Origin of the sequence: Pseudactinotalea sp. HY160, assembly GCF_009372055.1 — a bacterium.
GTDB lineage: Bacteria > Actinomycetota > Actinomycetes > Actinomycetales > Beutenbergiaceae > HY158.
Genome location: NZ_WHMT01000018.1, coordinates 1 through 57,540, shown reverse-complemented (window position 1 = coordinate 57,540; position 57,540 = coordinate 1). Strand labels below are relative to the sequence as shown.

Sequence of the window (57,540 nt, the reverse complement as noted above, 5' to 3'; positions counted from 1 at the left end):
AAGGTAGCGTCGGGCACGTCGAGGTCTTCCTGATGGGCAGTGTGAGAACTTCCATCATCGGAGGACCTCGATCCCTACCCGACGAGCGACGCGCCCACGGCCCCTACACCCTCAACTGTGAAGAGCCACGTTACGTCAAGCGCAAGGGGATGAGCGTGGGGAGGCCCGTCGACGTCGCGTCCCCGCCGCACCGGGCGCGGGATTCTGCCGACGTCGCGGGCCGCTACCTGGACAGAATCGCGCGTTCGGCTGCGATCACTCCGGCCGCCTCGACTCCGGCCGCCTCGACCTCGACCCCGAAGACCGTGCCCAGGGCACCGGCGAAGCGATCCGGGCCCTCGGTCACGGCGAGCCGGCGAGCTCGTGTCGAGGGGGCGTGCACGAGCATGGCGGCGAAGTGCCGCACGGCCCGCTCCGCCTCGGGGGAGTCCTCGCCCCGGCGGCGCAGCCGGGCCAGTTCCTCCTCGACGAGCCCGTCCACGTGGTCGCGCAACGCGAGGATCGCGGGAGTCGCCTCGGCCTCGGCGACCGCGGCCGCGAACCGGTCCGTCGCCCGGGCCACCTCGTCGCGCGCCCGGGCCGAGGCCTCGAGATCGGCCACGGGGGCGTGTCGAGCGATCGTGGCGAGGTCGAGGAGTTCGACCCCGGACACCTCGCCCGCGGCCGCATCCACGTTCGCGGGCATCCCCAGATCGACCACGAGCAGCGGGTCGCGCGTGCGTTCCCGTGCCTGCGCCACGAGCCGCGCCCCGACGACCGGCCCGATGTCCGGCGCAGTGCCCGGTAGGGCGCCCGCCCGGGTCGCGGGCGCCACGGTCGAGGTGACGAGCAGATCCGCGCCGGCCAGCAGGTGGGCGAGCCGTTCCCACGGCCTCGGCACGGCGCCGTCGCGGCCGGCCATCGTCGCCTCCCGGCCCGAGGGGGAGACCACGTCGACCTCGCCGGCTCCCCGTTCCCGCAGCGCCACGAGCGCCGCCCGGGCGTAGGAGCCCGTGCCCACGAGCACGATCCGCGCCTCCCGCCACGTGCGGATCCTGCTCTCGGCCAGGTCGAGCGCGAGCCGGATGAGCGAGCGGCCCACGGCGTCGATACCCGAGCCCGTGCGCACCCGGCGGGAGGTGGTCGAGGCCATCTGGAACAGCCGCTCCAGCTCCGGGGTCATCGTGCCCGATTCCCGGGCGAGCACGGCCGAGCGACGCACCTGCCCGGCGATCTCCACCTCACCCACGGCCACGGACTCCAGCCCGGAGGCGACCGCGAACAGGTGGGCCGGCACGCGCGATCGCGTGAGCAGCCGGGTGGCCGCTCGGACCGTGGCGGGCGGGATCCGCGCGGACCGGGCGAGCCGCCCGATCAGCTCCTCCGCGGCGCTCGACGACGGGGCCTCACCGGCCGCCTCGACGTCGAGATACGCCTCGAGCCGGTTGCACGTGGAGATCGCCACGGCACCCCGCACCCCGGGCAGGGTGAGCAGCTCCGCGGCCGGGAGGGCCGCGCCCGTCAGCCGATCGAGCACGTCGAACCCGGCCGTCCGGAAGCTCACACTCAGACAGACCAGCACCGGGCCAGGGTAAGCCTCCACGGCCGGCCCCGATCGCGACGGGGCGTCAGGAAACCGCATGATTGTGCGGATTCGGCGCGAACCGTGGCAGGATCGGGAACCGTGCACACTCCCACGATCCACCCCCTCGAGGGCGCCACCGCCCTCGCCCCGCTCATCGAGGCCTACCGCGGCCGCCGCCCCGACCGGCTGCCCGTGTGGTTCATGCGACAGGCCGGGCGGTCCCTGCCCGAATACCGTGCCGCCCGCGCCGCCCGCGCCGACATCGGGATGCTCGAGGCGTGCCTCGACCCGGCCCTCGCCACCGAGATCACACTCCAGCCCGTGCGCCGTCACGGGGTCGATGCGGCCATCCTGTTCTCCGACATCGTGATCCCGCTGCGCCTCGCCGGCGTCGAGGTGGACATCGCCCCCGGCGTCGGGCCCGTGTTCGCCGAGCCGATCCGCGACCGCCGCGGCATCGAGGAGCTCGTGGCCCGGCCGATCGAGGAGGGCATGTTCGCCCCGGTGACCGAGGCCGTGCGGCTGCTCACCGCCGAGCTCGGGCCGATCCCGCTCATCGGCTTCGCGGGCGCCCCGTTCACCCTCGCCGCGTACATGGTCGAGGGCCGGCCCTCGCGCGATCACCTCGCGGCCCGCACCCTCATGCACGCCGATCCCGGCCTCTGGCGCGCCCTCGCCGACTGGACGGCGCGCCTGTCCGGGGCGTTCCTCCTCGCCCAGGCGCGGGCCGGGGCGAGCGCGGTGCAGCTCTTCGACTCCTGGGCCGGCTCGCTGCCCGCGCCCGACTACCGCCGCCTCGTGGCGCCCGCCTCGCGGCTCGCGCTCGCCCCGGTGCGCGAGGCGCGCATCGCCGGCGGGACCGTGCCGACCGTCCACTTCGGGGTCGGCACGGCCCACCTGCTTCCCGATCTCGCCGGCGTCGGGGCCGACGTCCTCGGCGTCGACCACCGGCTCTCCCTGACCGACGCCGCCCGCGCCGTGCCGGGGGTGCCCCTCCAGGGCAATATCGACCCCGCGCTCCTCGGCGCGCCGTGGCCCGTGCTCGCCGAGCACGTGCATCGCGTGATCGAGGACGGCGCCCGCGCGCCCGGGCATGTGCTCAACCTCGGTCACGGGGTTCCGCCCGCGACCGATCCGGGGGTGCTCACCCGGATCGTCGACCTCGCCCATGCGTGAGGTCGCCCATGCGTGAGGTCGTCGTGATCGGGGCCGGGATCGCGGGCCTCGTGGCGGCGCGCGCGGCCGCGGCCGCCGGCGGGTGTCACGTCACGCTCGTGGCCCCGGCCGGGGACGGGCAGGTGCAGCGTGGGCGGCTGCGGCCCGTCGGCCCGGTGGGCCCCGGTCCGGGGAGGTCGGAGGCGTCGGCCGGAACGGCGGTCTGGGGAACGATTCCGGCCCCGGGTACACCCGGTGCCTGGGTGGAACTCGGGGCGGAGGGCTTCGCCACCCGCGGGGGAGTGATGGCCGACTACCTGGCCGAGCTCGGCCTGGCCGGAGCCATCCTCGATCCGGCTCCCCACCCCACCCGCGTGTACCGGCGGGGCGGGCTGCTGCCGATCCCGGCCGCCGCGGTGCTGGGCATCCCCGCGGACCTGTCGGATCCCCTGCTCGCGCGCTCGATCGGAGCCGGCGCCGTGCGCCTCGCCCGCGAACTCGACGCCGAGCCCCTCCCGGACCCGCTGCCCGGCGCACCCGGCGTACTCGGCACGCTCGGAGACCTCGTGCGCCGGCGGATGGGCCCCGCGGTCGCGGAGCGGTGCGTCGCCCCGCTCGTGGCCGGCGTGCTCGGCCGTGACGCGGACCGCACACCCGCCGAGGACCTCGTCCCCGGGCTCACCGCGCACCTGCGCGCCGCCGGCTCCCTCGCCGGTGCCATCGGCCGGATCCGCGCCGAACGTGCGGGGACGGCGGCACGTGTGGGGAGGCCCGGGCGCGATGGGCCATCGGGGGGCACTGCCCCGAGCGGGCTGAGCGGGCTGAGCGGGCCGGGCGAGGAGGGTGGGCCGGGCGCGACGGCCGGCAACGGCGAGCTGGCGGGCCTGGCCGGGGGGATGTCGGTGCTCGCGATCCGGCTGCGCGCCGAGTGTCACCGGCTCGGGGTGCGGCGGGTGTACACGCGGGTCACAGCGATCGACGGGGCCGGGATCGACGGGACCGGGGTCGACGGGACCGGGATCGACGGGACCGGGATCGGCGGGACCATGTCGATCGCGGGGACCGAGCGGAGTGCAGGCGCGTTTCGGCTGCGGCTCGAGGGCGGGCGCGTGCTCCGGGCGGCGCGGGTGGTGGCCGCGGCCCCCGTGCCCGGGCTGGGTGAGTGGCCGGCGGTGCGCCACCGGCAGGTGCTCGTGCTCGCGGGCGACCTCTCCGGCCCGACCGACCGCGGCGGGATCATCCTGCCCGATGACCTGCCCGATGACCTGCACGGTGACCTGCCCGGTGACGTGCCCGGTGACGTGCCCGGTGACGTGCCCGGTGATCGGCCCGATGATCAGCCCGGCGACCGGCCCGGCACCCGACTCACCGCCGTGACGTTCACGAGCGCGAAATGGGGCGGGTCGAGCCCGTGGGGGGAGGTCGTCCGGCTCACGTATTCCGGCCACCGCCCCCGCACGCCCGAGCACGGGCGGGCGGACCTGCGCGAGCTGGGCTACGTCGTCCATACGCGTGCCTGGGCCCACCGGGCCTGGCGGCTCCCGATCGCCCGCCCGGCCACGGACACCCCGGGGCCGCCGGGGATCCGGCTCACCGGCGCGCACGTGCTCGGCCCGGGACTGGCCCGGATCGTCGCGCACGCCCGCGCCGCCGGCGAGGAGGCGAGTGCCTGAGGGGCCGCGCCGATCGTGCTGACGGGCGGTCGTGATCGAGGTGACGGGGCGTCGCGAGTCGGGGCGCGGCTGCGGGCTTACGGTGTGCGGGTGACTACCGATACGTACACCCTGTGGGCCGTGGTCCGGCGCGATCCGGCCGGCGGCGCGGCAGCCCCCACGACCCCGGCCACCCCCACGACCACCGCGGTCGCCGAGTTCGAGGACGTGATCGCGGCCCTGCCCGGAGCGGCCGAGCTGCGAGGAATCTACGACGTGTCGGCCCTCAAGGCCGATGCCGACCTCCTGTTCTGGCTGCACGGGCCCACCGCCGAGGGGCTCCAGGCCGCCTGGCGGGCCCTGCGCGGCACCCGCCTGCTCGCGGATACGGCGCCCACGTGGAACGCGATGGGCCTGCACCGCGAGGCGGAGTTCAGCCGGGATCACGTGCCGGCGTTCGTGCGCGGGGTCGAGCCGAGGGGGTGGCTGTGCGTGTACCCGTTCGTGCGCAGCCGCGAGTGGTACCTCCTGCCCGCCGAGGAACGGCGCGCGATGCTCGCCGAGCACGGCCGCGCGGGCGCGGGCTTCCAGGTGCTCACGAACACGGTCGCGGCCTTCGCGCTCGGGGACTACGAATGGGTCGTCCCGCTCGAGGCGGACGATCCGGCCGAGCTCGTCGACCTCATGCGCGCGCTGCGCTACGTCGGGGCCCGCCGGCACGTGGTGCTCGAGACCCCGTTCTTCACCGGGCGGCGGATCGCCGCGGCGGAGGCGGCGGAGGTGCTCGGGTGAAGCCGGCCCCGGCCACGGGAGTCCACCTCGCGGCGGGCGCCCGGGTGCCGAGCGCGAGCCCGGCCGCGGCCGCCGGCGAGGCCCACGTGAGCGCCCCGACGTCCTACGACGCGGTGCTGCTCGCCGGGTTCGGCGGCCCCGAGGGGCAGGCCGATGTGCTGCCGTTCCTGCGCAACGTCACCGCGGGCCGGGGGATCCCCGACGAGCGGCTCGAGGAGGTGGCCGTGCACTACCGCCACTTCGGCGGGGTCAGCCCCATCAACGGCCACAACCGGCAGCTGCGCGAGGCGCTCGAGGCGGCCCTCGCGGCCGCCGGACTCGACCTGCCCGTGTACTGGGGCAACCGGAACTGGGATCCGTACCTGACCGATGCGGTGCGCGCCGCCCACGACGCCGGCCACACCCGCCTGCTCATGATCCCGACCTCCGCCTACGCCTCGTACTCCTCGTGCCGGCAGTACCGCGAGGATCTCGCCGACGTGCTCGAGGCGACCGGGCTGGCCGAGGCGATGGAGGTGGACAAGGTGCGCCAGTTCTTCGATCACCCCGGCTTCGTCACCCCGTTCGTCGAGGGCGTGCGCGCCGGGCTCGCCGACCTGCGCGCCCGCGGCGCCGAGCGGATCGAGGTGCTCTTCGCCACCCACTCGATCCCGATCGACGACGCCCGCCGCTCCGGCCCGGCGCTGTTGCCGGACGGCCACGCGAGCGATTGGGGTGACGGCGGGGCGTACGCCGCCCAGCACCTCGCCGTCGCGGGGGTCGTCATGGACTCCCTCGACGAGCCCGGGGCCGGCTGGCAGCTCACCTACCAGTCCCGCTCCGGCCCGCCCGACCAGCCCTGGCTCGAACCGGACATCAACGACGCGATCGAGGCGCTCACCGACCGCGACGCCGTGCTCATCGTGCCCCTCGGGTTCCTCTCCGACCACATGGAGGTCATGTGGGACCTCGACGAGGAGGCGACCGAGACCGCCACCGCGCGCGGGCTGGCGTGCGCGCGGGTGCCCACCCCGGGCGTGCATCCGGACTTCGTGCGCGGGCTCGTCGACCTCGTGGCCGAACGGGCCGGCGCCCGCCCGGTGGCCGAGCGCGCCGCTCTCACCGACCTGGGCCCGTGGTTCGACGTCTGCCGTCCCGGCTGCTGCGAGAACGTGCGGCGCGGCTTTCGGCCCGCGATCGCCGGCGTGGCGCCGTGATCCGCATCGGCACCCGCGCCTCGGCGCTCGCGACCGCCCAGTCCGGCACGGTCGTGGCGGCACTCGCCGCCGCCGGGGAACCCGCCGAGCTCGTGCCGATGGTCTCCGCCGGCGACCGCACCCGCGCCTCGCTCGCGAGCCTCGGCGGCACCGGGATCTTCGCGACCCGGCTGCGCGAGGCGCTGCTCGCCGGCGAATGCGACGCCCTCGTGCACTCCCTCAAGGACCTGCCCACCGCGCCCCATCCGGGACTCGCGTTCGCCGCCACCCCCGCCCGGGAGGATCCCCGCGACGTGCTGTGCGGGGCCCGGCTGGCCGACCTGCCCCGCGGTGCCCGGGTGGGCACCGGCTCCCCGCGCCGGCGCGCCCGGCTGCTGGCCGCCCGGCCCGACCTCGACGTGGTCGATATCCGCGGCAACGTCGAGACCCGGCTCGCCCGCGCGCTCGGGCCCGGCGCCGACCTCGACGCCGTCGTGCTCGCCGCCGCCGGCCTGCGCCGCCTCGGCCGCACCGAGGTGATCGACGAATATCTCGACGGGCCCGCCGCCCCCGGCCAGGGGGCGATCGTCGTCGAGGTGCGCGCCGGCGACGACGCGCTCGCCCGCCGCCTGCGCGTGCTCCACGATGCGCCGACGTGGGCGGCCACCACGGCCGAACGCAGCCTTCTCGCCGCGCTCGAGGCGGGGTGCGCGGCCCCCGTCGCGGCGCTCGCCGGCACCGGGGACGGCACCGGGGACCCTGCGAGCCCCGGGAACTCTGACACCACCGACACCCCTGACACCCCTGAACGCGCTGGGACCCTTGGGAACCCCGACCTGCGGCTCGAGGCGATCGCCTACGCCCCCGACGGGTCGAGTCTCGTGACCGGCACGGCCACGGGAACGGCCGAGGGGGCCGGGGCCCTCGGCCGCGGGCTCGCCGCCGAGCTGCTCGCCGGGGGCGCGGCGGCATGGCTGTGAGGGCGGCCGGCCCGCGCGCCCGGGTGCTCGTGCCCCGGGCGGGGGAGTGGGGACGACGCGTGGCCGGCCTGGTCGAGACCCTCGCCCAGGAGGAGGGCGTGGGCGCCGAGGCGTGGATCGTGCCGCTCATCCGCACCCTCCGCGCCCCGGCCGGACCGCTCGAGGCGGCCGCCACCCGGGTCGCGTCCGGCCGCTACGACTGGATCGTCGTGACGAGCGGGGCCGCCGCCCCCGCCCTGGCGGCCTGGCACGTGCCCGCGACCACCCACGTCGCCGCCGTCGGCCCGGCAACCGCGCGGGCGCTGGCCGAGATCGGCTGGCGGGTCGACCTCACGCCGCGGTCCGCCACGGCCGCCGCGCTCGCGGCCGCGCTCGGGGAGGAAATCGACGGCACCGGCGCAGGCACGGGCACCGGTACGGGCGCCGGCCCCGGCACGGGCGGGCGGCGGATCCTGCTGCCGCACTCCGACCTCGCCCACCCCACCCTCGCCGCGGACCTGGCGGCCCGGGGCTGCACGGTCGAGGAGGTCACCGCCTACCTCACCCGGACCGCGCCCCTGGGCGGCGACGACGCCGCCCGGCTGCGCGCCGGCGAGGCGGATGCAGCCCTCGTCACCTCCGGTTCCGTGGCCCGGGCACTGGCGGCCGTGCCCATCGGCGCCGGCACCGCCCTCGTCTGCCTCGGCGATCAGACCGCCCGAGACGCCCACGCGGCCGGGCTCACGGTCACGGCCACGGCGGCTGCGCCGTCCATGCGCTCCCTCGTGACCACCGCCCTGGGCCACCTGCCCGCCCCGACGCCCCCGCACCGCTGAGGAGTATCCGTTTGAGAATCCGGCCCCGCCGACTGCGCGCCACCCCCGCCCTGCGGGCGATGTCCGCCGAGACCCGCATCGATCCGCGCTCGCTCATGCTGCCGATCTTCGTGCACGAGGGCGACGCCCCCAGGCCGATCGCCGCGATGCCCGGGGTGGTCCAGCACGGCCTCGACTCCGCCCGCTCGACCGCCCGCGCCGCCGCCGCGGCGGGGATCGGCGGGCTCATGCTCTTCGGCGTGCCCACCCGCAGGGACGCGACCGGCAGCGGCGCCACCGATCCCGACGGCATCCTCAACCGGGCCATCGCCGCGATCGCCGCCGAGGTGGGCGACGAACTCGTGGTGGCCGCCGACCTGTGCCTGGACGAGTTCACCGACCACGGCCACTGCGGCGTGCTCGACGCCGACGGGGCCGTCGACAACGACGCCACGCTCGAACGCTACCGGGCGATGGCCCTCGCCCAGGCGGAGGCCGGAGCCGGGCTGCTCGGTCTGTCGGGGATGATGGACGGCCAGGTCGCGGCGGTGCGGGACGCCCTCGAGGGGGCCGGGCGCACCGACTGCGCGATCCTCGCCTACTCCGCGAAATACGCGTCGAGCTTCTACGGGCCGTTTCGCGAGGCCGTCGGTTCGACGCTCCGCGGGGATCGGCGCACCTACCAGCTCGACCCGGCCAACGCCCGGGAGGGTCGGCGCGAGGCCGCGCTCGATGCGGCCGAGGGGGCCGACGTCGTCATGGTCAAGCCCGCGCTCGGCTACCTCGACGTGCTCGCCGGGATCGCCGCCGAGAGCCCCGTGCCCGTGTGGGCCTATCAGGTGTCGGGGGAGTACGCGATGATCGAGGCCGCCGCAGCGAACGGGTGGATCGACCGGGACGCCGCGATCGCCGAATCGGTCACGTGCATCGTGCGGGCCGGAGCCGACGCGGTGCTCACGTACTGGGCGCTCGACCTGGCGGCCGCCCTGCGCGATGCGCCGGCGACGCGGCGGGGGGAGGGGGCATGAGCGAGCTGGACCGGGCCCGGGGCGTCATCCCCGGCGGGGTCGACTCGCCCGTGCGGGCGTGGGCCGGCGTCGGCGGGGACCCGCTCGTGATCACCGGCGCGCGCGGGCCGCGGGTGTTCGACGAGTCCGGGCGCGGCTATCTCGACCTCGTGGGCTCGTGGGGGCCCGCGCTCCTCGGCCATGCGCACCCCCGGGTGGTCGAGGCGGTTCGGGACGCCGCCGGCCGGGGCCTGTCCTTCGGCGCCCCGACGCCCGGGGAGACCGACCTGGCCGAGCTCATCCGCGACCGGGTTCCGGCTGCGGAGCGGGTGCGGCTCGTGTCCACGGGCACCGAGGCGACCATGACGGCGGTGCGGCTCGCCCGCGCCGCGACCGGCCGGGACCTCGTGATCAAGTTCGCCGGGCACTACCACGGTCACTCGGACGGGCTGCTCGCCGACGCGGGTTCCGGTGTGGCCACGCTCGCGATCCCCGGGTCCGCGGGCGTTCCGGCCCCGATCGCCGCGCTGACGGTCGTGCTCCCCTACAACGACGAGGCGGCCGTGCGGGCCGCGTTCGCCGCCCATCCGGGCCGGATCGCCGCCGTGATCACCGAGGCGGCGGCCGCGAACATGGGGGTCGTGGCCCCGCGCGCCGGGTTCAACGCGTTCCTGCGCCGGGTCACCCGCGAGCACGGGGCGCTGCTCATCGCCGACGAGGTGCTCACCGGCTTCCGGGTGGGCCCGGCCGGCTGGTGGGGCCTCGACCGGACCGACGAGTGGACGCCGGACCTGTTCACGTTCGGCAAGGTGATCGGGGGCGGTCTGCCCGTGGCCGCGGTCGCCGGCCGGGCGGGGGTGCTCAACCTCCTCGCCCCGCTCGGGCCGGTGTATCAGGCGGGCACGCTGAGCGGGAATCCGGTGGCGGTGGCCGCCGGCGCCGAGACCCTGCGGCTGGCGGATGCGGGCGTGTACGAGCGGGTCGACGCGGCGGCCACCGCGATCGGTGCCGCCGCCGCGGAGGCGCTCGCCGGCGCCGGCGTGCCCGCGCTCGTGAGCCGGGCCGGGAACCTGTTCTCGATCGTGTTCGGGCCGGACTCGCTCTGGCCGGACGGGCGCCCGCGCGACTACGCGGGCATGCAGCGCAGCGAGCACTGGCGGTACGCCCCGTTCTTCCACGCCCTCGTGGCTGCGGGGATCGCGCCGCCGCCCTCTCCCTTCGAGGCCTGGTTCGCCTCCGCGGCCCACGACGCCGCCGTGGTCGAGGAGATCGCCGCGGCCCTGCCCGCGGCGGCCCGGGCGGCCGCGGCGGCGACCCCGCCGGAGTCGTAGTTCGGCTGCAGGAATCGGGAGCCGGGGCTGGGGTCGCGGGACTACCAGCAGCAGAACCCGCCGTCGACGAGGAGGTCGACCCCGGTGCAGAAGGACGCGGCCGACGAGAGCAGGAACACGGTCGGCCCGGCGATCTCGCTCGGCTCGGCCATGCGCGCGAGCGGGGTGTCCGCCGCGAACCGACGCGCCTGATCGGCGACCTCGGGGCGGCTGTTCATCGGGGTGGCCGTGTAGCCCGGGCTGATGGCGTTGACCCGGATGCCCCGGTCGGCCCATTCGACCGCGAGCGACTTCGTCAGGTGTGCCACGGCGGCCTTGGCCGAGTTGTAGTGCACCTGCGTCAGCCCGCGGTTGGCGATGGTGCCGGACATCGACGCGACGTTGACGATGGCGCCACGCCGGCGCGGGAGCATGACCCGGGCCTGCGCCTGACAGCTGAGGAAGACGCCGGTGACGTTCACGTCGTACAGGCGCTGCCACTGCTCGCGCGGGAGGCTCTCCGCGGGGGCCGCATTCGCGATTCCCGCGGAGTTGACCGCGAGGCGCAGCTCGCCCAGGTCGGATTCGACGGTGGTGACGGCGGCACCGAGGGCGTCCTCGCTCGTGACGTCGCATTCGAGGGGCAGGGCGGTGCGGCCGAGGCCGCGAATCCCCTCGACGGTGGCCGCGAGGGAGTCGCCGTCACGATCGAGGCAGGCGACGTCGGCGCCGGCGGCGGCCATCGCCCAAGCGATCGCCTGGCCGATGCCGCTCGCCGCACCCGTCACGAGTCCGACCTGCCCGGCGAGGGAGAAGTCGGCGCCGTGGGAGCGTGTGGGGGAGGGATTCATGTGGGTCTCCGAGGATCGAGGATGGACAGCGGGATCGGGGCGAGCAGCACCGGCGGCACGGGCAGCACGGGGCCGGTCAGGCCGTGGCGAGGGTCATGACCCGCTTGGGGGTGGCCTCCGCGCGCGGCAGCAGGCCCTGGGCCTCGCCCCCGGCGAGCACGAGCACGCGGTGCGAGAGGCCGAGGACCTCGTCGAGATCCGAGCTGACGACGATCACCGCCAGCCCCTTCTCCGCGAGTTCGCGGATGACCTCGTAGATCGCGGCTCTCGCGCCGACGTCGATCCCGCGCGTCGGCTCGTCGAGGACGACGACGTTGGGCCCGAGTTCGAGCCATTTGCCGATGACGACCTTCTGCTGGTTCCCGCCGGAGAGGGCGCCCACGCTCGTGTCCGGCCTGCCCTTGACGCCCATCCGCTCGATCACCCGCTCCGCGAGGGACCGGACCTTCTCCTCGCCGATCCAGCCGCCGCGGGTGACGCCCGGGAAGTTGACGAGCATCGAGTTCTCGCTGATGGTCGCCTCGGCGATGATGCCCTGGTGACGGCGATCCTCCGGCACCATGACGACGCCCGCGGCGAGCGCGCCGGTGACCGACCCGTTCGTGAGCGCGGTGCCGTTGACGCGCACGCTGCCGTGACTCGAGCGGTCGGCACCGGTGATCGCCCGAACGAGTTCGGTGCGCCCCGCCCCGACGATCCCGGCGATCCCGAGGACCTCCCCGGCGTGGACCTGGAAGGAGACGTCACGGAAGCGACCGTTGATCCCGGCCAGGTCCTGCACGTCGAGCACGACCTGCCCGGTGGGCGCGGGCATCTCCGGGAAGAGACGCTCGACCGAGCGCCCGACCATCTGGGAGACGAGGATGTCGACGTCGATGTGGCTCTCGTCGTGCTCAGCGATCAACGCCCCGTCGCGAAGGATGACGATCCGGTCGGCGATCCGCCGGATCTCCTCGAGGCGGTGACTCACGTAGACGAACGAGTGGCCCTGGTCGCGCAGCGCCCGCACCTGCGTGAAGAGCGCGTCGGTCTCCTCGGCGCCGAGCGCGGCCGTGGGCTCGTCGAGGATGAGGAGGCGGGCGTCGACCATGAGTGCCTTGGCGATCTCGACCTGCTGCTGCGCCGCGACGCTCAGGTGCCGAACGAGCGTCGTCGGGGGCGGCCGGAACCCGAGCCGACGCAACGCCTCGGCCGCCTGCCGGTTGAGCGTCTTGTGGTCGACGAACCCGCCGGCCGAGGCCGGCCAACGCCCGATGACGACGTTCTCCGCGGCGGTCAGGTCCGGCAGGAGCCGCATCTCCTGGTGGATGAGGGCGATCCCGTTGTCGAGCGCCTCCCGCGGCGATCCCGGGGTGTAGGGCCGGCCGCGCCACGTCATCGTGCCCGTCGTGGGCGGCGTGAGCCCGGCGACGATGCTCGCGAGGGTCGACTTGCCGGCGCCGTTCTCGCCGAGGAGCGCGACGACCTCACCGGGGCGGATCTCGAGGTCGACGTGGGCGAGTGCCTGGGTGCCGGGGTAGGCCTTGCTGATCCCGGAGAGGACGAGTCCCTGATCGTTGGTGCTCATGCTGGTCTCCTTGCGCGTCGGCGTCCGATCACGGGTGCTGTTCGATGAAGGGCTCGACGTTCTCGGGTGTCGTGACGATGCCTTCCTGGAGCTGCTCGGCGGGGACGTCCTTCCCGTCGATCAGCTTGATGGCCGAGTCGAAGGCGAGGCCGCCCATGAGCTGGGTCTGCTGGGTCACGGTCGCGTCGATGACGCCGTCACGAACCGCCTCGAGGCCCGCGACGTCGCCGTCGAACCCGACGATGAGGATGTCCTCCGGGCTGTAGCCGGCGGCGCGGGCGGCCTCGGCGGCCCCCAGGGCGAGGGCGTCGGCGCGGCCGAAGATGATGTCGATGTCGGGGTTGGCCTGGAGCATGTCCTGGGCGATGTTGAAGCCCTCGTCCTGGTGCCATCCCTGCGAGGCCTGACGGGCGACCTCGGTGATGTCGGATCCCTCGAGGGCCTCCTCGAAGCCCTTGTTTCGGGCGATCTCGGGGGTGGTGCCGATCTGGCCCTGGATGACCCCGAGTCTGCCCTCGCCGCCGGTCTGCTCGACGACCCAGTCACCGAGGGCCTTGGCCGCGGCGACGCTGTCCGTCGCGATGAACGTGTCGCCCGGTTCCTCCTCCGGGTTGCGGTCGACCGTCACCACGGGGATGCCGGCTTCGTGCGCATCGCGGATCGGGACGGACGCGGCGGTGGCGCCGGCCGGGATGTAGATGATCGCGTCGACCTTCTGGGTGATGAAGTCCTGGATCTGGCTCACCTGCCGGTTCGCGTCGCCGCCGGCGTCGGAGAGGATCACCTCGACGCCGTCCTCGGCGCCCCGGGCCTGCACGGCCTCGCGGATCTGGTTGAAGAAGTCCGCCTGCTGGTTGGCCACGGCCAGGCCGATGCTGATCGTGTCGTCGCTCTCGCCCGCCTGGGTCAGAGCGCAGCCGCCGAGGAGCGTGATGCCGGCGATTCCGGCGATGAGTGCGCGCGAGGCGCGGGACCTGAGGTTCATAGTGCTCTCCTTCGAGTGAATGGTGTGGATCGGGGATGCGCGAGGTGTCGCGCGGGCGCTCTACTTCGTGCGGCGCTGGAGGACGTCGGCCATGACGGCCAGGGCGATGACGAGGCCGATGAAGATCTGCTGCAGGAACGGGGAGACCCCGAGGAGGTTGAGGCCGTTGCGGAGCATGCCCATGATGAACACGCCCGCGATGGTTCCGGCGATCCGGCCGGTGCCGCCGTTGAGGCTCGCGCCGCCGATGACGACCGCGGCGATCACGTCGAGCTCCAGGCCCGTGCCCGCGGACGGCTGGGAGGAGTTGAGTCGGGTCGCGAGGATGACCCCGCCGAGCCCGGCGAGCAGGCCCGCCCAGACGTAGGTCATGGTCGTGATCTTCTTGACCTTGAGCCCGGCCAGCCGGGCGACGTCCTTCCCGCCGCCGATGGCGTAGAGGGAGCGGCCGCCGGGGCGGCGCTTGAGGTAGATCCCGCCGATGGCGAACGTGACGATCATGACGAGCACCGTCACGGAGAGCACGCCGATGTAGCGGTTCGAGGACAGCTGGAAGAACCAGTCCGGGTAGCCGATGATCTGGCGGCCGTCGGTGATGAGGTTGGCGAGCCCGCGTGCGATCGAGAACATCGCGAGGGTCGCGATGAACGGCGGGAGCTTTCCGAGGGTGACGCCCAGGCCGTTCGCCAGTCCGGCGAGGGCGCCGGTGGCCAGGGCCGCGAGGATGGCGATCCACATCGGGAAGCCGCCGTCGTGGCTGAGCCAGCCGAGCACCATCGTGCTCAGGGCGAGCACGGAGCCGACCGAGAGGTCGATCCCGCCGGTGATGATGACGGCCGTGGCGCCGACGGCGATGACCGAGAGCACGGTCGCCTGGTCGAGCACGTTGAGCAGGTTCGAGCTGCTGAAGAAGCCGGGGGTCGTCAGCGACAGGACGACGAAGAGTGCGGCGAGGCCGACGAAGGCTCCGCCGGATCCCGTGAGCCGGGTGTACCAATGCGGTGCCGGCCGGCCGGTGGCCTGGGTCGTGGGGGTGGTGTCGATCGTTGTAGACATCTGGGGTGCGCTCCGTTGCGATGCGTCTGGGGTCAGTTCATGAACATGCCGCCGTCGATGTTCAGCGCCTGTCCGGTGATGTACGTACCGGCGTCGGAGGCGAGGAACATGAGGGCGTGCGCGATGTCCGCACCGGAGGCGGCGCGGCCGAGGGGGATCGATTCGATGGCGTTGCGGATGTACTCGCCGGGCTCGTAGCCGCCGATGAGGCGACCCCATTCGCGGTCGTTGTACTCCCACATCTCCGTCTCGACGATGCCCGGGCAATAGGCGTTGACACGGATGTTCTCGGGGGCGAGCTCCTTGGCGAGCGACTGTGTCATGCCCATGACGCCGAACTTCGAGGCGGCGTAGCTCGGGGTGAAGATGAAGCCCTCACGTGCCTGGCCGGAGGCGGCGTTGAGGATGCTGCCCCCGCCCGCGGCCCGGAGCAGCGGCAGCGCCTCGCGGGCGGCGAGGAACTGGGCCGTCGTGTTGACGGCGAGCACCTTGGCGAAGTCCTCGGTGCTCGTCTCCTCGAGGCGGCTGATCGTGATGATGCCGGCATTGTTGACCAGGACGTCGAGCGAGCCCCACTCGGACCGCACGTGCGCGAAGACGCCGGCGACGTCGTCCTCGTCCGTGGCATCGGCCACGAGGCCGGTCACGTCGAGCCCGGTCTCGTTCAGGGCCGAAGCCGTGTCGAGGACGGCGGGGGTCAGGTCGGTCAGGAGCACGCTGGCCCCGGCCCGGGCGAACCCCTCGCCGATGTCGGCCCCGATCCCGCGGGCGCCGCCCATGATGACGACTCGCCTGCCGGTGAAGTGTCCCGCGAAGAGCGCGGAGAAGTCGGTGCTTGGCATTGTGAATCCTTTACTGTCGGTGCCCGGAGGGGTCGTGGCGGGATCGGTCGAGTGCGCGTGCCCACTGCCGACGCCGGTCGTGGTCGGCCGCGGTCGGTGCCGGGTCGAAGCTGTCGGACTCGATTGCGAGCCCCCGCAGGGCGGCCTCGTCCCAGAGGTCGACGGTCAGGCCGGCGAGGTACGCGGCGCCGATGCCGGACAGGCCCGTGCTCGCGGGCCGCACGACGGTGCGATCGCTCAGGTCCGCCTGGCGCTGCATGAGCCAGTCGTTCCCGGCGGGGCCGCCGTCGACGTAGACGCGGGGCCGGCGTCCCGCCACCGAATCCGCTCGGGTCAGGACGTCCTCGATCTGGAGCGGGATGGATTCGAGCGCGGCGCGGGCGAGGTGCGCCGTCGTGGCGCCGAGGTCGAAGCCGCTGATGAGCCCGACCGCCCGGGTGTCCCACCACGGTGCGCCGAGTCCGGCGAACGCGGGCACGAGATCCACTCCGCCGGAGTCCGGGACGGTCCGGGCGAGTGCGGCGAGTTCGACGGGGGATCGATCGAGGATCGAGCTCAGCCACACGAGCGTGGCCCCCGTGGCGAGGATGTTTCCCTCGAAGGCGCGGGCCGGCGTGCCGGTGTCCCACGCGATCGTGCGCGCGAGGCCGGTCTCCGCCTCGACCGGGCCGGAGGTCAGGCCCATGATCGACGAGCCGGTCCCGTAGGTGACCTTGACGGCCTCGGGGTCGCGGGCCGTGTGCGCGAAGAGCGCGGCGTGGGAGTCGCCGAGCACGGCCGCCACGGGTACCCCGGTCGCGCCCGGGAAGATCTCCTCGGTCAGCCGCGGAGCGGCGTTCGAGCGGGCGAGTGGGGGCAGTGACTGCGGAGGGATCGAGAACAGATCGCACAGGGCGTCGTCCCAGTGCGCCGTGTCGATGTTGAGCACCTGGGTGCGGCCGGCGTTGCCGAGCTCGATCTGATCGGTGCCGGTCAGGCGCCGCATGAGGAAGGAGTCGACGGTCCCCAGGCGCAGGTCGCCCGCCCGTGCCCGCGTGCGATCCGCGTCCCAGCGATCGAGGATCCACTCGAACTTGAGCGCGGAGAACATCGGGTCGAGGGGGAGCCCGGTGCGCTGGCGGACGTCGTCGGCGTCCTCGGCCAGTTCCTCGGCGCGGGAGGAGGTGCGCCGGTCCTGCCAGCCGATGACGGGCGAGCACGGCTCGCCGTGTGGATCCCACGCGAGCGCGGACTCACGCTGGCTGCTCAGGGCGAGCGCGACCGGCGGGTGCCCGACGCTCTCGGCCGTGGCCCGCGCCGCCTCGACGACGCTCGCGAGCACCCGGTCCGGGTCCTGCTCCACCCAGCCCGGCCGGGGGCTCTCGGCGGTCAGGGGCACACTGGCGCCGGCGCGCACGCGACCGTCCGCCGTGACCACGACCGCCTTCGTCGAGCTGGTGCCCTGGTCGATCGCCAGAACGTACCCCGTGCTAGGCATGGCGCAGGGCCTCGGTGCTCGCCTCGACGATCTTCTCCGGCGTGAGGCCGAAGTAGTCGAGGAGGAACTCGTTCGATCCGGTCGGGGCGAACTCGTCGTGGACGCCGAGCAGGCGCACGGCCGGACGGGTCGTGGGGCGCTGGGCGATGCGGCTCGCGACCGCGGCCCCGAGTCCACCGGAGAGGGTCGCCTCCTCCACCGACACGATCGCCTCGACCCGGCCGGCGAGCTCGTCGAGGAGGTCGAGGTCCAGGGGGGCGATGTAGGCGGCGTTGACGACGGTCGCCTCGATGCCGGAGGCGGCGAGGGTCTCGGCGGCGACGAGGGCACCGTGGACCATCGTTCCGGTCGCCACGAGTGCGACGTCGGCGCCCTCCCGCAGGATGCTCCAGCGCCCGCGTTCGAGCACGTGGCCCTCGGGGGTGACGTCGGGGACCTTGAAGCGGCCCACGCGGATGTAGGTGGGGCCGGGCCGGGCGGCGGCCAGGCGCACCGCCTGGCGGGTCTCGGAGCGGTCCGCGGGCACGACGATGTCGAGGCCGGGCAGCGCGCGCAGCCACGAGAGGTCCTCCACGGAGTGGTGGGTCGGGCCGAGTTCGCCGTAGGCCATGCCGGTGCTCTGGCCGCAGAGGATCACCGGGTACTGGCTGTAGGCGATGTCGGCCTTGACCTGCTCGAGGGAGCGGCCCGTGAGGAACGGCGCGGCGCTGCTGACGAACGGCACCAGGCCGCCGTTGGCCAGGCCGGCGCCGACGCCGACCATGTTCTGCTCGGCGATGCCGACGTTGACCAGCCGCGGCCCGAACTCCTCGCGGAAGCCGCCGAGCTTGCTGGATCCGACCGAGTCGTTGCAGACGACGACGATGCGCTCGTCCTCGCGGGCGAGGGCGCAGAGTTCGTCGGCGAACGCCTCGCGGTTGTCGTAGACGGGGGCCTTGGTGGGGGTGGCGGTGCTCATACCAGTTCCTTCAGTGCGGCCTCGACCTGCTCGGGCGAGGGGACCTTGTGATGCCAGGCGACGTCGTCCTCCATGAAGGAGATGCCCTTGCCCTTGATCGTGTGGGCGACGACCGCGACGGGACGGCCGCTCGTCGAGGGGGTGAATGCGGCGAGAAGCTGGGTGAAGTCGTGCCCGTCGATCTCGCGGACCTCCCAGCCGAAGGCGCTCAGGCGCTCGGGCAGCGGGTCGAGGGAGTTCGTGTCCTCGGTGCGGGCGCCCTGCTGGAGGCGGTTCCGGTCGACCACCGCGACGAGGTTGTCCAGCTTGAAGTGGGAGGCGGCCATGAAGGCCTCCCAGTTGCTGCCCTCCTGCAGTTCGCCGTCGCCCAGCAGCACGAACACCCGGTTCGAGGCGCCGCGCAGCTTGGCCGCCTTGGCGATGCCGGTGGCGATCGGCAGACCGTGCCCGAGCGGGCCGGTGTTCGCCTCGACCCCCGGCACCTTGAGGCGGTTCGGGTGGCCGTTGAGGGGCGAGAGGGGGGCCATGAACGTGGGGAGCTCGGACGGCGAGAAGTAGCCGCACGAGGAGAGCACCGTGTACAGGGCCGCCGCGCAGTGCCCCTTGGAGAGCACGAGGCGGTCGCGACCGTCCGCGTCGGGGTCGGCCGGGTCGATGTCGAGCACGGCGTAGTAGAGGGTCGTGAGCACGTCGGTGATCGACATGTCTCCACCGATGTGGCCCTGCTGGGCGGCATCGATGGTCCGGAGGTTGTCGGCACGGTGGCGGGTGGCCTCCGCGGCGAGAAGGCTCACCTTCTCGGCGGCGGCGGCCCGGGAGATCTCGTCGCGGAGTCCTCGCCAGCGGGCTACCTGCGCTTCGTCGACGCTTAGCATTTGCATGTCCATTCATCGGTGACTAACAATGCATCTAGTAGGCCACGGCGTTCGATGGTTGTCAAGAGGTGTGATGAGAACTCGGTGCGGCCCGGTGCGGCGGCTGCCGCCGATCGGCCCGGTTGCTCGCCTATGCTGTGTCTCGGACCGGCGCGAATGACGAGGGGATGGACTGGTGGCAACCGAGGAAGTCGGATCGGGCGGTGGCTCGGACCGTGAGGACGCCCGGCTCGCCCTCATGACCAAGGTGGCCAAGCTCTACTACGAGGCCCGCATGCGGCAGCCGGAGATCGCCGAGCGGCTGGGCCTGTCCCAGTCCCGTGTCTCCCGCCTCGTGCGGGAGGCACACGACCACGGGATCGTACGCACCGTCGTCCTCTCCCCGAAAGGCCTGCGCTCGGATCTCGAGGCGGAGATGATCGCGCGCTTCGACCTGCTCGACGCGGTCGTGGCCGAGCCCGCCAGCACCGACGACTATGCGGTGATGTCCGCCGTGGGGTCGGCCGGTGCGACGTACCTCGAGGCGACCCTCAACAGCTCCGACCGGGTCGGGGTCTCGTCCTGGTCCTCGACCCTGCTCGCCGCCGTCAATCTCATGGTTCCCCGGCCGCGCTCGCCGATGGCCGGCGCGGTCGTCCAGGTCATCGGGGGCGTGGGGCGCCCGGACGTGCAGGTGCAGGCGAACCGCCTGGCCGAACGCCTGGCGCAGGTGGCCGGTGCCGAGCCCAAGTTCTTTCCCACTCCCGGGCTCGTCGGCTCCCGCCAGACCCGGGACGCGATGATGACCGATCGCTACCTCGCCGGAGTCACCGACGAATGGCGCGGCATCACCACGCTGCTGGCCGGGATCGGCACCGTGCGTCCGTCCTCGTTGCTCGCCTCCTCGGGGGCCGCGGTCGACGATCACGACGTCGCCGAACTGACCGGCCTCGGGGCGGTCGGGGACATCTGCCTGCGGTTCTTCGACGCGCAGGGCGCCGCGGTGCGTTCGAGCATCGACGAGCGGGTGCTCGGCATCGACTCCACCCAGTTGCTCGGCATCCCCCGCCGGATCGCCATGGCTGTGGGGCACCGCAAGGTCGAGGCGATCCGAGGTGCGTTGCTCGGTGGCTGGGCGAACATCATGATCACCGACGTGGCCACCGCCCGCGAGGTGCTGGGCGACTGACCGGCGGCCACCGGGGCGACTGCCGGAATCCGGGGCGGGCCGGGGATCAGGAGCGGCGTGCCGGATCGCCGAGGTCGTGGTCGACCATGAGCGGGGCCCAGTCGACCTCGGCGAAGCGGCTGCGCTGCGTTTCGAGTATCTGCGGTAGGCGCCGGCGGGAGATGGGGTGGAGGTACTCGGTGAAATCGCCCATCCGGTCGAACTGCTCCCGGACCCGGTCGCCGTGGCCGCGCAGATCCTCGGACTCCGCGATGAACGCTTTGAGGTGCTCCGTGTAGGCGGGCAGGGCCGGGTCGTCGGCGATCGTCATCTGCCACAGCCGCAGGCTCGAGAACCGCGCCCACGATCGACAGGAGTCGACGTAGTCCCGGTACCGTCGCAGCACGGTGCTCGTGGCCGCCTCGATCTCGCGGGTCTGGGTCCCGACCGATTCGCCGGCCAGCCGTTCGAGCCCGTCCAGGGCGTCGTCGAGAAGGCGGCGATCGGCGGCCGCGGCCGCCTGGATCTGCTCGTCCAGGTGCGCGACCTGATCCCAGCCGGACGACGTGAACTCACCGGCCGAGAGGGCCGCGGAGTGCACGTGGAAGAGCCGCGTCGCCGTCGCCTCCCGCTGCTCGTCGGCCACGGGCTGCTGCTCGCGCGCCACCTCGTCGAGCCGGCGGGCGATCCGCTCGATGCCATCTTCGATCCGGCCGAGCCGGGCCTGCATCGCCATCGCCGTGAGCGCGCCGGTGAGCGCCGCCGCGTTCACCACCTCGTCGCCGAGCGAGCGAGGGCGGGCCGCATGTGTCCAGGAACCGGATTCCCCGCGCGTGATCGTCAGGATCCCGGGGCCGTGGATCTGCTGGATCGCCGTCGCCATCGAGGGATCGACGCGCACGAGTCGAGCGACCGCCCCCGGCGTGGCGTGCATGCCGTCGATAGCTGCGAGCAGACCCTCGGTGTGACGACCGAGTTGGTCGGGCAGCGATCGGATCGTCGTTCCGAGGGCGTCGAGATCGGCGGGCAGCCCGAGCGCGAGGAGCTCGTCCGGGCGGTCGGTGGCGTAGGCCAGGATCGGGGGAACCGCCGGAACCACCGGGCGGGCGGCGGGCGGTAGTGGAGTCGGTGGCGGCAGCGGCGGCACAGGGGGCTGGTGGGAGCGGAAGCGCCATGCGGACGCGGCCGAGATCACGATGAGGATCACCGCGATCGTCACCATCCAGCCGACCGGCGTCATGCTGCCAGTATGCGACAGGCACGGCCGTCACCGGAAGGAGGATCAGTGCGGCCGGTTCTCCGGGCCGACGATCATGACCGACGTGGGTGGGGCGAACACCACGGGGACGGGCCGGCGGGCCGGCATGAGCTCGAACCGGTGGTAGATCCGCGCGAGGCCGCGCAGGACCCACGCCGCGGCCGCGCACCACAGCGGCCACTGCCACCACCAGGCGGCGCTCCACGCGGGCGGAACCTCCAGCCCGAGCCCGAGCAGCCCGACCCCGAGCACCGCGAACATCGCACTCAGATGCCACACGTAGATCGTCATCGACCGCGCGCCCACCCAACCCACGAGGCGCCGCAGCGGCCCGGTGGCGAGGCGCAGGAGCGGCCCGCGCAGGGCGAGCGCGACGGCGGTCAGGAGGATCGCGTGGGCGAGGGCCAGGAGCGTGGGCGGGCTCAGGTTCGAGATCGCCTCGCCCGGCATGCCGATGAGGCTGAGCGGGTAGGGGCCGGCCGCGAGCAGCACGAGCGCGGCCGACAGCGCGAGTGCCGCGACGATCCACCAGGCCCGCGCCCCCGGACGGCGCTCCGGCAGCAGCGCATAGGCCAGGCCCGCGGTGAACGGCACGGCCCACACCGCGAGCAGGTTGAGCCAGGCCAGCTGTGGCGCCGCGCCGGAGAAGCGGAGCAGATCCACGATGACCGGCAGCGGCAGGAGCACGAGGGGTGCCGCCCAGCCGAGCCGGATCACGAGCGCCCGGAGCGCGGGTGTGAGCAGGAGCAGCGCCCCGTAGACGCCGAGGAACCACAGCGGCTGCGGCACGATCCGCACGGCCTGCGCCACGGCCGCCGCGGGCACGCCCACGGCCGGCAGGAGGAGTGCTACGCCGGCCCACGTGAGTGCGAAGGCGAGCACCGGCGTCAATAATCGAGGCAGGCGCCGGCGGAGCGTGATCCCGACCGATTCCCTCCGGCCCAGCCCGGCCGCCGAGCCCGCGGCGAAGAACAGCAGCGGCAGCACCTGGAGCACCCACGTGAGGAGCCAGCCCGGGCCGGTCGCGAGCGCGTTGCCGATCGTCAGGGCGGTGCCGTCCCAGGCGACCTGCGGCATGAGCCAGTGCACGGCCACGACGGCGAGCGTGCCGAGAGCCCGCACGAGGTCGACGAACGGATCGCGGGCGCGGCGCCGACCGGATGAAGCCGACTGGGCGGGTTGGGCAGAGGCCGCGGCCGGATATGCCGGGGCGGAGAGGCGGTGCGGTCGCAGGGAGACGGGCGGGGAGGCGGTGGCCACGATGGTCCTGACTGTGTGGGAATGAGATCCCGTCCAGTCTTCGAAATCGCGTAGATCGCCACCATGGAGCAGGCCGCCGTTTCGGGCGCGGGCGAGCCCGAACTCATCGTGGGGGCCGGCCCCGGGGGCCCGCCCCCGTCAGCGCTGCAGGTAGCGGACGACGGCGAGCACGCGGCGGTGAGCGGCGTCGTCCGTGGGCAGATCGAGCTTGGCGAAGATCGAGGAGATGTTCTTCTCCACGGCGCCGGCGGAGAGGAACAGGGCGGCGGCGATCGCGGAGTTCGAGCGGCCGAGGGCCATCTGCTCGAGCACCTCGCGTTCGCGGGGGGTGAGGCGTTCGAGGGCGGCGCGTTCGGGGGTGGCGCGCAGGAGCTGGCTCACGACCTCGGGATCGAGCACGGTGTGCCCGGCGGTGATCCGCTCGAGGGCGTCGATGAACTCGCTCACGTCGGCCACCCGATCCTTGAGCAGGTAGCCGATCGCGCGGGCGTTGCCCTGCAGCAGCTCGGTGGCGTAGCGGGTCTCGACGTACTGGGAGAAGAGCAGCACACCGTGCTCGGGGTGGCTCTCGCGGATCCGCAGCGCGGTGCGCAGGCCCTCGTCGGTGAAGGTGGGGGGCATGCGCACGTCGATCACCGCGACGTCGCACGGGGTGCCGGCGTCGGCCTGGGCCTCGATGGCCGCCTCGAGCTCGGTGCCGTTGTCGACCGCGGCCACGACCTCGTGCCCGCGGCGGGTGAGCAGCGAGGTGAGCCCGTCGCGCAGGATGGCCGAGTCCTCGGCGATCGCGATCCTCATGGCGCCACGGTAGCGGGGCCGGGCCGCCTCACCGCCCGGCCACCCGCATCGGCAGTGTGATCGTGACGACGGTCGGCTCCCCGGCGGGGCTCTCGATCCGCAGGCCGCCGTCGACCGAGGCCACCCGGTCGCGCAGGCCGGCGAGGCCGGTGCCGTGGCCGTCCGCGCGGGGCGGGGCCGGTTCGGCGCCGCCGATGCCGTCGTCGCGGACCCGCAGCCACAGGGTCTGCTCTCGCTGCTCCGCGAGCACGTAGACGCCGCTCGCGCGGGCGTGCTTGACCGCGTTCGTGATCAGCTCGGCGATCGCGAAGTAGGCGATCGACTCGATCGGCGGATCCGGGCGCAGGTCGGGGGCGATGTCGACGGTCACGGGCAGCGGGCTGCGGGAGGCGAGCGTCTCGACGGCGACCGCGAGGCCGGCCTCGAGCGCGGGCGGGCGGATGCCGCGGGCGAGTTCGCGCAGCTCGACCAGGGTGTCCTTCGTGGCCGCGTGCGCCTCGGCCACGAGGTCGCGGCCCTGGGCCGGGTCGCTCTCGAGGAGCTCGGTCGCCTCCCCGAGCTGCATCGCCAACGCGACGAGCCGGGCCTGGGTGCCGTCGTGCAGGTCACGCTCGATCCAGCGGAGCTTGGTGTCGGCGTCCGCCACGGTGCGCCCCCGGGAGGATTCCAGGGCGGCCACCCGCAGGCTCGAGCGCGTGGGGCCGAGCAGGACGGCCGCGAGCCCGGTCCAGGCGGCGGCGAATCCGCGGGCGAGCTGCGGCCAGAGGAACCAGAGCACGATGCCGGCCACGCCGCAGGCGATGAACGATGACGTCGTGTCCATCGGGGTGCCGTCCCACCAGAGCGAGCCCCGGTGCCACGTGCCGTCCGCGGCCTGCTGGGCGGGCAGGAAGCGGTACCAGAACCAGTACGTGAGCAGGCCGGCCGCGACGACGAGGAACACGAGCACGAGCACCGCGGAGACGATCGCCAGGGGCAGCGCGATCACGAGGAAGAGCACGGCCCGCCAGCCGGCGCCGTCACCGATCGTGTTCGCCAGGCCGCGCCAGAAGCCGTGGCCGCGGCGACGCGGGAGCGGGTGCGCGATCTCGGTGCCGAGGAGGCGGGCGTAGCCGCGGAACGTCCCGCCCCAGCCGCGGGCGCCGAGCACGAGCCATCCGGGCAGGTAGAGCCCGGCCACGGTCGGGGCGAGCGCGGCCGTGAGGCAGGCGCACAGCACCGCGTAGGCGAAGCCGAACGGCGCCGTGAGCAGGATGAGCAGCTCCGTGCCCAGGTCGCGCCAGGCGCGCGAGGTGAACGGCGCGGACCAGAGGCGTTGCGGGGCGCGGCGGCGGGTGACGACCGGGACGATCGGCGGCGCGCCGGTCGGGGAGGGTGCGCCGGTCGGGGAGGGTGCGGGCATGACCACCATTCAATCGGCCCGCGGGGGCCCGGACCAAGGCGGCCTGCCCCCGTGTCCGGAGGGGGATGGCCCCAGCGCCGCGTTGGTGCCGGCCGGCCGGCCCCCGCCGGCGGCCGGCCCCCGCCGTCGCCGTCGCCCGCGCCCCGGTCCGCCTATCCGCCTATCCGCCCGCCGGTGCCCTACATGCCCGGCCCGACGAGCGAGGCGACGATGCCGCCGTTCATCGTGGTCAGCACGACCACCTGGCCGGACGCCGTGGCCGGTCCGAACAGCTTGGCGTCGTTGATACCGGCGTCGGCATATTCCGCGTTCTCGCCCGGATCGGGCGCGCTCCACAGCAGGCGCCCGCTCGCGCCGTCGTAGGCCTCCACCCAGGCGTCGCCGCCGAAGGGGCCCACGATCACGGCGCCGCCGGTCATGCCGAGCTGATCGTGGTTGTTGTTGAACGAGGAGGGCCCGATCAGCTGCAGCGGCTGCCCGGTCGAGGCGTCGAACACGCCCACCTGCTCGCTCGTGATGTACCCGGCGACCAACCCGCCGTCGCCGGCGAGCGGGCCGGTGGGGATCCGGGAGAACTCCATCCCGTCGACGGTCTGCGGCAGCGGCGTGGGCCGCGCACCCGAGTGGGGGTCGTCGGTCGCCGGCGAGTACCGCAGCAGCCCGCCCGTCTCGCCGTCCTCGTCCTCGTAGCCGACCACGAACCCGCGCTCGGTCGGGGCCGCGTGAGTGAGCACCCTGGGCACTGGCAGCTCGGCGTGCTCGATGTCGCCGGTCACCGGGTCGAGCCGCACGGCCCCGGAGGCCTCGTCGAGGTACCGGGCCATCCACACGGTGCCGTCCTCGGCCACGACCGGATCGGTGCGCAGCCCGGCTATCTCGGTCTCGAAGCCGATCACGGCATCGTCGGCGCGGAACCCGAACACGTCGTCCTTCATGCGCAGCAGCACCGTGTCCCCGGCGGCCGTGGCGGAGTCGCACCCGGCCAGCACGGTCGGCGTCGAGGAGATCTCCGCGCCGTCGGCCGGATCGAGCACCGAGACCGCGAAGCCGTCCTCGCCGTGGGACGCGGCCACGATCGACCCGCCGGCGGTGACCGCGAGGCACAGGCCCGCGCCCGTGGCGCTCTGCCAGGCGAGTTCCCCGGTGGCGAGGTCGAGGGCCACGACCAGCCCGCCGTCGTCCGTGCGTGCGGGAACGAGCACGTGACCGGCCCGGTCGAACAGGGCCGGGTCGGCGAGGCTCGCCCCCTCGATCTGCGCCAGCCAGCCGCCGCCGGGGGCGTCGTAGCTCACCGCGGCGAAGCGGGCGTCCCGGATGAAGGAGACGTCCCGGGTCACCGCGTAGTCGAACACGCACCACCGGAAGGCCGTCGGATCGGTGATGCCCGCGAGGGCGCACAGGGTCTCGGCCACGGCCCGCTGCGCCGGGGTCAGGTCGTCGTAGCCCAGGTGCGCGTCCGGGAAGGACCGGTCGGTGAACGTCGCGGTGCTCTCGCCGTCCTCGTAGTCGAAGAGGGCCTCGCCCTCGCCGATGCGCCAGCTCTCCCCGAACGCGCCGTAGAGCGCCTCGACGGGCGGGTCGAGCGGCAGCTGCTGCCCGCCGCGGGCGGTCAGGTCGTTCTCCGCCTCGCGGTCGGGGCTGCCGAGCAGGCCCTCCCAGGCCGTCTCGGATGTGCCGGCGTCGACGAACACGTCGAAGTTGCCGGTCTCCAGGCCCCGCACGCTCACCTGCACATCGTCCGGGCCGGCCACGAACAGGTCCCCGGCGAACGCCCACGCGAAGTGGTCGCCCAGGTCGATCCCCTCGGTCAGTTGCGCCATCGGGACGGGTTCGCCGTCGATCCGGACCACCGGGTCGCGGTGGGTCCGGGCACTCACCCGGTGCCCGCCGACCTCGATCGCGGCGGCGGTGATGATCGAGACCCGGGTGCTGTCGCCGTAGGGCTCCTGCCGGGTCTGCACGGTCAGCTGCTCGGAGTCGGCGAGCACGAACTCGCCCACGAGCTGCAGGTCGTAGCGCACCCCGTCGAACGTGCGCAGGTGCGGTTCGCCCGATCCGCCCCCGCACGGGCCGGTGCACGGCGTGGGCTGCCTGGGGGAGGGGGGCATGTTGTCGTCGAAGAGGCTGTCGAGGGACTCCTTGAAGCCCTTCTTCATGTCCTTGAAGTATTGCGACACGCACTTGATGGGCGAGCCCTTGCAGCCGCCGAGGTCGTCCACGGGCTTGAGCGTGGGCTGGGCCTTGAGCGGGATGCCGTCGTCGTCGCCGAAGCCGACCGGGGTCACGTGGGAGGGGCCGGGCCCGCGCTGGAGGGCATGTTCGATCCGCAGGGTGCCGCTCTCGGCGCGGGCGTCGGTGGCGCCCGCCTGCGCGCCGGTGGGAACGCTGCCGAGGACCGTCTGCAGGCCGGTGGTCCGTTCGCCGTCGGCCGTGACCCCGAACCACTGGAACTGCCCGCCGCGCATGCGGTGGCCGAGCAGCTCGGCGGAGGGCAGGTCCGCCTCGTCGGCCGCACTCGGCAGGCCCTGCCCGAACGCGAAGTCGACGATCAGCGGCGCCCCGCCCGCCACGCCCAGATGCGACAGGTCGAGCACGAGCAGGTCGTCCGCGTCGACGGACCGGTCCCCGGTCGGGGTCGCGATGACCTGGAGGCGCTGCTCGCCGCCGGTCGAGACGATCCCCGCCACGACGTCCAGATCCTCCCGGAACGTGTCCGGCGTATCGCGTATGGACGGCGCCAGGTCGGGTATCGGAGTGAACCTCACCCCGTCGATCAGCTCGAGTGCCGCATCCTCGTCGCCCGTGAGCCCGGCGAGGAGGCGATCGGTCACGTCGACGAGCGAGCCGTCGGCGAGCACCGTGCGCACCCGCTCGTAGACCCACGTGTCCTGCACCGGCTCGTCGCCGGTGGGCACCGCGGTGGCGGGCTCGGGCGCCGGCGCCGGTTCCGCCTCGGCCGCGCCGCCGGAGAACAGCGAACAGCCGGCCAGCAGCAGGGCCACCGAGGCGGCCGCCGCGACCGCTCGGGCGGGCGCGTGCACGGCGGGACGTCGATCACGGGTGGTCATGGGGCGGGTTCCTTCGCTCGGTCGTGTCATGGACTCGGGCGCGGGCGCCGATCTGCCCCATCGCTCGGTTCGACCTCACAGCCAAGCAGCCCCGGCTCACAGACCGCTCACAAACGTTCGTGCGAGGATACTGGAGGCCGTCCGGGCGGCGGGCCGTCGTCGCCGGTGATGAAGGAGGAAGCAGTGGAGCAGCGGATCTTGGGGCGCACCGGCCGACCGGTCTCGGTGATCGGGCTCGGCACGTGGCAGCTGGGCGCCGACTGGGGCGATGTCCGTGAGGAGGAGGCCCGCGCGGTGCTGGAGGCCGCATACGAGGGCGGCGTGCGGTTCTTCGACACCGCCGACGTCTACGGCGACGGGCTCAGTGAGCGCAGGATCGGATCCTTCCTGCACGAGCGGGGCATCGACGACGTGGTCGTCGCCACGAAGGCGGGCCGCCGGATGCCGCAGACTCCGCAGATCTATTCCCTCGACAACCTGCGCGCGTGGACCGACCGGTCGCGCGCGCACCTGCGGGTGCAGACCCTCGACCTCGTGCAGCTGCACTGCCCGCCCACCGCCGTTTACGGCACCGACGCCGTCTTCGACGCCCTCGACACCCTGGTCGAGGAGGGGCGCATCGCCCGCTACGGCGTGAGCGTCGAGACCCGTGCCGAGGCGCTCACCGCGATCGCCCGCCCGAACGTGGCGAGCGTGCAACTCATCCTCAACATGATGCGGCTCGGTCCGCTGGCCGAGGTACTCCCGGCCGCGCGCGCCGCCGGTGTGGGGATCATCGTCCGGGTGCCGCTCGCGAGTGGGCTGCTCTCGGGCCGCTACGACGAGAACACCACCTTCGCCGCGAACGACCACCGCACCTTCAACCGCGACGGCAGCGCGTTCGACGTCGGCGAGACCTTCTCGGGCGTCGACTTCGCGACCGGTCTCGAGGCGGTCCGCCGGCTGGCCCCGCTCGTTCCCGACGGCGCGACGATGGCGCAGTTCGCGCTCCGCTGGATCATCGACCAGCCGGGCGTCAGCACGGTCATCCCCGGTGCCCGCACGCCCGAGCAGGTGCGCACCAATGCGGCGGCCGCCGACCTCGCCCCGCTGCCGGCCGAGACGGTCGCGGCCGTGGAGGCGGTGTACCGCGAGCTGATCGCCCCGCAGCTCGGCGACCGCTGGTAGTCCTGCGATGGCTGGGGCCGATCTCACGGAGGAGACGTCGTGCCTCGTTGACCTTCCTCAGCATCGCGTCGCCGGCCGGCCGGTTCGGCCGGCCGGCTGGTCGGTTCGGCCAGGTCTCTCCCGTCCGCGTCGGCTTCGACCCGAGCGCGGCGGCCACTGGACGCGGGCACGGGAGGGGCGCATCCTGGGATGCACTCGCGGATCACGGAACGAGGTGTCGAGATGGCGAGCAGTGCAGCATCGGTCATTCGGTTCGACCACGTCGGCGTCACGGTGGCCGACCTCGAGGCGGCAACGGCGTTCTTCGTCGGGCTGGGGCTCGAGGTCGAGGGCACGGCGGGCGTCGAGGGCGAGTTCATCGACACCGTCACGGGCATCCCGGATGCGAGCACCGAGATCGTCATGCTCCGGGCGCCGCAGGGTGGCACGATGCTCGAGCTCTCCCGCTTCGTTCGGCCCGCGCCGGGGCCTGTGCCGCCCGCCGCGATGGCCACCGAACTCGGCCTTCGCAGCCTCGCATTCGAGGTGCGCGACCTGCGGGCACTCGTCGACCGGCTCGGCGCGGACGGCTACGGGCTCGTGGGCGGCATCGGCGACTACGAGAACGTCTGGCGCATGGCGTACGTCCGCGGTCCGGAGGGGATGATCGTCGCACTCGCCGAACGGCTCGACGGCGTGTGAACGGGCCGTCCTGTTCGGAGGCCCGCTCGTCCGCTGTCCGGTCACAGGTAGGAGGCCCGGTCACAGGAAGAGGGCGCCGTCCAGCCCGAGCTGCGCGACCCGAAGGCGGGCGAGCCGCCGGATCGCGTGATCCTCGTGCTCGGTCAGGGCATCGATCATGTCGGCGTCCGGGAGGGTCGCTCCTGTGCCCACGGCAACCCCACAGCCAAGGAGGCCCGACTCGCAGACCGCTCACAAACGCTCGAGCGTCGACCAGCCGCGCGTCATCACCGACCTTCCGAGCCTCGTCACGCTCGCTCGGCGCCCCGCATCGGATCACGTCTGTTCGAAGGCATTCCGATGGATCACGTCCGATTCCAGGTACTCGAGGATGTCGTCGTCGATCTCGATCCCGTCACGCTCATACCGCGCGCGGATGAGCTCCTTGTCCTGCCCGGGAAAGAGCACCCGGTCGAAGCCGGGGGCAGGCCGGAGCCCGTTCAACTCGCTGCGGGTCTTCGAGATCATCTCCCGGAATGTCTCGGCGGCGGTGAACCGGCCCGGGTCGATCACGATGTGAAGCTGGCCCAGGTCCCGCCCCCGGCGCATGTCGGCGTACATGGAGGTCACGTCCTTGCCGAACGGCAGGCCGAGCAGCACACCGGAGAGCACGTCGACCATCATCGCCAGGCCGTAGCCCTTCGGGCCGGCGACGGGCACGAGGGCCTCCACATCGTCCGGATCGGTCGTCGGCCGGCCACGCTCGTCGACGGCCCAGTCGTCCGGGATGTCCTCCCCGGCCTCCTGGGCGCTGAGCACCTTGCCCCAGGCCTGCACGGTCGTGGCCATGTCGAAGCTGATGAGTTCGGTGCCCACGCCGGGCGCGGAGAACGCGATCGGGTTGGTGCCGTAGTACACCTCGGACCCGCCGAAGGGAACGACCATCGGATCGGACTGGCAGGTGGCGACGGCGACCAGTCCCGCGGCGGCGGCCTGCTCCGTGTAGTACGAGAGGGCTCCGCTGTGCGACATCTTCCGCACCCCGACCACCGCGACCCCGCATTCGCGGGCGAGCATGATCGCCTCCTCCATGGCGCGTCGGGCCAGCGCATGCCCCACGCCGTTGTCGCCGTGGAGCACGCCGGAGGACGCCCCGGTACGCTCCCACCGCACGTCGGGATGGATCGTGATGCCTCCCTTGGCGATCCGTTCGGCGTAATACTCCGTGCGCAGCGCGCCGTGGGAGTGGATGCCGCGCAGGTCCGCGAAGGTGAGCACGTCGGCCACGGCGCCGGCATCGGAGGGGTCGAGGCCGGCAGCCGTCAGCTTCGCCGCGACCAGTTGATGCAATCGACTCTCGGATACTCGCATGCTCACTCCGCTCCCTCGCGCTCGGCCCGGGCCGAGCGCCGGCGCGTCCGCACCGATGGTTTGAGCATCGACGCCGTCGGGCGGCGTGTCAACGCCCGCCGGTTACCGGCTCAGCTCCGCCCGAGTTCGCCCTGGATCCCTTCGGTGAAGGCGTCGAGATCCTGAGGTCCGCGGGAGGTGAAGAGCACGAACCCCTCGTGGTCACACCGCACGAGTTCGGAGTCGTGCCACGTGCCGCCGGCGTTCGTCACATCCGTGCGCAGCGACGCATACGAGGTCAGTTGCTTGCCTCGCACGAGGCCGGTCTCGACCAGCAGCCACGGGCCGTGGCAGATCGCCGCGATCGGTCGGCCCGAGGAGGCGAACTGTGTCGCGATCGCCTGTGCGTTCGGATCGAGGCGGAGGGCGTCGGCGTTGAGGGTGCCACCGGGTATGAGCAGCAGGTCGTAGTCGTCCGCAGAGACCTCGGCGAGCTTCGCGTCCACTGAGACGGTCGTGCCCCGATCCCAGTCGTGCACGAGGGTCTCCACCGGGGCCGTGGACGGTGCACAGATGGTGACGTCGGCGCCGGCGGCGCGCAGGGCGCCTGCGGGGCCGACGAGTTCGTCCTGCTCCACGCCCCGGTTCGAGACGATCGTGAGAATCCGCTTACCCATCAATTCGGCCATGTCATTCCCTTCCTCGCCTCTCACGATCACACGCGTGCGGGTGCCCGTGCCAGGGGGAGGGCGAGGGAATCGAGGCGACGCTGCTCGGGTCCGTATCGAAGGGCGCTGGGAAGCCGCCGGGTATACCGGGCGGCCGGACCTGGTCACCGTGACCGACGTGGCGCAGGCATTCCGTATTCATTGCGGATGGATCGGCCCCCAGAGTTGTGCGGGTCCGCAACGTCTCGGATCGTGACCGGGCTCGAGGCACGTGCCTCCGCTCGCGGCGGGTCGCTCAACACCACATACTCGACCTCATTCGTTGTGGTACGGCGAAGCCCATGGCTTCGGAGGTGCTCGCCCGCCGCGAGTCATTGACCCGACGTCATGGGTTATCAGTAGTGATATGCTCTACGCATGGTCGGCGAGTCATCCGTTGAGCAGGTTCTCCGCTCGGCTGCTCGATTGCAGCGACTCGTGCCCGATGCCGTGCTGGTGGGTGGAACGGCAGCGGCCGTGCATGCCCACCATCGCCGGTCGTTCGACCATGACCATGTTCTCCCAGATCTTGCCGAACGGTATGCCGAGGTGTTGGAAGCGGTGGAGGCCTCGGATGGGTGGGTGACCAGCGTCCGGGCCAGCGCGCCACCGCTCACCCTGCTCGGATCCTTGGACGGCGTGGAAGCGGGGCTGCGCCAGCTGCGCCGGAAGCGCGCACTGGAGGTGGAGCAGCACGAGCTGCCGGGAAACGAGTCGGTCCGTGTGCCGACCCTGCCCGAGATGCTCCGCATCAAGGCCTACCTGGTGGTCCAGCGCAATGCCACGCGCGACTACCTGGACACGGTGGCGCTGGCCACCCGGCTCGGGGTCGACGACGCCATGGTGATACTCGCAGGGATCGACGCCTATTATGCGGACCGGAGCGGCGAGGACGGTTCCGTGTTGACCGGGCTCGTGCAGCGGCTGGCCGATCCAGATCCGCGGGATTCTCGGGCCACGACCCAGCTGGATGCCTATCGGGGACTGGCCGCGCCCTGGCATGACTGGGGCACGGTGGTGCAGGTGTGCCAGGGCCTCGCGGACGGGCTTCTGCGCAGGATCGAGGAGTCGTCATGACCGCCACCTTCCGCAATGTCGACGTGCCGGACCGCGCGCCCGTGCGCGACTGGCCGTATGAGGCGATCGTGACGGTGATCGAGCGGGGGCTCATCGGTGACTGGGCGCAGCTCACCCGGGAGATCCGCCGCGACCCGTGGGGTCCGGTGGCCAGGCAGGTGGGCGCCTACCTCGGCTATGAGCGTCCGCGCGGCGTGGCGCCACTTCTGGAGCGGGCCATCGCGTCCGCGCGCGCCGAGTCGGTTGCGTCCGAGCGTGCCGAGGTGGCGCGCGAGGTGGAGGAATTGGTTCGCCGGTCCGGGCTCACCTCTTCAGCCTTCGCCGAGCACATCGGCACCTCGGCGCCCCGCCTCTCGACGTACCGGGCGGGCAAGGTGACCCCGTCCGCCGCGCTGCTGGTCCGGATGCGGCGACTCGTCGACCGACTGGCCACGGAACCGCGGGCCTCCCAACCGCGACATGGCTGAACGGCACGCGACTGCGCGCACCGACGGAGAATACTGAGAAGTTGGGCAGGAGCCGCCCGTGAATCCCCATATGATCGAACAGTCCCGAACCGCCCAGGAGATCGATTGACTGCCGCGCCGCACATCACCGCCGATACCGCCGGCTCCGCCGACTCTGCCGCATTCGCCCCCGGGTCCGTCGTGGAGATCCGCGACGAGGAGTGGCTCGTCACGTCGATGGAACGCGCGAGCGACGGCTGGTTCGTCGACGTCACGGGAATCTCCGGCATCGTGCGCGACCAGAGCGCCACGTTCGCCACCGCGCTCGACCGGGTCGTCCCCCTCGACCCCTCCTCGACGCGGGTCGTGGCCGATGAATCTCCGCGTTTTCGCACCGCCCGGCTCTGGCTCGAATCGATGATCCGGCGCACGGCGCTGCCGATCAACGAACCGGGCCTCACGGTGGCCCGGGCCGCGCTCGCCGACGCGCTCCCGTATCAGCAGCGCGCCGCCGAACTCGCGCTCAGCCCCGAGAACCTGCGCCCCCGCATCCTCCTGGCCGATGCGGTCGGCCTCGGCAAGACGATCGAGATCGGCATGATCCTGGCCGAACTCGTGCGCCGCGGCCGGGGCGAGCGCATCCTCGTGGTCACCCCCAAGCACGTGCTCGAACAGATGCAATTCGAGCTGTGGACCCGCTTCGCGCTCCCGTTCATCCGCCTCGATTCCACCGGTATCCAGCGGATCCGCCAGGAACTGCCCGCCGGGCGCAACCCGTTCACCTATTACAAGCGCGTGATCGTCTCGATCGACACCCTCAAGTCGGATCAGTACATTCCGCACCTGCGTGCCCAGCGCTGGGATGCGGTGGTCATCGACGAATCCCATAACGTGACCAATACCGCCACGCTCAATCACCGCCTGGCCGATCTGCTCGCCCGGAATGCGGACGCGCTCATCCTCGCCTCGGCCACCCCGCACAACGGCCGCAGGGAATCGTTCGCCGAGCTGATCCGCATGCTCGAGCCGAGCGCGGTGAGCCCGACCGGGGAGGTGAACGAGGAGCTCCTGCCCAGGCTCGTGGTGCGCCGCCACCGCAACTCACCCGAGGTCGCGAGCGTCGTGGGCACGGATTGGGCCGAGCGCGCCGAGCCCGACAACCGGCTCGTGGCGGCCTCCCCGGTCGAGAACGAGATCGCCCGCGAGCTCGAACACGCCTGGCTGTGGCCCGCCGGCGATCCGCCGACGCGCAGCCGGTTGTTCCCGTGGACCCTCGCGAAGGCCTTCCTCTCCTCACCCGCCGCCTTCGCCGCGACCGTGGGGGATCGGCTCGCCCGGCTCACGCGTATGGACGACGCCGCGCACCCCCCGCAGCCAGGCTCACCGGCCGCGAGCACGGCCGAGGCGCCCGGCACGGGTCGCGGGCACGCCGGGCACACCGCGCACACCGGGCACGCCGAGCACGCCGCGCTCGAGCGTCTCGCCGCCCTCGCGGACCGGTCGCTGCACGAGCCCTCCGGCAAATACGACGCCCTGCTCGAGCATCTGCGCGAGATCGGGGTGGGCCCGCGTTCGGCGATGCGGGCGGTCGTGTTCTCGGAGCGGGTCGCCACGCTCACGTGGCTGCAGGGCAAGCTCACGAGGGATCTCGCGCTGCGCCCCGAGCAGGTCGCGGTGCTCCACGGCGGCCTCTCCGATGTCGAGCAGCAGGAGATCGTCGAGTCCTTCAAGCTGGCGAGTTCCCCGATCCGCGTGCTCGTGACCGGCGACCTCGCCTCGGAGGGCGTCAACCTCCACGCCCAGTGCCACCATCTCGTGCACTACGACATCCCGTGGTCGCTCATCCGCATCGAGCAGCGCAATGGCCGCATCGACCGTTACGGGCAGCGGCACAGCCCCCGCATCACCACGTTGCTGCTGCGCCCCGACGCCGACCGGTTCGCCGGCGACTTCCGGGTGCTCACCCGCCTGGTCGAGCGCGAGCACGAGGCCCACCGCGCGCTGGGCGATGCCGCCTCCCTCATCGGCACGTACAACGTCAAGGCGGAGGAGGACGAGATCCTCGCCGTGATTCAACGCGCGAAGCGTCTGGACGACGTCGTGCGCTCTCCCGGGCAGGTCGCCGCCGATTCCGGTCCCACGGGCATGCTCGCCCGTCTCCTCGCCCTGGGCACCACGAGCAACCCGGCCCCGGACCCCACTCGATCGCCCGCATCGCCGTCATCGCCGTCATCGCCCGGCGCGAGCGGTTCGTCCGGAGCGAGCGGTACGTCCGGCACGATAAGCCCGACCAGCACAGCAGGCACGACCAGCCCGACAAGCACAGCAGGCACGACCAGCCCGACAAGCACAGCGGGCACAGCGGGCACGGCGGGCACGACCGGGCTCTTCGATTCGGACGTCGACCTGCTCGCGGCGGCCCTCGAGGTGGTCACGCCCACCCCGGCGGCCACGCCCCCGAACGGGCTGGCCTGGCAGCGCGACCGGGTGCAGCAGCTCGCGAGCCTCATCCCGCCCCGCGACCTGGCCCAGCGCCTCCAGGTGCTCCCGCAGAGCTACCTGCGCGACCGGCGCGTGAGCGAGCGGCTGCTGTTGGCGACCACGGGCGCGAAGGGGGAGCGCGAGCTCGTGGCGGCCCGGTCCGCGGAGTCCACGAGCGCCTGGCCCGAGGCGCACTTCCTCGGCCCGCTCCACCCGGTGCTCGACTGGGCGGCCGACCGGGTGCTCGCCGAGCTGCCCCGGGCCGCGATCTTCGCCGTGCGCGGCGCCGTCGAGTTCCGGACCGTGCTGCTCCAGGGCACGCTGACGAACGCCCGCGGCCAGGTCATCGCCTCCACCTACCACACGGCGCAGTTCCTGAGCGGGCCCGAGCGGCCCGCCCTCACGGCCCACGGCACGGCCGCCGAGGCCCTCGACCACGTGGGGCTCGCGGGCCGGAACACGGGCGACCTCGCCGATGCGGGCCTGCTCGCCGGGCTCGACCGGCTCATCGCCCCGGCCGTGGCGGCGGTGGAGTCCCAGCTGCCCGGGCAGGTCGCGGCGATCCGCGAGCACACGATCGACCGCGTGGCCACCTGGCAGCGGCGCGCCGAGGACTGGTCGGCCCAGGCCGGCCGGCAGACCCAGCACCGGGGCCTGAAGTCGCGGGCGAGGGTGATCGACGCCGAACACCGGCTGGCCGCCGACATGCTGCCCGACCGCACCCTCGTGCGGCCGCTGCTGGTGATCGTGCCCGACGCGGCCGAAGCAGGGGAGGGCTGATGTCCGACGCGATCACCGTGGGCGAGAGCTGGGTGAGCGAGCACTACTTCTCCGCCGGCGGCAAGGGCTCCTTCGGGGCCCGCGTGCTCGAGGCGCGCAAGTTCTGGGACGCCGAGGCCAAGGACGGCTCGCCGACCGTCCACTCCCGCTTCCTCGCCGCCCGCGGCGACCTCGTCTCCCTCCTGGCCCGCCTCGGCGATCAGCATGACGACGCCGCCGACGGTGCCTCCGACGGGGACCACGGAGCCGGCCGCAACCACGGGACCGGTGCCGGGAACGGCGAGGCGAGTGACGTCGTCCAGAGGCTGAACGAGGCCCTGCTCGACGCGCTCGGCTACGACCGGCCGGGGCTGGCGATCGAGCAGAGCGGGCCGCTGCGCCGCGTCGGGGCGACCGGGCTCGGGGGCGCCGCGCCGCTCGCGATCCTGGCCGCCCGCCGAGTGGGGGACGTGTCGGAGCTGCTCGACCGGCACGCGCCCACCCTGGCGGAGCCGTACCTCGAGGCGGAGGAGCCGATCACGTCGGCGGCCGCGCTGCTCTCGCGGCTGTTCACGGGCGAGGAGGCGCCCGCGTTCGCGCTCGTGCTCGCGGGCCCGCTCGCGCTCGTGACCGACGCCGGCCGCTGGGCCGAGGGCCGCTACCTGGCGGTGGACCTGCAGCTCGTGCTCGACCGCAACGATCAACGCCGCGGCGGGGAGCTCGACCGGGCGCTGTGCTGCGTCTCGGCCGACGGGCTCGCCCCCGACGCCGACGGGTCGATCTGGTGGACCGGCGTGCTCGCCGATTCGGTCGCGCACACGGTCGGGGTGTCCTCGGACCTGCGCGACGGGGTGCGCGAGTCGATCGAGATCCTCGCCGGCGAGGTCGTGCGCCGCCGCGCCGCCCGGGGCCTGCCGCCGCTGCCCGCCGATCAGGCGCAGCCGCTCGCGATCCAGACGCTCCGGTTCCTCTACCGGATCCTCTTCCTACTCTATGCCGAGGCCTCCCCGGAGCTCGGCGTGCTGCCGACGGGGGAGGGGGCCTACGAGCGCGGCTACAGCCTCGACCGGCTCCGCGACCTCGCGCTCGTGGAGCTCGATGATCCCCGCAGCCGCGAGGGCACCCACCTGTACGAGTCGCTGGCCACGCTGTTCCGGCTCGTCGACCGGGGCCACCCGGTGGGCGGGGGCGCGACGGGCGCGGCCGACGCTGCCTCGGGTGAGCCGGTGGGCATCGCGGGTCTCGAGTTCCAGCCGCTGCGGGCCGACCTGTTCAGGCCCGAGGCCACGACGCTCATCAGCGAGGTCGGGCTCGGCAACCACGCCCTGCAGCAGGTGCTCGAGCGGCTGCTCGTGAGCAAGCGGTCGACCACGGCCGACCGCGGCTTCATCTCCTATGCCGATCTCGGCATCAACCAGCTCGGGGCCGTGTACGAGGGTCTCATGAGCTACACGGGCTTCTTCGCCACCGAGGACCTGTACGAGGTCGCCCCGAACGGGGATGCCTCGAAGGGGTCGTGGGTGGTGCCGCTCGACCGCTCCCACGGCATCGCGGCGAAGGACTTCGTGCGCGTCACCGACCCGCTCACGAACGAGACGAAGCCCGTGCTGCACGAGCGCGGCTCCTTCGTGTTCCGGCTCGCCGGCCGGGAGCGGCAGCAGTCCGCCTCCTATTACACCCCCGAGGTGCTCACGAAATTCACCGTCGGCCAGGCCCTCGCCGAACTCCTCGACCAGCACGGACAGCGCACGAGCGCCCGCGAGGTCCTCGACCTGACCGTATGCGAGCCGGCGCTTGGCTCCGGGGCGTTCGCGATCGAGGCCACCCGGCAACTCGCCGAGCAGTACCTCGCCCGCCGGCAGGAGGAACTCGGGGAGCGGATCGACCCCGATTCCTATCAGCGCGAGCTGCAGAAGGCGAAGACGTATATCGCCCTGCACAACGTGTACGGGGTGGACCTGAACGCCACGGCCGTCGAACTCGCCGAAATCTCCCTGTGGCTCGACACGATGGGCAAGGGCCTCGCCGCGCCCTGGTTCGGGCTGCACCTGCGCCGGGGGAACTCCCTCATCGGTGCTCGGCGTGCGGTCTACCGGGCCGATCAGGTGAGCGACAAGTCCTGGCTCAAGGCGACGCCCCGCCCGGTGCCGCTGGCGGAGTCGCTCGATGCGGGCATCCACCACTTCCTTCTGCCCGCCCAGGGCTGGGGCGCGGCCGTCGGCGCGAAGGAGGGCAAGACCCTCGCCCCCGAGCGCGTGCAGGAGCTCAAGGCTTGGCAGCGGTCGATCCGCTCGAAGCCGACCAAGAAGCAGGTCGACCGGCTCCAGAACGTCGCCCGGCGGGTCGAGCGGCTGTGGGAGCTCGCGCTGCGCCGCCTCGAGGTCGCCGACAACGAGATCCGCCGCTCCATCGACGTCTGGGAGGCCGGCGACCTGCCCGCCGGCGGGCGGGTGACCCGCGAGCAGATCGAGGCGTCCCTCGCCGACCCGGCCGGGGCGTTCCAGCGGCTCAAAACCATCATGGATTCCTGGAACGCCCTGTGGTTCTGGCCGCTGACCGACCGGCTCACCACCCCGGTCGTGAGTGCGGACGGCGCAGCCGGCCCCGGGCGCATCGACCCGCCCTCGCTCGAGGAGTGGATCACCGCCCTGGAAGGGCTCGCCGGCACCCACCTCGACGAGCAGGCGACCGGCCGCGGCAAGACCTGGCGCGGCGGCGACCGCACGCTGGCCAGCGGCAACGACTGGCAGGAACTCGCAGACGCCGAGCGGGTCGACCTCGGCTTCGCGGGCGCCAAGAACCCCGGGGCCGTGCGGGCGGCCCACCCCTGGCTCGAAGTCTGCGACGCGGTCGCCGCCGAACAGGGCTTCTTCCACTGGGAACTGCTCTTCGCGCCGGTCTTCGCGAGGCGTGGCGGTTTCGATCTCCAGGTAGGCAACCCGCCCTGGGTGCGGCCCCGTTCCGACGTCGCCGCGCTCCTGGCGGAGGGCGACCCGTGGTTCCAACTCGCCGTGAAGCCGACCCAGGCGCAGGTGCGCGAACGACGCGAGGCCACGCTCGCGCTCGATGGCATCCGCGACCTCGTGATCGACGGCACGGCCGACACCGTGAGCACCGCCGAGTTCGTCGGAGACGAGAGCAACTACCCGCATCTCGCCGGGCTGCAACCGGACCTATACCGCTGCTTCATGGAACAGACCTGGCGACACCAGTCCAATGCCGGTGTAATCGGGCTCATCCATCTAGAAAGTCACTTCACGGATGAGAAGGCCGATCTCTTGCGTGAAGGTACGTACCAGCGACTCCGCCGACACTGGCAATTCATCAATGAACTGATGCTCTTTGAAATAGAACATCACAAACGGTATGGCGTGCATGTGTACGGCGATGCTAAAAGTCCAGAATTCCTGCAAGCAGCATCTGTATATCATCCTGACACAGTGATAAGTTCGCTTGTTCACGATGGAAGCGGTCCGGAGCCAGGAATAAAGGATGAGGCTGGCGCATGGGACGTTCGCCCCCATCGAAATCGCATTGTTCGAGTCGATTTTGACGTCATGAGCTCGTGGCACCGGCTCCTCGAAGCCAGTGACGTGCCAATTGGCAGAACTCGCATGGTCTACACGGTGAACCTCGCCTCCGCCGAGGTCCTGGAGAAGATCGCCGCGGCCCCACGCATCGGCGAACTGGAACCGAAGTTCTCTCGCGGCTGGGACGAGAGCATCGACCGCAAGAAGGGCCGATTCGAAACGAGCTGGGGCCGGATGGCATCGTGGAGCGACGCGATCCTCCAGGGCCCGCACCTGCACGTCGCCCAGCCGTTCTTCAAGTCCCCGAACGCGACCATGTCGAGCAACCTCGACTGGTCCGAGGTCGACCTCAAGGCCCTCGCCCCCGACGCCCTCCCGATCACGAGCTATAAGCCGGCTGGCAACCGTGCTGTCTACGACGCCTCCTACACCGACTGGGGTGAGAACGGCGAACACGACCCCGCCCGTGACCACTACCGCCTCGCCTGGCGCTGCATGGTCGCCAACACGGGTGAGCGGACCCTGATCCCCGCGATCATCCCGCCCGGTGCTGCCCACGTCGACGGCCTCTACTCGCTTGGCGGCGTGGACCCTGTACAGACCGTCGTCATTGCCGCACTGATGTCCTCACTTGTTGCGGACTTTTCGATCCGCTCGGTTCCAAAATCGACGATCCGGGCTGGAACGGCGAGCCGGCTACCGATGCCACACTTTGGCACTCGGGTCTCGGCGGTCATCCTCCGAACTCTCCGCCTCAACTGCCTGACCGACGCTTACGCCGACCTGTGGCAGTCGGTGTGGGACGAGCTCAAGCCGGCGGACCCGTCTCAGCTTCATCCCTTCACGCTTGACTCGTGGACCGGCAGCCTCGACTACCCCGGCCGTCCGGACCTCGGCGATATCGGCCCCGAGTGGACTCCGGCCACCCCGCTTCGCCGCGACTCCGACCGTCGCCAGGCACTGCTCGAGATCGACGCTCTCGTCGCGCTCTCGCTCGGCATCACGGCCGACGAGCTGGTGACGATCTACCGCACCCAGTTCCCGGTGCTCTACGGCTACGACCACGGCAAGTACCTCTACGACGCCAATGGCCGCCTCGTGCCCACCTCGATCCAGCAGCTCTGGCGCAAGCAGGGCGACGACCTCTCCGCCGAGCAGCGAACCGCCACCCACCCCGGCTCCGACATCGACTACACCTACGACCTCCCCTTCCGCCACCTCGACCGCGAGGCCGACCTCCGCCGCGCGATGGCCGCATTCGAGAGCGGCTTCGGCGATGTCAGCACCGCCGGGTTGACTCCTGAATCACGCCCACAGGGGACGGAAAATAATATTGTGAGGTCGCCATGATAGTTGCGGTGGGCTGGTGTGCCGATCCACAGGATGTGCAGCAATTGCGTTGGCAGGATGGAGCCCAGTGGGCGAGCCACGTTGCTCCAGGCCCTGGTGTGGCCCCGAGTGACCAGGCGGGAGCTCCGGTGCGCACGGGCGCAGTCGACGCGGGGCCTGGAGTCGCGCCGATACCGTATTTGGTAAAGCGTCTGGGCGCTTGGCTCCGATATCAATGGCTAAATAGTCCCGAAGATTCTATTAACCGGCGCCGACGCGGCGGGGCGCGCAACAGGAGCCACCCCTTGTCGACCGCATATCATGGAAGCGATATCAAAGATGACTAGTGGTCTCCTCGAACAGCTGAACGTTGCCTATCGTAAAGCCAAGGCGGACCTGTTCTACAGCTCAGATCCTAGAGTGTTCGACCTGATCGAATATGAAGAGCATTTAGAGAGAAACCTTCGAACTCTATGCGACTGGATAGAGAGAGATGACAAGTCCTGGGTCGAAACGCCAGAGTTCACCGGTTCCTTTTGTATCTCTGCGAGTGGGTTCAAGAGGGAAGGTCCGAAGTTGGACGTCGTGAATGCCGACGCAAAGGCCACCTGGGAGTCCTTAGCAGCTAGCCCGACGGGGCGTAAACCCGAAGCCGAATTTCGTGTAATGTCGGAGTGTTCTATCCACATGCATGTCTTATCTACACACTGGATCCTTCAAGTCGGTGAAAAGATGGATAGGAACCTTAGTGCTGCCGCAGTCGGAAACCGGCTTAATCGGTTTGAAAATAGGGACATCAACGATCGGTCTGTCGGGACATTCATCAATTATCGACCTGCCTATTCGAAGTGGAGAAATGGGGCTCTCGATGCGATGTCCGCGGCGGTGGCTGCCGGTAAAGAAATCATCACACTGGCGGCGGATGCAAGGGCTTTCTATCACAGGCTGACTCCAGGGTTTCTCCAGGACCCGGCATATTTAAGGGAGGTCCTGAAGGTAGAGTTGTCCGATGAGGAACATCGGTTGAACAGGCTCTTTGTGGCTGCGCTCGAAGCGTGGACCCACAACATCACGGAGGCGAGTTCCTGGCCAGAGATCGGCCTCCCGGTCGGTTTGCCGGCATCGGCGGTCGTTGCAAATCTTGCATTAGCTGAATTCGATCGAATTGTTGTCGATGAAGTCAAGCCCATACATTACGGCCGCTATGTTGACGATTTGATAATCGTCCTGGGTGCGTCAGGTGATCTATCTACAGTCGAGAGTGTGTGGGGATGGATCGCCGCGAGGTCTGCCGGGCAAGTCGTCACTGGCGAGTCTCTCGCTGAATATTCGGCCATTGCTTCGTTTAGTCCAACATACCTGCCAGAATTATCTATATTGTTTGCCGAAGATAAGAGTCGACTATTTTGCTTGAAGGGGGAGTCTGGGCAAGCGATGCTGGGGGCACTTCGGCATGAAATAGATATGAGATCGAGTGAATGGCGCTCCCTCAAGCCAATTGCAGCAGACGGTACAGCAATTGCGCGAGACCTTGTAGAATTGACTACGGCAGCAGGTGATCGTGCAGACACCCTCAGGGGCACTGACGACCTATCCGTTCGGCGGTCAAAGTTTGCGATTCAACTGCGGGAATTTGAATCCTACGCCCGAGACGTGTCGCCCGAAAGTTGGCAAGAGCAGCGCAGGGCATTCATAAGAACCTTCGTCAATACGGCCATCACGCCTCAAAACTTTTTCGAATTTTCCAAGTATGTGTCTCGAATCATTAGGATGGCGGCAAGTTGTGGGGAATGGAAAGAACTGAAGGCTCTTATTGATTGTCTCGGCTGGCTGGTTCGAGAGATCCGAAGTAAGTGCGAAATTTCGATTAAGGGCTATGGCAACTGGAATCAAGGTCCAGATCTTTTTGTGGACCGCTGGGTTGCGGCAATGACCAAACTCTATATCGCTGCACTGCTGGGCGCGGCCCATCAGCCCAAAACAAATTCAGAATTAGCTACTATGGTCGGTGACTTGAAGGCTCTCGGAAGATCGCCGACAATGATGACAAATCTCATATCGGACGACCTTGCGAAATGGCAAGAGAAGATCTTCCTCAGCGATCTTGGCGAGGTTGCCGTCCGCTATCTCTGGCTAGATGACGTTTCGGTGCCTGCTTTCCATGTCGAGCACGTTCGACACTTTCGCGAGCAATTTAGTGGCAGACGTGGATGGCCAAAGCGACCGTTTGTCAACATCGAATGGCATGGTGCGCTTGTTAGATGGATGGACCTGGCTCATGCAAGTCGAGGTCACTCTGCAGTCGCAACTTCGTTAGGTGTCGAACGAAGCTCCGAGGAAGAGTATCGATTACTGGAACTCGCCACTCGGCCGCCAAATGAACTGGAGTTGGAGTTACTAGCGAAGGCGTCAATTAATTCGTCTGTGGACTTCGATCGCCGAGAGATTGGCAAGATATTAGCGTGGTTGCGTGGCAGTTCTCCATCGTTGGCGGAGCCGTTGGCAGATTTTTCGGAGCCCTTAGTACCGATGGACTCGACTTCGCGAGATTTGGTTTCGGGTGAAGTTCGAGTCGCTTTGACGATGGTCGCGACTGATCTGGAATGGCTGAATTCTGCAGCACTGGGCGCTCCGGTTCTCACGAGAAGTCGGTATGATCGCCTGAAGAGTGTCTTGAGCGATGGCGTCCACGTCCCGGGTGGCGTGAACTACGTGGTGTTGCCGGAGGTGTCGATGCCGGCCTCGTGGTTTATACCGATGGCTCGACGTCTGCGGCGTACCGGAACGAGTCTAATTGCGGGTATTGAATATCGGCGTGTCGGCAATGCGGTATTTAATCAAGCGTGGGCCTCGCTGGTGTCTAGCGGTCCGTTTGGCGGTCATGAAATGCACATTCAGAATAAGCGACGCGCAGCAATAGGTGAACACGAGCGTCTCTTGAAGCTAGATCCCAATATTTTATACAACGGCGCTGAAGGTGCATCCGTATCTGCAAAGGATGATCGACTCCATCCACGTGTAATTAAGCACGAGGGCTTCAAGTTTGCGATTCTAATTTGCAGCGAGTTGACAAACATTAACTATCGCGCTAATTTGCGGGGGGAGATCGATGCGCTCTTTGTGTTGGAGTGGAATAGAGACTTGGAAACGTTCGATGCACTCGTTCGATCGGCGGCGTTGGACGTTCACGCGTATGTGATTCAAGTCAACCATCGCAAATATGGGGACTCCAGAATTAGAGGACCGATGAAGCAGCGGCACCTAAGGGATGTCGTTCAAATTCGCGGTGGAGAGCATGACTATTCGGTTACGGCGCGGATCAATTTCCGCGCGTTACGTGAGTTTCAGTCGGTTCATGGTGTCACGGCTGGACACTTCAAGCCTTTGCCTGAGGGTTTCATGTTGGCGTCGGACCGGAGAGTGGTTCCCTCAATTGTGCCCGGCTGGGATGATCGATAGTTTGAGCTGTTCTTGTCAGTTTTGCGTTGTTTTGGAAAATGCTGCTTGACTAGTTTTCATTCAGTCGAGTGCGTAGCTAACCCAATGGGCGCTTCGCCTGCCAGTGGCGGGGTGGTCGCCCTGGGACACGAGAGCTGTGTACGCGCGTGCATTGGAGAATAGTGTGGACGCATGGATAGTCTTACAGGTGAGGTCACGACCCGAGAGCTGCGCAGCCGATTGTTGGATGTTCTTTGTCGTGCGATGTACGCCGGGGAGCGTATCGGAGTGACCCGCAACGGCGAGCTTGCCGCAGTCGTGGTTGGCGTGGTTGACCTCGAAGCTCTTGAAGAGTTCGAGATGGCCCAGGATGTTGCCGCCTACCGTGAGGCGATCGACGCCGACGATGGCGCGAGTGTCGGTCTCGACGAGCTGCGACGCGAGCTGGTGAAGTGAGCTAGAGCGGCGAGCTGGCCACCGCTGCCGCCCGCCAGGTGAAGAAGCTGCGTCGGCCGATCCGTGACCGCGCCCGGGATGCTGTGGAGGACCTGGCTGAGGATCCGCGGCCGCACGGGGCGAAGAAGCGCATCGGTGAACAGCGCGCCTGGCGCATCCGTATCGGGGACTACCGCGTCATCTATGACGTCGTCGATAGGGCCCTGACTGTCACCGTCGTGCGCGCTGCCCACCGCCGCGAGGCGCATGACCGCCAACGATCGTTTCGGGTGAGGTTCTGATGAAAGCGAAGGATCGCACGGGAGGGATAGATCGTGGCTCATGCGAGCGCCATCGCACAGCCCACTCAGGTTGAGGTCGAGGACCGTTTGGCGTTCGCTGACGCCGCTCTCGCTTTGGCGGGCCACGAGGTCACCGACCCGATGCTGCGCACGATGGAGGAGGCGACTGCCGCGTTCCGCTTGGTGGAGCTGCGTTAGCACCCATCGTTGGCCGGTTCGACTATGCCCACATGAAGGCGATCCGCAGCGTGATCTTCCAGGACGTTTACGAGTGGGCCGGAGTGCCGCGTGTCGGCCCGAGCGGGTCTATGCCTCACGGCGCCGGGTAGCGGGGGCGCCGGTAGCGGCAGGCAAGAGTGCCGACCCGCTGGAACGGTGCGCCGGAGCCGCGCTGGACCTGGGAGAGTGGGCGGGGGCGCTCGCCGCCTCGCCCACCGAAGCATCCGGACGATCTGGACGATGTCGTGACCGAACTCCTGCCCGTCGAACAGGCCGAGCGCCTGGGCGCGAGCCTGCTCGAATACCTGGCCACCACGTTCAACCTGGCCGAGGTCGAGACCCAGGCCGCGTTCGCGGAGTTCCTCTCCGACCCGGCGGCCGGGATCTTCCGCGGCCCCCACGTGCGGCTGCGCCTGCCCTTTGCGCCGGCACCGGACGGCTGGCAGCAGAGCCTCGACGTGCTTCCCGCGATCACCCCGTACGGTCATCAGGCCCGCGCCTTCGAGCGGCTCTCCACCCGGCGCCAGGGGGGCCCGCGGCCGACGATCGTGACCACCGGTACCGGTTCGGGCAAGACCGAGGCGTTCATGGTGCCGATCCTCGATCACGCCGTGCGCGCCAAGGCGCGCGGCATCCGCGGGATCAAGGCGCTCATCCTCTACCCGATGAACGCCCTGGCCAACGACCAGGCCGCCCGGCTCGCCCGCGACCTCACCACGAACCCGGCCTATGCCGGTGTCACGGCGGCCCTGTACACGGGTGAGGCGAGCGAGACCAAGCGCACGCGCGTCTCGGAGGCCGGGCTCATCACCGACCGGCGCGTGATCCGGGAGAGCCCTCCGGACCTCCTGCTGACCAACTACAAGATGCTCGACCAACTCCTGCTCCGCGGGGACGACGCGCCGCTGTGGCGCGAGTCGGCCACCTCGCTCACCTACCTCGTGATCGACGAATTCCACTCCTACGACGGCGCCCAGGGCACCGACGTGGCCATGCTGCTGCGCCGCCTCGGCGCCACCCTCAAGGCCCACTGGCAGCAGTCGGAGCCATCGGATGAGCCCCTGACCGAGGCGGACTGGGCCCGCCCACTCGGGCGCATCACCCCGGTGGCCACCTCGGCCACCCTCGGCGACGAGGGCGACCCCGCCGCGATCCTCGCCTTCGCCCACACGGTCACCGGCGAACAACTCGAACCGGGTGCCGTGATCACCGAGACCCGCCTGAGCGCCGCCGAGTGGGCGCGCGGCGCGGTCGCCGAGACCGACCGCCGCGGCTACACGCAGGTGCCGGTCGACCGCACGCTCATCGCCGACGTCATGACCGACCTGCACGCCGCCTTCGCCGATCCGGACCCGAACGCGGGCCCCGCGCCGCTGAGCATCGCAGCCGACCCCGGCGCCGGTGCCCGCATCCTCCTCGGGCACCTCTACGAGGACGCCGGCGGCCGGCGCCCCGACCTCGCCGCCGCCACCCCCGCGGATCTGCTCACCCTCGTCAAGGCGCACGACTTCACCCACAAGCTGCTCGCCGCAACCGCATCGGCCGTCGACATCCGCGCCCTGGCCTCGCAGCTCCTGCCGGACCAGCGCTACCGGCCCGGCCGGCGCAATTCACCGGTCGCGTTCCTCGGCGCGGTGTTCTCCGTGCTCAGCCACCTGCGGGCCACGTGCGGGCGCGGCGCCCCCTCGGTCGACGTGCACCTGTGGGTCCGGGAGCTCTCCCGCATCGACCGCACGATCGGCGGCGAGGGCGCCCTGTTCCGGTGGGGTGATGACGGCGTCCCGGCCGGCTCCGAGGACGCCGTCACCCACGCCTTCCCCGCCCTCTACTGCCGCCACTGCGGCCGCTCCGGATGGGGAGTGCTCCTCGCCGGAACCGGTACGAGCCTCGACCCCACCGACGCGACGATCCGGCGCGAACACCTCGGCCGCAACGACCGCTTCCGGGCCCTGCTGCACGCGCCCGGCGAGGTCGCCGCCGCCGAACGCGGCCGGCCGCTTGCCAACCTGCGCTGGCTCGACGCGACCGAACGCCGCCTGAGCATCGACCCGCCCGAGCGCGCCGCGATCGAGGCCGGGCTCGCCGTGCCCGTGCTCACCCAGGTGGGGGAGGAGGCCGGGGAGAACTCCACGAAGGACGTGTGCCCCTCGTGCGAGGCGAAGGACGCGATCCGCTTCCTCGGCTCGGCCATCGCCACCCAGCTCTCCGTCGCCCTCGGCGCCGTGTTCGGCACCGCCCACCTGAGCGAGGCGGAGAAGAAGGCGCTCGTGTTCACCGACTCGGTGCAGGACGCCTCCCACCGGGCCGGGTTCGTGGCCGCTCGATCCCACACCCTCACGCTCCGCTCGGTCATGCGCGACCACATCGACTCCGAGCCGACCGACCTGACCAGCCTCACCCGGGAGATCCTCAGCGCCGCCGGCACCGACGCCCGCCGCCGCTACCGGCTCCTTCCCCCCGCGCTCGCCGAACGCGAACGCTTCGCCCCCTTCTGGCAGGAACCGACGGCGCGCAACGCCGCCGTGCGCACCCGGATCGAGCGGCGCCTCGCCCTCGACATCGCCCTCGAATTCGGGCTGCGCACCAACGTCGGCCGCACCCTCGAGGCCACCACGAGCGTGGCCGTCGGCATGCTCATCCCCGACGGCCGGCTCATCTCGGCCGCCCGGGCGGCCCTCGCCGAGACCGGCGCCGAGCAGCTGCTCCCGCCCGACGACGTCACCCTCGTGCGGTGGGCCCGCGCCGTGCTCGCCCACATGCGCACCGGCGGGGCGATCGCCCACCCCTGGTTCGGCAAGTACCGCGAGCACGACGGCAACCGCTGGTTCCTTACCGGCGGGCGCGCCCGTGAGGACGGCATGCCCTGGTTCGGCCTCGGCACCTCCGCCCCGACCTTCCCGTATCACGGCGGCGCCCCGGCCAAGAACGCCGACCTCGAACCCATCGCCTCCCGCCGCGGCTGGTACGCCGGCTGGACCGCCAAATGCCTCGGCACCGGCACCGATTCCGGCGCGCACCTGGCCCGGGCACTGTTCACCGAACTCGCCCGGCGCGAGGTCATCGGCACCCACACCTCGCCCGCCGGCACCACCACCTACCACCTCGACCCGGCCACCGTGCTCGTGCAGGCCGCCACGCTCGAGCACGCCGGGGAGGGCCGCCTCGCCACCGCCTGCGACACGTGCGGGGCCATCACCCGCGGCATCCCCGCCTACACCGCCGCCCTGGCGGGCGGGCCGTGCCTCGTGCACCGCTGCCCCGGCCGGCTCGAACCGCTGCGCCAGGCGAACAACTTCTACCGGCGCCTGTACGCCACGCCCGACCCGCGCCGCATCGTCGCCCGGGAACACACGAGCATGCTCCCGGTCGAGGACCGGCTCGCCTACGAGAACCAGTTCAAATCCGACCACCCCGCCCCGGACGCACCGAACGTGCTCGTGGCCACCCCGACGCTCGAGATGGGCATCGACATCGGCGACCTGTCAACCGTCATGCTCGCCTCCCTGCCGCCCTCGACCGCCTCCTACGTGCAGCGGGTCGGCCGGGCCGGGCGCCTGACCGGGAACTCCCTGGCCGTCGCGTTCATCGCCGCCCGCGGCACCCAGTTGCCCGCGTTCAACCACCCCGGCCGCACGATCAACGGCGCCGTCCGCCCGCCCGTGACCTACCTCGACGCCGAGGAGATCCTCCGCCGCCAATACCTCGCCTTCGCCGCCGATGCCCTCGCTCGCCAAGGCGCGCACCGCGTGAACCGGGCCGAGGATGTGCTCAGGACGAGCGCCCCTGGGAGCTACCTGGGCGACCTCATCCGCGCCGCCGAGGATCTGGGCCTCCCCGGTGCCTTCCTCGCCACCCTGCCCACCCTCGCCCCCGACGTCGCCGACCGGCTCCGGCACTGGGCGACCCCGCTCGCCGCACCCGCCGACAGCGGCCTCGCGGCCCGCTGCCACCGGGCCGTGCAGGACTGGAACCACCAATACGAACTCTTCGGCCACCGCATCGCCGAGATCGACGCCGCCCTGCCCGAACTGGCCGAACGCGCCGCGAGCCCGGCGGCCACGAGCGAGGACGTCACGGCCCACCGCACCGCGATGGCCGCCAAACGCCAGGCGGCTCGGCTGCGCGGGGACCTGCGCAGCGCGCAGTGGATCAGCGCCCTCGAGGAGGCGGGCCTGCTGCCCAACTACACCCTCATCGACGACTCGGTCACCCTCGACGTCTCCCTCAGCTGGATCGACCCCGACACCGACTCTTTCCAGGAGGACGCCTTCAGCCTCGGCCGGGGCAGCGAACGCGCCCTGCGCGACTTCGCGCCCGGGGCCACGTTCTACTCCCGCGGCTACGCCGTGGAGGTCGACGCGATCGACTTCTCCCGCAGCCGGCACCGCATCCGCACGTGGGCGTGCTGCGCCGCCTGCGGCCACGTGCACGATGTGGCGGACGGTCCCGCCCCGGCCCGCTGCCCTCGCTGCGACAAGCCCGAGATCGCCGATATCGCCCAACGGATCGAGACGGTCGAACTCACCCACGTCTCCTCGATCATGCGCCGCGAGGAGGCGGCCATCGACGACCGCAGCGACGACCGCCGCCGCACCTCGTTCACGGTCGCGACCCTCGCCGACCTCGACCCGGCCACCGCTCACTCCTGGTTCGTCGAGGGCCAGGGCATCGGCGTGCGCTACGCCCGCGACACGACGCTGCGCTGGCTCAATCTCGGGCCGACCCGCGAGGGCGGCGTGAGCGCCACGATCGCGGGCGTGACCGCCTCCGTGCCGCTCTTTCGCATCTGCCCGACCTGCGGAAAGCTCGACTCCGCCAGCGGCCGCAACGAGCCGCGCGACCACCGCCCCTGGTGCGCGGAGCGCAAGGAACAGAACGAACCCACCCGCGCCGTCGCCCTCAGCCGCACCCTGCGCACCGAGGCCCTGAGCCTGCGCCTGCCCATCGGGCTCACCACCGGCGACCTGTTCGCCGTGCCCTCGCTCCGCGCCGCCCTCCTGCTCGGCCTCGAGAAGCGCCTCGGCGGCGCCCCCGATCACCTCGGCCTCGCCGTGGTCACCGATCCGATGCCGGGCGCCACGGAGAACCCGCCCGCCCTCCTGCTCTACGACCGGGTGCCCGGCGGCACCGGCTACCTCGCCGAACTCGCCCAGCCCGCGGCCATGTGGCACCTGCTCGCCGGCGCCTGGGAGGCGCTGCGCAACTGCGCTTGCGCGCGTGGGGACGACGCCCGGCTCGCCTGCGAGGACTGCCTCCTGCCGTACGCCGCGCCCGGGCAGGTCGAGCTGACCTCCCGGGCCGCCGCGCAGCGGCTCCTGCGCGAACTGCTCGACCCGGCATCGGCCGCGGATGAGCTTCCCGCAGCCTGCCCGTGGGTCACGACGACCGAGGAGCCGGGCGCCCCCGACCTCGAGTCCTACCTCGAACAGCACCTGCGCAAGATGCTGCGTGAGCGGCTCGAGACCTTCGGCGCCACGATCGGCGACGAGCCCGGTGACCGGGGAGTGAGCTGGCGGATCACGATGCCCGGCGGCGGGCGGTGGCGGCTCGACCCGCAGCAGGACCTGCACGGATCTCGGCCCGACTTCCTGCTCACCTCCGCCGACCAGCACGTGCCCGCCACGGCGATCTTCGCCGACGGCTGGCGCTACCACGCCTCGGCCGGCCACAACCGGCTCGCCGACGACGCCGCCAAGCGCGCCCTCCTGCGCGAGGCCGGCTACCACGTGCTCTCCCTCGCCGCCGCCGACCTGGAGCCGGGGGAGCGGGCCGTGGGCTGGTTCGACCGGGGAACCAGCGAGGCTCTCATCGCCGAGGCGCAGCTCTCCCCGCGTGCCCTCGGCCGGATCACCCGGCCCGGCCTCGACCTCCTCGTCGACTGGATCCAGGATCCCGACGAACTGCACCGCAGCCAGGTGGCCCAGTGGCTCCCGCTCATGTTCATCGCTTCCGGCCAACGAGAGATGCTCCCCGCAGGCGCCGGGCTTGCCGGCCTCGCGCTCGACGCCCTCACCGACGGTTCCCGCCCCGAGGACGTCCTGCTCGCCGCGGCGAACTCGGGGGACTCGGGGGACTCGGGGGACTCGGCACCCGACCATCACCTGGCGGGCCTCCTGCGCGCGGGCACCCTGACCGTCGCGGCCCAGGCGCTCGACGCGGCCGGGTCCCGCTCCCGGATCGCGGTCGTGCTCGACGACCGCCGGGTGGGCCTCGACCACGCCGACGCCTGGCGGGCCTGGCTGCACCTGTCGAATCTGCTCGCCTTCCGCACCGACCCGACCCTCATCACCGTCGCCTCCGCGCTCGAGACGGACACCGCCGCCGAACCGGCGCACGCGCCACGCCTCGACGTGAGCCATCGCGAACGCCTCGACCTCACCCCCGCCTGGCAGGAGGCGCTCGCGGAGGCGACGAGCAGCGAGCGCGGCCTGCTCGAGGCGATGGTGAGATACGACGTGAGCCTGCCTGCGCCGTCCATAGGCCTCGAAGTGGGCGACGGGCTCCCGCTCGGGCCGAGCTGGCCCACGGCCCGGCTCACCGTGGACGACGACTACGACGACGAGACCCGCGCCGAGATCGAGGAACTCGGCTGGCGAATCCTGGCCGCCGAGGTCGGGGCAATCCAGGCGGGCCTCGCCGCGGCCGGGCTGAGCGCCACCGACACCGACGCCGATCTCGCTCCCAGGGAGGACTGAGTCATGCCGCAGCTCATCATGATGAAGGGCACGCCGACGATCGACGGCTCCGCCAAGCGGGCCGTGCAGAGCTTCTTCGAGAAGCTCACCCGCGACGACACCACCCCGGGGCTGAACATCGAGCCGATCATCGGCTCGCTCGATCCGCGGGCCCGGACGGGCCGTGTGGACGGCTTCTACCGAGCCGTGCTCATCCGCCTCCAGGGTGGGCAAGACGCCACCTACGTCTACGCCGGCACCTTCGCGCATGACGACGCGATCGCCTACGCCAAGCGCGTGCGGCTCACCCGCAACCCGATCAACGGACTGCCCGAGCTGGAGGAGATGGTCGCGCCGCGGGCGGATCGTGCGCCGGCGGCTTCTGTGGCACCTGCCGCGCCGGAACCGGTCGCCTCGCCACCGGGCCCGCCCGCTCGTGTTTCCGCGCCCCCTCCCACCGGTGGCAGCCGGCCCGCGTACGCCGTGCTCGGCAGTCACACCCTCGCGGACCTGACCGGGGCGGGGGTGCGTGAGGACATCGCTGCCGCAGCGCTGGCGCTGGTGACGGAGGACGCCCTGCTCGACTTCGCGGCGGACCTGCGGCCGGCGTGGCAGGGGGCACTGCTCGTCGCCCTCGCCTGCGGAGAAGGCCTCGAGGAGGCGCTGGCCGGCCTTGGGCTCATCGAGACCGGCGACGAGGACGAGGGTCTCGATGAGGAGGAGAACACCGAGGAGCCCGCGGTGGCGGCGGCGCCGCGGGGCGAGGACGACGAGCTGCTCGAGGCCATGCGCCGCCCCGCCGCCGGGCTCGACTTCGCGATCGTCGAGCCGACCGAGGAGGGGATGGCCGAGTTCTTCGAGGTGCTCGACGGCGGCACGTTCGCCCAGTGGCGGGTGTTCCTGCACCCGCAGCAGCGGGCCTACGCCAGCCGCTCCCGCAACGGTGCCTTCCGGCTCTCGGGCGGGGCGGGCACGGGTAAGACGGTCGTGCTGCTCCACCGGGCGCGGGCGCTGCACGCCAAGGACCCGGCCGCGCGGATCGTGCTCACGACGTATAACCGCACGTTGGCGCAGTCGCTCGCCGAAGGGCTGGAGTTGCTCGATGGCGGTGTGCCGCAGGTGGACATCGGCGCGGCCGGGGTTGCCGTGGCCGGGATCGACGCGTTCGTGCGCCGCGTGCTCGCCGACGCCGGGCAGGCGGTGGGGGAGCCGGGGCCCGGCGGCGTGAGCCCGGTGGCACGGATCCTCGGTGAGCGGACGTCGTCGATCATGGGCATCACCCGCGATCGCGCCTGGCAGTCGGCGATCGACGGCGTGGCGCAGGTGCCGGAGGTCGTGACGCCCCAGCTACTCGAAGCGGAGTATTCGCTCGTGGTGCTGCCGAACCGGATCACGACCGAGGACGACTACCTGCGGGTGCGCCGGCCCGGGCGGGGAGTGCGGCTCGGGCGCTCGCAGCGCCGGGCGGTGTGGTCGGTCATCGCCGCCTACCGCGCACAGGCGGCCGCCGAGGGCACGACCGACTGGGACGAGAAGGCGATGATCGCCGCCGCCCACCTCGACGACCGGTTGGCACAGGGGTGGGAGCGGCCGGCCGATCACGTGCTCGTCGACGAGGCGCAGGACCTCACGCCGGCCCGGCTCCGCTTCCTGCGATCGCTCGTGAGCGAGGGCAGGAACGACCTGTTCCTCGCCGAGGACGCCCATCAGCGGATCTACGCGCCCAAGGTCGTGCTCTCCCACGTCGGGATCAACATCCGTGGGCGCTCGCGCCGGCTCACCCTGAACTACCGCACGACGGCCCAGAACCTGGGATACGCGGTCCGCGTGCTCGAGGGGGCGGACTTCACGGACATGTCCGGGGAGGCGGTCTCGACCCACGGGTATCGCTCGGCCCGCCCGGGGGTGCCCCCGATCCTCGCGGGCTACGGCTCGGCGAGCGAGGAATACGACGGGGTCGCCGCCCGGATCGCGGAGTGGACCTCGGCGAGCGGCGCGGCCGGCGGGGCACCGACGATCGGGCTGCTGTGCGCCTCGAAGTGGCGCGGCCAGGCGTGGGTGCGTGAGCTCGCGGATCGCGCTATCAAGGCGACGTTCGTCGGGGCCGACAGGAATCCGCCCGCGCCGGGCACCGGCGCCGACGTGACCGTCATGACGTTGCACCGCGCCAAGGGGATGGAGTTCTCCAAGGTGATCATCACCGGGATGAACGCCCACGACGCCTTCAGTGCGCGGCCCGGGCAGGAGGACGACGCGGCCGACGAGGCCCTGCGGCAGCGCTCCCTGCTCTACGTCGCCTCGACCCGGGCCCGGGACGAACTTGCGATCACGTGGGTGGGGGAGCCGCACGAGCTGCTCAGAGCACGGCACAGTACTGAGAACAAGGACATGAGGGAGGCCTGAGCCTGGATCCACCGCCCACTGACGTCGGCTGTACGCGGCCTTCCTTGGCGGCAACCACACGCATACGCGGGAGCCTTCAACAAGCAGACTCCACGTTGAAGGCTAGAATGTTAGTCTTCAATATGGACCGTTCTTGTTGAAGACTCGCCACATGGAGGGCCTGATGCCGCAGTCACGACGCCCCAAGGGGACGCCCGCCGGTGGGCAGGGCACGCAGGCGCAGCGTCACGTGGGCGCACAGCGGCCGGCTTCCTGGCCGGCGCTCACCTACGAAGAGCACCCGTGGCACGTCACCGCCGAGCAGGCTCATCGCCTCGGGGCCGTCGAGACCCGGCGACTGTCACGCCCGTACCGGGCCGCCCTACCTCCGCAGATCGCCGACCTGGACGTCATGGGCGCGCTGGAGCGGAGCACGTTGGAGGCGGCCGAGGACGCTGCGGCCCTGACACGGGAGTTCGATGCCGCGATGGCAGCCCTTCCGGTGCCGATGCCTGCGATCCTGCTGCGATCAGAGTCGGCGTCAAGCTCCGGGATCGAGAACCTCACCGCGAATGCTCGCAACATCGCGGCCGCCACGATCGGTGCCGACGCCAAGGAGAACTCGGCACTCGTGGCAGCGAACGTGGCAGCGATGCGCGAAGCACTGGCTCACCTCGGCCCACTCGACCTCCCGACAATCCTGTCCATTCATCGAGTGCTACTTGTGACATCGCGGCCAGATGCCGCTGGGGTGCTCCGCGGTGAGCAGGTGTGGGTCGGTGCCTCCGACCAGAGTCCCCACGGTGCCCCATTCGTCGCCCCGCATCCCTCCCACGTCCCGGCCCTGATGGGCGACCTGCAGCGGTTCATCGAGCGCCGTGACATGCCGCCCCTGGTCCACGCCGCCATCGCCCACGCGCAGTTCGAGACGATCCACCCGTTCAGCGACGGCAACGGACGAACCGGTCGGGTCCTGGTCCACTCCATGCTGCGCACCTCGGTGCCGATCACGAGCTCCACCGTCCCCGTCTCCGCCGGCCTCCTGGGAGATACCGGCAGCTACTTCCGCGCGCTGACCGACTACCGTGACGGCGACCCGGGCCGCATCGTGACCTCCATGTCCCTGGCCGCCCACGACGCAGCCCGCTACGGAAGGGCGCTGGCCCAGCGCATCGTCGAAACCCGCTCGGGGTGGGTCTCCTCGATCGACGCGCGCTCTGATTCAGCGGCCTGGCGACTCGCGGACCACCTGTTCAGTCAGCCGGTCGTCAACGCCGCCCACGTATGCACTGCGCTCGACGTCTCCGACCGAGGTGCCCGCAACGCGATTACGAAGCTCGTCGAGGCGGGCGTACTGCGCAAGGCGGTCCTTGGACGCCGGCGGAACGTCGTCTGGCAGGCTGACGCGGTTCTAGCGGCAATGGACGACTTCGCCCGCGCGGCCGCCCGCAGACGCTAGAAGTCCCCGCCGGGGAATCAGTGTGGGGCCCCGAAGTCGGCTTCACCGCCTCAGACCTCGTCGTCGGACAGTGCGTCAGGCGGCGGCCGCGATACGCAACGCCGCCATCAGCCTGCTTTGACTGGCCGGCCGGACCTACCAGCGCCGCTGCAACCCCGTGAGCGTCGCGAAAGCGGAATCCCGGGTGACGAGCGGGATGTTCTCGACGATCGCCTGCCCGGCGAGCAGCCGATCGAAGGGATCCCGATGGTCCCAGCGTAGGGAGCCCGCATACAGGGCGTGCTCGGTGGTGAGGTCGAGTGGTTCGGCTTCGATGTCAGCCATGCGCCGTGACCATGCGGCGAGCAGCGGCTCGGCCTCGTCGAACTTGCCTAGGCGCACCTTGGTTGCGACCTCCATGGCGGAGACCGCGGACACGAGGAGGCGGGTGTTCCGGTCTGCCAGTTCGGCCCGAAGTGCGGAGGGAATCCGCCGTGACGCGCCGAGCAGCCAGACGAACGTGTGCGTATCCAGCAGGTACGTCACTCCCATGCCGCGAGTTCCTCCTCCGGAAGCTCGTCGAAGAAGAAGGAGTCGGGCAGGTCGATCGGGAGAGTGTCGAAGGTGCGTTCCCCGACCGGATCGATCGGCGTGAGCCGCACGACGGGATGGCCGGATCTGGCCACGGTGATCTCCTCTCCCCGTTGGGCGCGTGTGATGAGTCGGGAAAGGTGGGTCTTCGCCGCCTGCACATTGACAATTTCCATGCGACCTATTGTGGGTGGTCTAGTTGGTCTGGTCAACCAGTTTTCGGTGCGTCTGGGGCTCTCGTATCGCCGGGCCGTATGGTCGGTCATCACCTTGGACCACCGCACGACCGCGCAGAGACTCACCTACGCTGTCGGCGTGCTCATGGGCGCGAACTTCACGAACCCTTCCGGGAAGCGGGCTCGACCCACGGGTATTGCTCGGCCTGGCGTGGGTGCGCGGCCGGGACATGAGGGCGAGGCCCTGCTGCAGCGCTCCCTGCTCTACGTTTCCTCGACCCCTACGTGTCAGGCTGAGTTGAGACCAGGTCCTCATAGCAAGTATGACTCGTAGGGTGAGACTAGGAACGATCCGATGATGATGCCGAACGCGTTGAAGATGATGAACGAGAACAGTCAGGAGGAC

Annotated in this window: 42 protein-coding genes; 23 read left to right on the top strand and 19 right to left on the bottom strand. The window is 71.3% G+C overall.

The window, feature by feature from the left end; translation table 11 throughout:
- Positions 1–223 precede the first annotated feature (223 nt).
- Positions 224–1,561: a glutamyl-tRNA reductase gene (locus GCG21_RS13575; protein WP_194165099.1), complete on the bottom strand. Its 1,338-nt coding sequence runs from the start codon at positions 1,559–1,561 to the stop codon at positions 224–226.
- A 102-nt stretch (positions 1,562–1,663) separates the two neighbouring features.
- Here GCG21_RS13575 and hemE point away from each other — a divergent pair, with 102 nt between their 5' ends.
- The 8 genes from hemE to GCG21_RS13535 all read left to right on the top strand — a co-directional run bounded on the left by hemE (position 1,664) and on the right by GCG21_RS13535 (position 10,450).
- On the top strand, positions 1,664–2,740 hold the full coding sequence (gene hemE / locus GCG21_RS13570) for a uroporphyrinogen decarboxylase (RefSeq protein ID WP_370517525.1): 1,077 nt from the start codon (positions 1,664–1,666) through the stop codon (positions 2,738–2,740).
- An 8-nt stretch (positions 2,741–2,748) separates the two neighbouring features.
- A complete protein-coding gene (locus GCG21_RS16355) occupies positions 2,749–4,392 on the top strand; it encodes a hypothetical protein (RefSeq protein WP_194165098.1) in 1,644 nt (547 codons plus the stop codon).
- A gap of 90 nt (positions 4,393–4,482) precedes the next feature.
- Complete coding sequence (gene hemQ, locus GCG21_RS13560) at positions 4,483–5,163, top strand: hydrogen peroxide-dependent heme synthase (protein WP_153878212.1); 681 nt, start codon at positions 4,483–4,485, stop codon at positions 5,161–5,163.
- Positions 5,160–6,359: a ferrochelatase gene (locus GCG21_RS13555; RefSeq protein ID WP_370517524.1), complete on the top strand. Its 1,200-nt coding sequence runs from the start codon at positions 5,160–5,162 to the stop codon at positions 6,357–6,359. The genes hemQ and GCG21_RS13555 overlap by 4 nt, the downstream gene beginning before the upstream one ends.
- A complete protein-coding gene (gene hemC / locus GCG21_RS13550; RefSeq protein ID WP_370517523.1) occupies positions 6,356–7,318 on the top strand; it encodes a hydroxymethylbilane synthase in 963 nt (320 codons plus the stop codon). Before GCG21_RS13555 ends, hemC begins: the two co-directional genes overlap by 4 nt.
- Complete coding sequence (locus GCG21_RS13545; protein ID WP_152910209.1) at positions 7,309–8,133, top strand: uroporphyrinogen-III synthase; 825 nt, start codon at positions 7,309–7,311, stop codon at positions 8,131–8,133. Before hemC ends, GCG21_RS13545 begins: the two co-directional genes overlap by 10 nt.
- Before the next feature lie 11 nt (positions 8,134–8,144).
- Complete coding sequence (gene hemB, locus GCG21_RS13540; RefSeq protein WP_227993823.1) at positions 8,145–9,140, top strand: porphobilinogen synthase; 996 nt, start codon at positions 8,145–8,147, stop codon at positions 9,138–9,140.
- A complete protein-coding gene (locus GCG21_RS13535; protein ID WP_152910208.1) occupies positions 9,137–10,450 on the top strand; it encodes a glutamate-1-semialdehyde 2,1-aminomutase in 1,314 nt (437 codons plus the stop codon). The genes hemB and GCG21_RS13535 overlap by 4 nt, the downstream gene beginning before the upstream one ends.
- Before the next feature lie 41 nt (positions 10,451–10,491).
- Here GCG21_RS13535 and GCG21_RS13530 read toward each other — a convergent pair whose 3' ends face one another.
- The 8 genes from GCG21_RS13530 to GCG21_RS13495 all read right to left on the bottom strand — a co-directional run bounded on the left by GCG21_RS13530 (position 10,492) and on the right by GCG21_RS13495 (position 19,046).
- A complete protein-coding gene (locus tag GCG21_RS13530) occupies positions 10,492–11,280 on the bottom strand; it encodes an SDR family oxidoreductase (protein ID WP_152910207.1) in 789 nt (262 codons plus the stop codon).
- Between the two features lie 76 nt (positions 11,281–11,356).
- Positions 11,357–12,847: a sugar ABC transporter ATP-binding protein gene (locus tag GCG21_RS13525; protein ID WP_152910206.1), complete on the bottom strand. Its 1,491-nt coding sequence runs from the start codon at positions 12,845–12,847 to the stop codon at positions 11,357–11,359.
- 28 nt (positions 12,848–12,875) lie between these two features.
- Positions 12,876–13,832 carry a substrate-binding domain-containing protein gene (locus GCG21_RS13520; RefSeq protein ID WP_152910205.1) on the bottom strand — a complete coding sequence of 319 codons (957 nt, stop codon included), beginning with the start codon at positions 13,830–13,832 and terminating at the stop codon, positions 12,876–12,878.
- Between the two features lie 60 nt (positions 13,833–13,892).
- Complete coding sequence (locus GCG21_RS13515) at positions 13,893–14,888, bottom strand: ABC transporter permease (RefSeq protein WP_152910204.1); 996 nt, start codon at positions 14,886–14,888, stop codon at positions 13,893–13,895.
- 32 nt (positions 14,889–14,920) lie between these two features.
- A complete protein-coding gene (locus tag GCG21_RS13510) occupies positions 14,921–15,730 on the bottom strand; it encodes an SDR family NAD(P)-dependent oxidoreductase (protein WP_152910203.1) in 810 nt (269 codons plus the stop codon).
- 10 nt (positions 15,731–15,740) lie between these two features.
- Complete coding sequence (locus tag GCG21_RS13505; protein ID WP_152910202.1) at positions 15,741–17,207, bottom strand: FGGY family carbohydrate kinase; 1,467 nt, start codon at positions 17,205–17,207, stop codon at positions 15,741–15,743.
- Positions 17,200–18,165, bottom strand: a complete 966-nt coding sequence (locus GCG21_RS13500) for a transketolase family protein (RefSeq protein ID WP_152910201.1) — start codon at positions 18,163–18,165, stop codon at positions 17,200–17,202. The genes GCG21_RS13505 and GCG21_RS13500 overlap by 8 nt, the downstream gene beginning before the upstream one ends.
- Entirely contained in the window at positions 18,162–19,046 is an 885-nt protein-coding gene (locus GCG21_RS13495) for a transketolase (RefSeq protein ID WP_227993822.1), read from the bottom strand. The genes GCG21_RS13500 and GCG21_RS13495 overlap by 4 nt, the downstream gene beginning before the upstream one ends.
- A gap of 169 nt (positions 19,047–19,215) precedes the next feature.
- Here GCG21_RS13495 and GCG21_RS13490 point away from each other — a divergent pair, with 169 nt between their 5' ends.
- Positions 19,216–20,208, top strand: coding sequence for a sugar-binding transcriptional regulator (locus GCG21_RS13490; protein ID WP_228759873.1), 993 nt, complete (start codon positions 19,216–19,218; stop codon positions 20,206–20,208).
- Positions 20,209–20,254: 46 nt separating this feature from the next.
- Here the strand turns inward: GCG21_RS13490 and GCG21_RS13485 are convergent, their stop codons facing one another.
- The 5 genes from GCG21_RS13485 to GCG21_RS13465 all read right to left on the bottom strand — a co-directional run bounded on the left by GCG21_RS13485 (position 20,255) and on the right by GCG21_RS13465 (position 27,973).
- Complete coding sequence (locus GCG21_RS13485) at positions 20,255–21,427, bottom strand: hypothetical protein (RefSeq protein WP_152910200.1); 1,173 nt, start codon at positions 21,425–21,427, stop codon at positions 20,255–20,257.
- Between the two features lie 42 nt (positions 21,428–21,469).
- Positions 21,470–22,705, bottom strand: coding sequence for an acyltransferase family protein (locus tag GCG21_RS13480; protein WP_194165097.1), 1,236 nt, complete (start codon positions 22,703–22,705; stop codon positions 21,470–21,472).
- Positions 22,706–22,843: 138 nt separating this feature from the next.
- Positions 22,844–23,503, bottom strand: coding sequence for a response regulator transcription factor (locus GCG21_RS13475; RefSeq protein WP_152910198.1), 660 nt, complete (start codon positions 23,501–23,503; stop codon positions 22,844–22,846).
- 28 nt (positions 23,504–23,531) lie between these two features.
- Positions 23,532–24,905, bottom strand: a complete 1,374-nt coding sequence (locus tag GCG21_RS13470) for a sensor histidine kinase (protein ID WP_152910197.1) — start codon at positions 24,903–24,905, stop codon at positions 23,532–23,534.
- A 179-nt stretch (positions 24,906–25,084) separates the two neighbouring features.
- Positions 25,085–27,973 (bottom strand): VWD domain-containing protein, encoded by a 2,889-nt coding sequence (locus GCG21_RS13465; protein WP_194165096.1) that lies wholly within the window; start codon positions 27,971–27,973, stop codon positions 25,085–25,087.
- 183 nt (positions 27,974–28,156) lie between these two features.
- Here GCG21_RS13465 and GCG21_RS13460 point away from each other — a divergent pair, with 183 nt between their 5' ends.
- Positions 28,157–29,140: an aldo/keto reductase gene (locus tag GCG21_RS13460; protein ID WP_370517522.1), complete on the top strand. Its 984-nt coding sequence runs from the start codon at positions 28,157–28,159 to the stop codon at positions 29,138–29,140.
- A gap of 222 nt (positions 29,141–29,362) precedes the next feature.
- Positions 29,363–29,821 carry a VOC family protein gene (locus GCG21_RS13455; protein ID WP_152910194.1) on the top strand — a complete coding sequence of 153 codons (459 nt, stop codon included), beginning with the start codon at positions 29,363–29,365 and terminating at the stop codon, positions 29,819–29,821.
- A 60-nt stretch (positions 29,822–29,881) separates the two neighbouring features.
- Here the strand turns inward: GCG21_RS13455 and GCG21_RS17025 are convergent, their stop codons facing one another.
- The 3 genes from GCG21_RS17025 to GCG21_RS13445 all read right to left on the bottom strand — a co-directional run bounded on the left by GCG21_RS17025 (position 29,882) and on the right by GCG21_RS13445 (position 31,839).
- Positions 29,882–30,013, bottom strand: a complete 132-nt coding sequence (locus tag GCG21_RS17025; protein ID WP_255471627.1) for a hypothetical protein — start codon at positions 30,011–30,013, stop codon at positions 29,882–29,884.
- A 123-nt stretch (positions 30,014–30,136) separates the two neighbouring features.
- Entirely contained in the window at positions 30,137–31,171 is a 1,035-nt protein-coding gene (gene allD / locus GCG21_RS13450) for an ureidoglycolate dehydrogenase (RefSeq protein ID WP_152910213.1), read from the bottom strand.
- 110 nt (positions 31,172–31,281) lie between these two features.
- A complete protein-coding gene (locus tag GCG21_RS13445; RefSeq protein ID WP_152910193.1) occupies positions 31,282–31,839 on the bottom strand; it encodes a type 1 glutamine amidotransferase domain-containing protein in 558 nt (185 codons plus the stop codon).
- A gap of 396 nt (positions 31,840–32,235) precedes the next feature.
- On the opposite strand from GCG21_RS13445, the gene GCG21_RS13440 reads away from it, so the two are divergent.
- From GCG21_RS13440 to GCG21_RS13385, 12 genes are all read left to right on the top strand, one after another.
- Positions 32,236–32,934, top strand: coding sequence for a hypothetical protein (locus GCG21_RS13440; RefSeq protein WP_152910192.1), 699 nt, complete (start codon positions 32,236–32,238; stop codon positions 32,932–32,934).
- Positions 32,931–33,401 (top strand): helix-turn-helix transcriptional regulator, encoded by a 471-nt coding sequence (locus GCG21_RS13435; RefSeq protein WP_152910191.1) that lies wholly within the window; start codon positions 32,931–32,933, stop codon positions 33,399–33,401. The genes GCG21_RS13440 and GCG21_RS13435 overlap by 4 nt, the downstream gene beginning before the upstream one ends.
- A 105-nt stretch (positions 33,402–33,506) precedes the next feature.
- Positions 33,507–36,641 (top strand): helicase-related protein, encoded by a 3,135-nt coding sequence (locus GCG21_RS13430; RefSeq protein ID WP_227993820.1) that lies wholly within the window; start codon positions 33,507–33,509, stop codon positions 36,639–36,641.
- A complete protein-coding gene (locus GCG21_RS13425) occupies positions 36,641–41,500 on the top strand; it encodes a class I SAM-dependent DNA methyltransferase (RefSeq protein WP_227993816.1) in 4,860 nt (1,619 codons plus the stop codon). The genes GCG21_RS13430 and GCG21_RS13425 overlap by 1 nt, the downstream gene beginning before the upstream one ends.
- The gene (locus tag GCG21_RS17345; protein WP_152910190.1) at positions 41,497–41,826 is read left to right on the top strand and encodes a DUF2510 domain-containing protein; all 330 of its coding nucleotides are present in this window, start codon (positions 41,497–41,499) and stop codon (positions 41,824–41,826) included. Before GCG21_RS13425 ends, GCG21_RS17345 begins: the two co-directional genes overlap by 4 nt.
- Positions 41,801–44,938, top strand: a complete 3,138-nt coding sequence (locus GCG21_RS13415) for a hypothetical protein (protein ID WP_194165101.1) — start codon at positions 41,801–41,803, stop codon at positions 44,936–44,938. The genes GCG21_RS17345 and GCG21_RS13415 overlap by 26 nt, the downstream gene beginning before the upstream one ends.
- Before the next feature lie 171 nt (positions 44,939–45,109).
- Entirely contained in the window at positions 45,110–45,373 is a 264-nt protein-coding gene (locus GCG21_RS13410) for a type II toxin-antitoxin system prevent-host-death family antitoxin (protein ID WP_152910188.1), read from the top strand.
- A gap of 14 nt (positions 45,374–45,387) precedes the next feature.
- Positions 45,388–45,654 (top strand): type II toxin-antitoxin system RelE/ParE family toxin, encoded by a 267-nt coding sequence (locus tag GCG21_RS13405; RefSeq protein WP_152910187.1) that lies wholly within the window; start codon positions 45,388–45,390, stop codon positions 45,652–45,654.
- A gap of 33 nt (positions 45,655–45,687) precedes the next feature.
- Positions 45,688–45,852, top strand: coding sequence for a hypothetical protein (locus GCG21_RS16350; protein WP_194165100.1), 165 nt, complete (start codon positions 45,688–45,690; stop codon positions 45,850–45,852).
- 266 nt (positions 45,853–46,118) lie between these two features.
- Positions 46,119–52,568: a DEAD/DEAH box helicase gene (locus GCG21_RS13395; protein ID WP_370517521.1), complete on the top strand. Its 6,450-nt coding sequence runs from the start codon at positions 46,119–46,121 to the stop codon at positions 52,566–52,568.
- A gap of 3 nt (positions 52,569–52,571) precedes the next feature.
- Positions 52,572–54,950 carry a UvrD-helicase domain-containing protein gene (locus tag GCG21_RS13390; RefSeq protein ID WP_152910186.1) on the top strand — a complete coding sequence of 793 codons (2,379 nt, stop codon included), beginning with the start codon at positions 52,572–52,574 and terminating at the stop codon, positions 54,948–54,950.
- Positions 54,951–55,113: 163 nt separating this feature from the next.
- Positions 55,114–56,388 (top strand): Fic family protein, encoded by a 1,275-nt coding sequence (locus tag GCG21_RS13385; RefSeq protein ID WP_194165095.1) that lies wholly within the window; start codon positions 55,114–55,116, stop codon positions 56,386–56,388.
- 135 nt (positions 56,389–56,523) lie between these two features.
- Here GCG21_RS13385 and GCG21_RS13380 read toward each other — a convergent pair whose 3' ends face one another.
- The gene (locus GCG21_RS13380) at positions 56,524–56,919 is read right to left on the bottom strand and encodes a type II toxin-antitoxin system VapC family toxin (protein ID WP_152910184.1); all 396 of its coding nucleotides are present in this window, start codon (positions 56,917–56,919) and stop codon (positions 56,524–56,526) included.
- Positions 56,910–57,134, bottom strand: coding sequence for a type II toxin-antitoxin system Phd/YefM family antitoxin (locus tag GCG21_RS13375; RefSeq protein ID WP_152910183.1), 225 nt, complete (start codon positions 57,132–57,134; stop codon positions 56,910–56,912). The genes GCG21_RS13380 and GCG21_RS13375 overlap by 10 nt, the downstream gene beginning before the upstream one ends.
- Between the last annotated feature and the right edge of the window lie 406 nt (positions 57,135–57,540).

Coding starts and splice junctions, on each gene's coding strand:
- GCG21_RS16355 (WP_194165098.1), top strand. CDS start 2,749: ATGCGTGAGGTCGTCGTGATCGGGGCCGGGATCGCGGGCCTCGTGGCG.
- GCG21_RS13545 (WP_152910209.1), top strand. CDS start 7,309: ATGGCTGTGAGGGCGGCCGGCCCGCGCGCCCGGGTGCTCGTGCCCCGG.
- GCG21_RS13535 (WP_152910208.1), top strand. CDS start 9,137: ATGAGCGAGCTGGACCGGGCCCGGGGCGTCATCCCCGGCGGGGTCGAC.
- GCG21_RS13530 (WP_152910207.1), bottom strand. CDS start 11,280: ATGAATCCCTCCCCCACACGCTCCCACGGCGCCGACTTCTCCCTCGCC.
- GCG21_RS13525 (WP_152910206.1), bottom strand. CDS start 12,847: ATGAGCACCAACGATCAGGGACTCGTCCTCTCCGGGATCAGCAAGGCC.
- GCG21_RS13520 (WP_152910205.1), bottom strand. CDS start 13,832: ATGAACCTCAGGTCCCGCGCCTCGCGCGCACTCATCGCCGGAATCGCC.
- GCG21_RS13515 (WP_152910204.1), bottom strand. CDS start 14,888: ATGTCTACAACGATCGACACCACCCCCACGACCCAGGCCACCGGCCGG.
- GCG21_RS13510 (WP_152910203.1), bottom strand. CDS start 15,730: ATGCCAAGCACCGACTTCTCCGCGCTCTTCGCGGGACACTTCACCGGC.
- GCG21_RS13505 (WP_152910202.1), bottom strand. CDS start 17,207: ATGCCTAGCACGGGGTACGTTCTGGCGATCGACCAGGGCACCAGCTCG.
- GCG21_RS13500 (WP_152910201.1), bottom strand. CDS start 18,165: ATGAGCACCGCCACCCCCACCAAGGCCCCCGTCTACGACAACCGCGAG.
- GCG21_RS13495 (WP_227993822.1), bottom strand. CDS start 19,046: ATGCAAATGCTAAGCGTCGACGAAGCGCAGGTAGCCCGCTGGCGAGGA.
- GCG21_RS13485 (WP_152910200.1), bottom strand. CDS start 21,427: ATGACGCCGGTCGGCTGGATGGTGACGATCGCGGTGATCCTCATCGTG.
- GCG21_RS13475 (WP_152910198.1), bottom strand. CDS start 23,503: ATGAGGATCGCGATCGCCGAGGACTCGGCCATCCTGCGCGACGGGCTC.
- GCG21_RS13470 (WP_152910197.1), bottom strand. CDS start 24,905: ATGCCCGCACCCTCCCCGACCGGCGCACCCTCCCCGACCGGCGCGCCG.
- GCG21_RS13465 (WP_194165096.1), bottom strand. CDS start 27,973: ATGACCACCCGTGATCGACGTCCCGCCGTGCACGCGCCCGCCCGAGCG.
- GCG21_RS13455 (WP_152910194.1), top strand. CDS start 29,363: ATGGCGAGCAGTGCAGCATCGGTCATTCGGTTCGACCACGTCGGCGTC.
- allD (WP_152910213.1), bottom strand. CDS start 31,171: ATGCGAGTATCCGAGAGTCGATTGCATCAACTGGTCGCGGCGAAGCTG.
- GCG21_RS13445 (WP_152910193.1), bottom strand. CDS start 31,839: ATGGCCGAATTGATGGGTAAGCGGATTCTCACGATCGTCTCGAACCGG.
- GCG21_RS13440 (WP_152910192.1), top strand. CDS start 32,236: ATGGTCGGCGAGTCATCCGTTGAGCAGGTTCTCCGCTCGGCTGCTCGA.
- GCG21_RS13435 (WP_152910191.1), top strand. CDS start 32,931: ATGACCGCCACCTTCCGCAATGTCGACGTGCCGGACCGCGCGCCCGTG.
- GCG21_RS13425 (WP_227993816.1), top strand. CDS start 36,641: ATGTCCGACGCGATCACCGTGGGCGAGAGCTGGGTGAGCGAGCACTAC.
- GCG21_RS17345 (WP_152910190.1), top strand. CDS start 41,497: ATGATAGTTGCGGTGGGCTGGTGTGCCGATCCACAGGATGTGCAGCAA.
- GCG21_RS13415 (WP_194165101.1), top strand. CDS start 41,801: ATGGAAGCGATATCAAAGATGACTAGTGGTCTCCTCGAACAGCTGAAC.
- GCG21_RS13410 (WP_152910188.1), top strand. CDS start 45,110: ATGGATAGTCTTACAGGTGAGGTCACGACCCGAGAGCTGCGCAGCCGA.
- GCG21_RS13390 (WP_152910186.1), top strand. CDS start 52,572: ATGCCGCAGCTCATCATGATGAAGGGCACGCCGACGATCGACGGCTCC.
- GCG21_RS13385 (WP_194165095.1), top strand. CDS start 55,114: ATGCCGCAGTCACGACGCCCCAAGGGGACGCCCGCCGGTGGGCAGGGC.
- GCG21_RS13380 (WP_152910184.1), bottom strand. CDS start 56,919: ATGGGAGTGACGTACCTGCTGGATACGCACACGTTCGTCTGGCTGCTC.
- GCG21_RS13375 (WP_152910183.1), bottom strand. CDS start 57,134: ATGGAAATTGTCAATGTGCAGGCGGCGAAGACCCACCTTTCCCGACTC.